This is a genomic window from Kitasatospora sp. NPDC058492 (genome assembly GCF_042720685.1).
In the GTDB taxonomy this organism is placed as follows: domain Bacteria; phylum Actinomycetota; class Actinomycetes; order Streptomycetales; family Streptomycetaceae; genus Kitasatospora.
On record NZ_JBHXMU010000018.1, the window covers coordinates 74323 to 131993 of the forward strand.

The window sequence follows — 57671 nt, forward strand, 5'->3', positions numbered from 1 at the left end:
CCCCTGCTTCAACTGGGGCGCCGGCCTGGGCCCCCCAACCGCGCCCGGGGGGGGGGCTCGGCTTAACCCCCCCCCCCCCGCCTCAGCGGTGGCTCACCCGCGCGGGGTCAGTACCGGCGGTCAGCTGCAGCCGCTGGTGGAGCCGCAGCCCTCGCAGAGGTAGCAGCTGCCGGCGCGGCGCATCTTGGTGCCGCAGGAGAAGCAGAGCGGGGCGTCGGCGTTGAGGCCGAGCTGGATCTCCATCAGCTCCGTGGAGTTGTGGGCCTGCGCCGGGGAGGCCTTGGGGGCCTTGGGCGCCTCGACGGCGGGGGCCGGGGTGGCGACCACCGGGGCCGACTGGGCGAGCGACTCGGTGTCGAGCTCCTCGGACTCCAGCGGCTCGTAGGAACCCGTGTCCAGGTGGCGCTGGCGCTCCTCGACGGAGTGGATGCCGAGCGCCGAACGGGTCTCGAACGGCAGGAAGTCGAGCGCCAGGCGGCGGAAGATGTAGTCGACGATCGACTGCGCCATCCGCACGTCCGGGTCGTCGGTCAGACCGGCCGGCTCGAAGCGCATGTTGGTGAACTTCGAGACGTAGGTCTCCAGCGGCACGCCGTACTGCAGGCCGACCGAGACGGCGATGGAGAAGGCGTCCATCATGCCCGCGAGGGTCGAACCCTGCTTGGACATCTTGAGGAAGACCTCGCCGAGGCCGTCGTCCGGGTAGGAGTTGGCGGTCATGTAGCCCTCGGCGCCACCGACCGTGAAGGAGGTGGTGATGCCCGGGCGGCCCTTGGGCAGGCGCTTGCGGACCGGGCGGTACTCGACGACCTTCTGGACCGCGGCGGCCGGGGCCTCCTCGGCCTTGGCCTCGGATTCCTTCTTCTTCGCCGAGAGCGGCTGGCCGACCTTCGAGTTTTCGCGGTAGATGGCGAGCGCCTTGACGCCCATCTTCCACGCCTCGAAGTAGATCTCCTCGATGTCCTCGATGGTCGCGGAGGCCGGCATGTTGACGGTCTTGGAGATCGCGCCGGAGATCCAGGGCTGGATCGCGGCCATCATCCGGACGTGGCCCATGGCCGAGATGACCCGCTCGCCCATCGCGCAGTCGAAGACCTCGTAGTGCTCGGCCTTGAGGCCCGGGGCGTCCACCACGTTGCCGTGCTCGGCGATGTGGGCGACGACCGCCTCGATCTGCTCGTCCTGGTAGCCGAGGCGCTTGAGGGCGCGCGGGACGGTGCCGTTGACGATCTGCATCGAGCCGCCGCCGACGAGCTTCTTGAACTTGACGAGCGCCAGGTCCGGCTCGACTCCGGTGGTGTCGCAGTCCATCATCAGGCCGATGGTGCCGGTGGGGGCGAGCACCGAGGCCTGGGCGTTGCGGAAACCGTTCTGCGCGCCGATCCGCAGGACGTCCTGCCAGGTGTCGTTGGCCACGGCCCAGACCGGGGCGTCCAGCTCGTCGAGCGAGACGGCGGCGAGCGAGGCGTCCGCGTGCTGCTTCATGACCAGCTGGTGCGGGGCGGCGTTGCGGGCGTAGCCGTCGTACGGGCCGACGACGCCGGCGAGTTCGGCGCCGCGGCGGTAGGCGGTGCCGGTCATCAGCGAGGTGATGGCGCCGGCCAGGGCGCGGCCGCCCTCGCTGTCGTAGGCGTGGCCGGTGGCCATCAGCAGGGCGCCGAGGTTGGCGTAGCCGATGCCGAGCTGGCGGTAGGCGCGGGTGGTCTCGCCGATCTTCTCGGTGGGGAAGTCGGCGAAGCAGATGGAGATGTCCATCGCGGTGATGACCAGCTCGACGACCTTGGCGAAGGTGTCCGCGTCGAAGGAGTCGTCGTCGCGCAGGAACTTCATCAGGTTCAGCGAGGCGAGGTTGCAGCTGGAGTTGTCCAGGTGCATGTACTCGGAGCAGGGGTTGGACGCGTTGATGCGGCCGGACTCCGGGCAGGTGTGCCAGTGGTTGATGGTGGAGTCGTACTGGATCCCGGGGTCGGCGCAGGCCCAGGCGGCCTCGGCCATCTTGCGGAACAGCTTCTTGGCGTCGACGGTCTCGATGACCTCGCCGGTCATCCGGGCGCGCAGGCCGAATTCGGTGCCGTTCTCGACGGCGGTCATGAATTCGTCGGAGACGCGGACGGAGTTGTTGGCGTTCTGGTACTGGACGGAGGTGATGTCGTCGCCGCCGAGGTCCATGTCGAAGCCGGCGTCGCGCAGGGCGCGGATCTTCTCCTCCTCCTTCACCTTGGTCTCGATGAAGGCCTCGACGTCGGGGTGGTCGACGTCGAGCACGACCATCTTGGCCGCGCGGCGGGTGGCGCCACCGGACTTGATGGTGCCGGCGGAGGCGTCGGCGCCGCGCATGAAGGAGACCGGGCCGGAGGCGTTGCCGCCGGAGGACAGCAGTTCCTTCGAGGAGCGGATGCGGGAGAGGTTGAGGCCGGCGCCGGAGCCGCCCTTGAAGATCATGCCCTCTTCCTTGTACCAGTCGAGGATCGACTCCATGGAGTCGTCGACGGACAGGATGAAGCAGGCGCTGACCTGCTGGGGCTGCTTGGTGCCGACGTTGAACCAGACCGGCGAGTTGAAGCTGAACACCTGGTGGAGGAGGGCGTGCGTCAGCTCGTGCTCGAAGATCTCGGCGTCGTCCTTGGTGGCGAAGTAGCCGTGCTTCTCGCCGGCGGCGCGGTAGGTGAGCACCACGCGGTCGATGATCTGCTTGAGGCTCCACTCGCGCTGGGGAGTGCCGACGGCGCCGCGGAAGTACTTGGACGTGACGATGTTGACGGCGTTGACCGACCAGAAGTCGGGGAACTCGACGCCGCGCTGCTCGAAGTTGATGGACCCGTCGCGCCAGTTGGTCATGACGACGTCGCGGCGCTCCCAGCGGACCTCGTCGTACGGGTGCACGCCAGGAGTGGTGTAGATGCGCCCGATCGGCAGACCGCCCTTGGGGGCCTTGCCGCCGCCCTTGGCCGTGGTCTTGTCGGACTTCGACCCGCGTGCGGAACCGCTCGTGGTGTCTGTCACTTCTTCCTCCTCCTGGGCAAACGCCCGAAGTGCCCTGAAAAGTCCGGGCACCGCTGGTTCGTTCTTCCGGTGTGCGGGCAGGCCGAGACCTCGCCTGCTTGCGCACGGTTTGTTGTGTTCTGTGCCCTTTTTCCGGGCATGCGTGGGCCCCGTGGGACCCGTGGTGCAGCAAGGCCCGCCAGGGGGCCGGGTGCCGGCGCCTCCTAGGGCGCGGCGGCGGCGACGGGCACGCAGGTGCCGTCCGCCTCGGGGACGGGCCGTTCGGCGCGGAGTTCCGCGATGGCGGCCTCGAAGTCTTCCAGTCCGTCGTACGCCTGGTACACGCTGGCGAAGCGCAGGAAGGCGACCACGTCGAGCTCCTTGAGCGGGCCGAGTATGGCCAGCCCGACGTCGTGGGTGGTCAGCTCGGCGTTGCCGGTGGCGCGCACGCACTCCTCGACCCGCTGGCCGAGCTGGGCGAGGGCGTCCTCGGTGACCGGGCGGCCCTGACAGGCCTTGCGGACGCCGGTGATGACCTTCTCCCGGGAGAAGGGCTCGGTGACCCCGCTGCGCTTGATGACCATCAGTGCGGCCGTCTCCACGGTGGTGAAGCGGCGGCCGCAGTCCGGGCACTGCCGACGACGGCGGATCGAGCTGCCGTCCTCATTGGTCCGGCTGTCGACAACACGGCTGTCGGAATGCCGGCAGAAGGGGCAGTGCACCTGAGGATCCCTCCCTGGCAGGACGTGCGGACCTGTTGAGTCTATGCGATGCGACCCCGGCCTCGGCAAGCTGATCATGCGCCGTAACCACTAGTACTGGGCACGGAGAGGACTGTAACCACTAGATGTAGGTCTCCGGGGGAAGCGACACCCCTGGCGTGTCGGCACCGATTAGACTGCCGAAGTCGAGATCCGATCGAACATTTACTCGATGCACAGTCTCGATGTACAGCAAAGCCTTGATCGAGTCAGCCAACTCTCGAATAATTCACTCGAACGTGTGTTTGGCGCAACCTTTCGATAGGAGGGGCGTTGGGCTGGAAAAGGGGAGAGGACAGCCGTCGAGAGGGGCCGCCGTGAACACCATCGAAAGCAACACCATCCCGGTGCAGGAACACTCCCAGTTCAAGGTGGGGCAGCGCACCACGAATCAGCAGAGCGTGGACATCAGCATGGACCGTAGCGAAGACCAGCGCCTCTCCGGCCCGGCCCTTTCCAGCACGGGCCGCGTTCCCGACCAGCCGATCGAACACTCCCCCGCGATCGACGACGCCCACCAGGCGCCCACCCGCGCGCTGCCCGGCCGCCCCCCCGGCATCCGCACCGACGAGGCCGGTCTCACCGAACGCCAGCGCCGCGTGATCGAGGTCATCCGGGACTCCGTCCAGCGCCGCGGCTACCCGCCGTCCATGCGCGAGATCGGCCAGGCCGTCGGCCTGTCCAGCACCTCCTCGGTCGCCCACCAGCTGATGGCCCTGGAACGCAAGGGCTTCCTGCGCCGCGACCCGCACCGCCCGCGCGCCTACGAGGTCCGCGGCGTCGAGGTGGCCCGCCCGAACACCGCCGAGACGGCCGGCCGGCCGTCCACCTCGTACGTGCCGCTGGTCGGCCGGATCGCCGCCGGCGGCCCGATCCTGGCCGAGCAGACGGTCGAGGACGTCTTCCCGCTGCCCCGCCAGCTGGTCGGCGAGGGCGAGCTGTTCGCGCTCACCGTGCGCGGCGACTCGATGATCGAGGCGGCCATCTGCGACGGCGACTGGGTCACCGTGCGCCGCCAGCCGGTCGCCGAGAACGGCGACATCGTGGCCGCGATGATCGACGGCGAGGCCACGGTCAAGCGGCTCAAGCGAGAGGACGGCCGGATCTGGCTGATGCCGCACAACCCGGCGTACGAGCCGATCAACGGCGACAACGCGACCATCCTGGGCAAGGTCGTCGCGGTCCTGCGCCGCCTCTGACGCCTCGCGCGCACCCAGCGGGAAGGGGCTCCACCGCGTGGTCGCGGGGAGCCCCTCCGGCGTCTCCGGGGGCTTCCGGGCCCCGCCTCGGCCCCCAGGGGGGGCTGGGCGGAGCCCCGGATCACCGCACCGCTCAGCCCCGCTTCACCACCGGCTTGACCGGCGGCGCCGAGGCGTCGATCGCCGCCAGCGAGCGGCGCACCTGGTTGCGGTCCGTGGTGTACCAGAACTCCGGCATCGAGGAGCGGAAGAAGCTCCCGTACCGCTTGGTCTCCACCCGCGGGTCGAGCACCGCGACCACGCCCCGGTCCTCGGCCGCGCGCACCAGCCGGCCGGCGCCCTGCGCCATCAGCAGCGCCGCGTGCGTCGCCGCGACGGCCATGAAGCCGTTCCCGCCGCGCTGTTCGACGTCCTTCTGGCGGGCGCTCATCAGCGGGTCGTCCGGCCGGGGGAACGGGATGCGGTCCATCACGACCAGCTGGCAGGCCGAGCCGGGCACGTCCACGCCCTGCCAGAGCGAGAGCGTGCCGAACAGGCAGGTGGACGCGTCCGAGGCGAACTCCCGGATCAACTCGCCCAGGGTGTCCTCCCCCTGGAGCAGGATCCGGTTGTCCAGCCGCTCCCGCAGCGCCTCGGCGGCCGTCTGGGCGCCGCGCATCGAGGAGAACAGGCCCAGCGTGCGCCCGCCGGCCGCGCCGATCAGCTCCGCCAACTCGTCCAGCATGTCTGGCCGTTCGGGATCTCGGCCGGGATCGGCGAGGTGCCGGGCGACGTACAGGATGCCCTGCTTGGGGTACTTGAACGGCGAGCCGACGTCGATGCCGCGCCAGTGCGGCACCGCGTCCTCGCCGAAGCCGGAACCGGACCCGGACCCGGACCCGGACCCGGACCCGGCCGAAGGATTGTCCCCGGGGGTGCGCTGGTCCGGCAGCCGGGAGTCCGAGGGCAGGCCGACGGAGGCGGCGACGCCGTTGAAGTCCCCGCCGAGCTTGAGGGTGGCCGAGGTGAGCACCACCGAGCGCTCCTTGTAGAGGCCCTCGCGCAGCAGCCCGGAGACGCTGAGCGGCGCGACCCGCAGCGAGCCGGTGCCCATGCCGAAGCGGTCGCTGCGCTCGATCCAGACCACGTCGTACTCGGAGTCCTCCAGCAGCCGCTCGGCGGTCTCGTGCAGCGACTCGGCGGAGGCCATCGCCTGCTTGCGGACGGCGTCCTCGTCGCTGAGCCCCTTGTCGCGGGTCTCGCCGAGCGAGCTGATCACCTGGCGGGCGGCGTCCCGGATCGAGGTGACCGCGTACGCCAGGTACTCGGGCAGTTCCTCGACCCGGCCGGGCTGGGCGGTCTCCATCAGGCCGTGGTAGTTCTCGGCGGCGGCCTGCAAGGCGTCCACGGCCTTCTCGTTGGCGAGCCGGGCGGCGCGCTTGACCGCCCGGTTGACCGCGCCGACGGTCAGCTCGGCGGTGGCCGCGCCGGTGACCCGGTTGACCAGTTCGTGCGCCTCGTCGACGATCAGCAGCCCGTGCTCGGGCAGCACCGGCGCGCCCTCGATCGCGTCGATCGCGAGCATCGCGTGGTTGGTGACCACGACGTCGGCCAGTTTGGCCCGCTCCCGGGCCTTCTCGGCGAAGCACTCCTGCCCGTACGCGCAGCGGGTGGCGCCCAGGCACTCCTTGGAGGTGACCGCCAGCTGGGCCCAGGCCTTGTCGGAGACGCCGGGGCTGAGGTCGTCCCGGTCCCCGGTGTCGCTCTCGTCGGCCCACTCGCGCAGCCGCAGCACGTCCTGCCCGAGCTTGCTGGCGGGCCCGCCGAGCGCCTCGGCCGCGTCGAACAGGCCCTCGCCCTCGTCGCTCGGGGTGCCCTCGTTGGCCCGGTGCAGGCACAGGTAGTTGGAGCGGCCCTTGAGCATCGCGAACAGCGGGCGGCGGCGCAGCACCGGGTGCAGCGCCTCGACCGTGCGCGGCAAGTCCCGTTCGACGAGCTGGCGTTGCAGCGCCAGGGTGGCGGTGGCGACCACCACGCGGTCCCCGTGGGCGAGCGCGGGCACCAGGTAGGCGAGGGACTTCCCGGTGCCGGTGCCGGCCTGGACGAGCAGGTGCTCGGCGTTGTCGACGGCGTCGGCGACGGCCTCGGCCATCCGGAGCTGACCGGGGCGCTCGACGCCGCCGACGGCCGCCACCGCGGCGTGCAGCAGGTCGGGGATGCGGGAGCGCGGAACGGCGACGGCTTCCTCGACGTCGGCGGCGGCGCCGCCGTCCTCGCCAGGGAGCTCGGTCTCGCCGGGGAGCTGGGTTTCGGAGTCGTTCGTCATGACCCTCCCAGCCTACGGGGCTGGGGTGACAATCCGGCTCCGTCGCCCGGGAAGATCCGCCTCCAGGGTCACCAGGGCGTTGGGGACGGTCCCGTACCGGGCGGCGTGCGGGCGGTGCGGGCGGTCCTGGTAGCCGTCGAGCAGCAGCCGGTTGCGGTTGAGGCAGAGCCGGTCGATCCGCGGCCGGAACAGGTCGAACAGCTCGAAGCGCTCGCCCAGGCCGGGGAAGCGGTCCTGGTAGCGGCGGATCTCGGCCCGCAGCAGGGCCCAGAACTCGGCCTCGGGCAGCCCGGTCTGCGCCTCCAGCAGCGGGGCGAGGTAGCGCAGGACGCCGATGAACAGCCCGGAGTGGAGGAACTGGCAGAGCCCCTGCGGGCCGTCCCGCAGCAGGACGTCGTCGACCTCGGCGGGCAGGTCGCGCAGTTCGGGCAGGTCCTGGTCGCTGAGGTTGACGTCGTCGACGAAGTCCTTGACCGCGAGCCGGGTCGGCGCGTCGTGCTCGTCGAAGACGACGATGGCGTTCTCGCCGTGCGGGGAGAAGACCAGCCCGTACCGGTAGAGGAAGTGCAGCAGCGGCGGCAGCACGGCGCCGAACAGCCGGCCGGTCCAGGCGGCGGGGGTGAGCCCGGAGCGGGCGATCAGTTCGGCGGCGAGCGCCCGGCCGTCGGAGCCGGTCTGCAGCAGGGCGGCCAGGGTGCGGGCGCGTTCGCCGCCGGCCAGGAAGGGGCCGAGCGGTTCGCGCCAGATCGCGCCGAGGAGTTCCTTGTACTGGTAGGGCGCCTCGGGCAGCTCGCGGTAGAGCGGGTGGTCGACGGTGACGGAGGCGATCTCGCCGAGCAGGATCACCCGGCACTCGTCGCGCAGGTAGGGGTCGGCGTCGCGCAGGCCGTGGATCCAGGCGGTGACGGCGGGCGCAGCGAGGGTGCGTTCGGTGGGCAGGCCGCGCCAGACCAGGGTGTTGAGGACGGACAGCGGCAGTTTGACGGTGCAGCGCTCGGGGTGGGCGGTGTTGAAGAAGGAGCGGATGGACTGCTGGGGCAGCCGTGGGTCGCCGTCGGAGGGCAGCGGGACGATCTCGCCGGAGGCGATCCAGGGCGCGAACAGCGGGACGATCGTCTCGTCCCACTGCCAGGGGTGGACGGGCAGCAGCAGGTAGTCGGCGGCGGCCGGGCCGAGGGCGGCGCGCAGCGCGTCCGGGTCGTCGAGTTCGCGGGCGTACAGCTGCTCGGGCCGCTCCAGGCCGGGCACGCCGCGGTACTCGGCGAGCCGGCGGTGGACGGCGATCCAGGGCAGCGGGCGCGGGGTGCGGGCCTCCGGGGCCCAGCGGGCGGCGTCGGTGGCGGAGAAGCCGATCCGGCCCTTGTTGGGGACGATCCAGGGGTGGCCGTCCTGGCGGCCCTCCAGGGCGGGGTGGTCGAGGTCGGCGAGTTCGGCGGCGGTGAGCGCGGTGGCGAGCTGGTGCGCGTCGGCGGTCAGGGTGGCGGTGAGTTCGCGGATCAGGTGGCCGGTGGTCTCGCCGCGCAGGCCGAGGGCGTGCCGGGCGTGCGGGAGGAAGCGCAGCGGGTCGAGGCCGTCCGGGTCGGAGCAGCGGACCGACTCCGGGTCGACCCGCCAGCTTCCGTACGCGCCGCGGCGGGCGGTGAAGCGGTACTCGGCCTCGGGCAGCCAGAGCAGGTACTCGCCGTCGGAGGCGGCGCGGACGGGGGTGAGCAGTTCCTCGTAGGCGAACTCGCCGAGCATCTTGGCCAGCAGGGCGCGCCCGGCCCGCCGCCAGTGCCCGGCGGTCAGGTGCGGGGGCAGGTACAACGGCGGTTCAGCGGCCGACGGTTGCGGCACGGGTCAGCTCCTGGGGACGGGGGATGGCGGGGGTGCTCTCGGTGGGGGTGCCCTCGGCAACAGCTGCGGCAGGGGCGGAGGCAGGGGCGGAGGCAGGGGCGGGGGCGGGGGCGGGGGCGGGGGCGGGGGCGGTCCCGGGCGGCGCGAAGCCGGTCCAGGCGGTGCGGGCGGGCAGCCGGTGGACGGTCCGGCCGGTGACGGCGTTGAGGATGACGGCGGCCCGGTGGGCGCCGAGCCCCAGGTCGGGGGCGCCGACGCCGTGGGTGTGCAGTTCGGCGTTCTGGACGTAGAGGCCGCCGGTGAGTTCGGGCCGGGTGGCGACCCGGTGGTCGAGGTCGACCCGGTAGCGCCCGTCCCCGTCCCAGTCGATCAGCCGGGCGAGCGGTTCGAGCGCGGTCGGCCGGGCGGCCCGGTAGCCGGTGGCGAGCACCACGGCGTCGGTGCGCAGGACGTGTTCGACGCCGGAGTCGCCGTGCCGGCAGTGCAGTTCGAGGCCGCCGCAGGGGCCGGGGCGGGCTTCGGTGACGGCGGTGCCGGGGGTGATGTCGACCGGGGCGGTGTCGATCGGGCGGCCGATGGTGCGTTCGTAGAGGTGGTCGTGGATCTCGGCGAGGGTTTCGGCGCTGGCGGCCTTGTGCAGTTGCCACTGGGCGGCGACCAGCGCGTCCCGGACGGGTTCGGGCAGGCTGTGGAAGTAGTGGGTGTAGTCGGGGGTGAAGTGCTCCAGGCCGAGCTTGGAGTACTCCATCGGCGCGAGCGCCCTGGTCCGGGTGAGCCAGCGCAGCCGGACGCCGTCGCCGTCGTGGCGCCGGAGCAGGTCGAGGAAGACCTCGGCGCCGGACTGCCCGCTGCCGACCACGGTGATGTCCCGGGCGCCGGCGAGGTCGCCGCGGCGGTCCAGGTAGTCGGCGGAGTGGAAGGCGCGCGGGTGGCCGTCGAGGGCGGTGAAGGCCGCGGGCAGGACGGGCCGGGTGCCGACGCCGAGGGCGAGGTTGCGGGCGTGCACCTCGGTCCGCCGCCCGGTCGCGGTGTCGGTCAGCTCGGCCCGGAAGTGCGGGGCTTCCCAGTGCAGGGCGGTGACCTCGGTGCCGAAGCGGCAGTTGGCGAGCCGTTCGGCGGCCCACCGGCAGTAGTGGTCGTACTCGCGGCGGGGCAGTTGGAAGCGCTCGGCGAAGTAGAACGGGAAGAGCCGGTCCTGGTCGCGCAGGTAGTTGAGGAAGGACCAGGGGTTGGTCGGGTCGACGAGGGAGACCAGGTCGGCGAGGAACGGCACCTGCATCCGGGCCCCGTCCACCAGCATGCCGGGGTGCCAGCGGAACTCCGGGCGCTGGTCGCAGAAGAGCGTGCGCAGGCCGGGGACGGGCGCGGCGAGCGCGGCGAGCGAGAGGTTGAAGGGGCCGATGCCGACGCCGAGCAGGTCGTACGGCGGCTGGGGTGCTGGGGTGTCCACGGGGGTGTCCTAGGCGACGAAGGGGACGCGGGCACGGACCATCAGGGCGGCGCGCTTGTCGGGCAGGTCGAGTTCGGTGTCCAGCCGGAATCCGGCCTGTTCGAAGGCCCGGACGGAGCGCCGGTTGCGGACGTCCGGTTCGGCGACGACCCGTTCGCAGCGGGGCCGTTGCCGCAGGATCCGCTCGGCGAGGGCGGCCAGCAGGACGGCGCCGAGGCCCCGGCCGCGGCTCTCGGCGGGGCCGATCAGGAGGTGGACGCCGGTGTCGTGCGGCCGGGCCGGGTAGTGCCGGGCGAGCGGGTCGAGGTCGGCGCGGTAGACCTCCCAGTAGCTCGTCGCGGCGCCGTCGAGCAGGCCGAGGCAGGGCACGCTGCGGCCGTCGCCGTCGAGTTGGGCCCGGAGGTGCCGTTCGGTGGCGTCGGGCGGCCCGGCGAGCCGCCAGAACGCGGCGATCTCGGGGTCGTTCATCCACCCGGCGAGCAGGTCCAGGTCGGTGGGCAGTCGGACCGGGCTGAGCCGGAACTCGCCGGCCGGGGTGGGGATCGCGCCCCATCCCGGCGGGTCGTCGAGCAGGCTCATGCGCCCGCCAGCGGGTTGGGGATGTCCACGTAGACGGACTGGGTGGCGACCGGGCCGACCAGTTCGTCCAGGCCGTTGATCCGGGTGAGCAGGTTGGCCTTGCAGGGCAGGGTGGGCGCGTCGAGCAGCAGCCCGGGCAGCGCCGAGCCGGTGGCGGCGGCCCGCGGGCCGGCCAGGAAGCGGCGCAGCCCGGCCAGCAGCACGGTCTCGTCGGCGAGCCCCTGGCTGCCGAAGGCGCCGACCAGGCCGAGGACGTGGTTGATGCCGAGGTAGTAGGCGAAGTGGTGGTCGATCACCTCGTCGGGCAGGAAGGTGTCGCTGTGCTCGCCGAGCCCGGGCAGCCGCGCGGTGAGCCGGTCGGCGGCGCTCTCCCGGTAGTAGTAGCCCTGGTTGTCGCGGTAGCGGCCGCCGCTGGGCCAGCCGTCGGCGTCGAGCAGGACGAGGCTGTTCTGCTGGTGCGCCTCCAGGGCGATGCCGGCCGTGCCGTCCAGCCAGAGGACGGGCAGTACGACGGCGTCCAGGTAGCGCAGGAACCATTCGGCGGCGACGGTCCGCAGCGGGCGGCCGCAGCGGACGGCGAGCGCCCGCAGGGTGTCGCCGAGCCGGGACGGCACGGTGTCGCCGGTGCCGAGCGGCTGTTCGGCGACCAGCCCGGCGACGCACAGCGCGCGGTCGGCGGGGGCGAAGGGCTGGGCGCGCAGCACGGTGTCCAGGCCGCCCGGGTCGCCGAGGGCGGGGTGGTCGACGCCGATCCAGGCCGGGTCGCGGACGATGTCGAAGCCGGGGTGGGCACGGTGCCATTCGGCGGCCAGGCCGCTCTCCAGCAGCCGGTGCACCTCCAGGCCGCGGTGGAGTTCCTTGCGCAGGTTCTCCCGGCGGGAGTTGGTGATCCGCAGGCCGAGCGAGAGCTTGAGCATCCAGGGGGTGCCGGGGCGGTAGACGGTGCGCACCGAGGAGGTGGGGTACCAGGGTTCGCCGGCCGGGCCGAGGTCGTGCAGCAGCCCGTCGGCGAGCAGGGCGGCGACGGCCGGGCGGTGGGCGAGTTCGCGGGCCTGCCAGGGGTGCAGCGGCAGGGCGGCGGTGCCGGGCGGCAGGGCGGCGTGGTCGCCGAGCAGGTCCGCGGTGATCCGGTCGGCGCTGTCGGTGAGGGCGGAGCCGGCGGCGAGCAGGTCGCGGTGGACCGCGTACCAGTGGAGTTGGAAGGAGCCGTGCAGTTCGGGCGAGTAGGCGGCGCTCTGGGCCGGGCCGAGGCCGTCGCGGCTCTTCGGGGTGGGGTGCAGCGGGTGGCCGAGCAGCAGGGACTGTTCGGCGGCGAGGAAGTGCGAGCGTTCCGGGCCGCCGGCGGGGGCGGCGGTGCGGCGGTGGGCGAGGATGTCGGCGGTGCGGACGACCGAGTCGGCGACCCGGGCGGCGAGGTCGGCGACCTGCCCGGGGTCGGGGCGGTCGGCGGCCGCGGCGGCGAGCAGCGCGGCGGTGGTGACGGCGTCCACGGGGGCGTCGGCGGTGCCCTCCCCGGCGGAGAGGACGGCGGGGCCGAACCGGTGCCAGCCGCCGGGCGACCAGTAGCGGACGGGGGCGGAGAGCCGGGCGGCGCCGCCGAGGACGGCGATCCGCAGCCGGCCGTCGGGGCCGGGGCGGGCGCCGGTCTCGCGCGTCCAGCAGCGCAGCAGGGCTTCCAGGGCGGCCTGTTCGGCGGCGACGGCGGGGTCCGGGTGCAGCAGCGGATCGGGCTCGGCCGGCCGGTCCGCGTGCAGCAGCGGGGCGGGCGGGGCTCCGGTGAGGGCGGTGCTCAAGGCTGCTCCTTGGGGCGCGTGGGGGTGCGGACGCGCGCGGGTGGTGGAGAGGATCGGCGGGCGCTCGCACCGTCGCGTCAGGTAAGGGTTACCTATCCCTGACGGGTGATCACAAGGTCGGCTCACTCGTCCGGGTGAAGATCGGGGATTGTCCGCGTCCGGCGCGCGGGGCCCTGCTGGGTCGGCGGGCCGATCGTGGCCACGTCACGGATCGGTGACCTCCGGTCAGGGCCGCAACCCGGGGGGCGGCCGCCGCCGTCCTGGTGACCGGTGGAAGACTCCACAGCGGCGAGTCGCCGCACGACAGCCCGATCGAGCACAGGGGGAAGCGCACACATGCCATCGATCCACCGGTCAGCCATGGCCGTCGCCCTCGTCACGGGGACGCTGCTCGCGGCGAGCGCCTGCGGGCCGGACGGTCCGGCGGGCGACGGGGGCGGCAGCGCCGCGCCGCCGCCCGCGTCCAGCACCGCCGCCCCGGGGAGCGGCGTGATCGGCGGGATCACCCTCCCGTCGGGCATCCCGACCAGCCTGCTGGAGGGCCTGCCGAAGTCCTGGGACGACCTGAAGAAGTGGAAGTTCGAGGACTGGGACTCGTGGGCGTCCAAGCACGTCTTCAACAACCCGGTGGTGAAGGACTTCTGGAACCCGGACAAGATGGGCGACTCCAAGCCCGCCGATCCGGCCCCGCCCACCGCCAAGCCGGCCGCCGACAACGGCGTGACGGACCCGGACCCGCCGGTGGTCAAGGCCGTGCCGGTGCCCCGCCCGTACACCAAGCAGCCGTCCGGGAAGGTGTTCTTCAGCGCCCAGGGCGGCCGGGGCAACTGCTCGGCGACGGTGATCACCGACCCGCAGCACCCCGGCAAGAGCAATCTGGTCTGGACGGCCGGCCACTGCGTGCACGCGGGCAAGGGCGGCGACTTCTTCAAGGACCTGGTCTTCGTGCCCGCCTACAACAACTCGGGCGCCTCCAGCGGCGGCAAGAAGGCCCCGCTGTCCGAACTGGCCCCGCTGGGCACCTGGTGGGCCGACCTGGTCACCACCTCGCCGCAGTGGATGGTCGAGGGCGGCGGCACCGGTGACGCCGCGAACCAGTACGACTTCGCCGTCATGCGGGTGCACAACCAGAACGACTCCGGCAAGTCGCTGGAGGAGACGGTCGGTTCGGCCGTCCCGGTCTGGTTCGACGCCCCGCGCGACAAGATGTCCGTCGCGGCGGTCGGCTACCCGCTCTACAAGCCGTTCGACGGCCAGGAGCTGTACAAGTGCGACGGCGGCAAGCCGACCCGGCTGTCGTTCGACGCCAAGCGCCCGTCGATGCTCACCATCGGCTGCAACATGACCCAGGGCTCCAGCGGCGGCGGCTGGTTCGCCACCATGCCGGACGGGAAGACCGCCCTGGTCAGCAACACGTCCATCGGCACCGAGGACCACACCTCGCTGAGCGGCCCGTACCTGGAGACGGTCGCCAAGCAGGCGCTGGACTGGATCTCCAAGAAGCCGTAGGCCCTTTCCGGTCGGACCGGACCAAGCCGTACGGGCGGCGGAGGCCGCCCCCGGGGGACGATGCAGCATGCCGAAGCACACCGGCCGCGGACCGCGGCGCCGATCCGGACCGACCGGCGCCGCGGTGCTCGCCGTGCTCGCGCTCGCCGCGACCGCCTGCGGGCCGGACGACTCCGGCGCCACGGCGGCCGCACCGCCGCCCGCCCTCCCCACGTCGGCCCCCACCAGCCTGGGCGACCTGACGGGCTGGAAGGTGGAGGACTGGGCCCGGTTCGTCTCCGGCAGCGGCTTCGCCAACGAGGTGGCCCCGGGCTTCTGGTCGACCACCCGGATGGCCGCCGCCAAGGGGCGGGCCACCCCGGAGTACCCGCTCACCGCCGCACCGGACGACGGCCGGCCGGACGCCCCGCCCGCAGCCGTCGCGGCCACGCCGCAGCCGCACCCGTACGGCCCGGCCACCGCCGTGGTCGGACGGCTCTTCGTCACCACGCCCCAGGGCGACGCGGCCTGCTCCGCGACGGTGGTCTCCGACCCGGCCAACCCGGGCCGCAGCAACCTCGTCTACACCGCCGCGCACTGCCTGCACGACGGCAAGGGCGGCGGCTGGCTGCGGAACATCACCTTCGTGCCCGGTTTCAACCGGGACGGCCAGGCGGCCCGCGGCAAACCGCTCGCCGAGCAGCAGGCCGCCCCGTACGGCCGGTGGGCGGCGGTGCGCGCGCTGGTGTCGCCGACCTGGCTCGGGGAGGGCGGCGTCGGCGCCCACCACCAGTACGACTACGGGATCATCCGGGTGCGCGGCGAGGGCGGCTCCGGCGCGTCGCTGGAGGAGGCGGTCGGCGGCTCGGTCCCGGTCTGGTTCAACGCCCCGCGCGAGCAGATCGGCTCGGCGGCGGCCTACGGCTACCCGACCGATCGGCCGTTCGACGGCCTGGAGCTCTCCCGCTGCGAGCCCCCGGTCCCGCCGGCCAGGCTCTCCCCCGACCGGAGCCGCCCGCCGATGTACGTCACCGGCTGCACCGTGACCGGCGGCTCCAGCGGCGGCGGCTGGTTCATCACCAAGGACGGCAAGCCCAACCTGATCAGCGTCACCGCGATCGGCAGCCGCAACCCGCCCGGGTACCTGGCCGGCCCCTCGCTGCAGGACCAGGCGAAGCAGGCCTTCGACTACTTCGCCAAGAACGTGAAGTAGCCCGCACGCCCACACCCACACGCCCACACGCCCACAGGCCCGCAGGCCCGCAGGCCCGGACGAGCCCCCTGGCGGACCCCGGAACGGACGCCCCGGTACCCCGGACGGGCACGCGAAGGGCCCCCGGACGCTCGCGCGATGCCCAGCGGCATCACGGTCACGTCCGGGGGCCCTTCGTCGGCCCGACGCCTCAGACCTGCAGCGCCACCGCGTAGCGCTCCAGCTCGGCGGCCAGCTCGGCCGGCACCTTGGCGTGCAGCAGCGTGCCCTCGCCGGTGTGCTCGGTGCCGAGCAGCTCGCCCTCGGCGTGCACCCGGGAGACCAGCCCGCCCTGGGTGTAGGGCACCAGGGCCCGCACCTCGATCGCCGGGCGCGGCAGCTCGTCGTCGATGAGCTTCAGCAGCTCCTCGATGCCCTCGCCGCTGCGGGCCGACACCACGATGGCGTGCGGCTCGCGGCGCAGCAGTCGCTGCAGCACGTGCGGGTCGGCGGCGTCCGCCTTGTTGATCACCACGATCTCCGGCACGTTCTGCGCGTCGACCGAGACGATGACCTCGCGGACGGCGGCCAGCTGCGTCTCCGGCTCGGGGTGCGAGCCGTCGACCACGTGCAGGATGAGGTCCGCGTCGGCGACCTCCTCCATGGTCGAGCGGAAGGCCTCGACCAGGTGGTGCGGCAGGTGCCGGACGAAGCCGACGGTGTCGGCCAGGGTGTAGAGCCGCCCGCTCGGGGTCTGGGCCCGGCGCACGGTCGGGTCCAGGGTGGCGAACAGGGAGTTCTCCACCAGGACGCCCGCCCCGGTGAGCCGGTTGAGCAGGGACGACTTGCCGGCGTTGGTGTACCCGGCGATGGCCACCGACGGCACCTGGTGGCGCTTGCGCTCCTGGCGCTTGGTGTCGCGGCCCTTCTTCATCTCGGCGATCTCGCGGCGCAGCTTCGCCATCTTCTCGCGGATCCGGCGCCGGTCGGTCTCGATCTTGGTCTCACCGGGACCACGGGTGGCCATGCCGCCGCCGGACGAGCCGGCGCCGCCACCACCCATCTGCCGGGACAGCGACTGACCCCAGCCGCGCAGGCGCGGCAGCATGTACTGCATCTGCGCGAGCGAGACCTGCGCCTTGCCCTCCCGGGACTTGGCGTGCTGGGCGAAGATGTCCAGGATCAGGGCCGTCCGGTCGACGACCTTGACCTTGACCACGTCCTCCAGGTGGATCAGCTGGCCGGGGGTGAGCTCACCGTCGCAGACCACGGTGTCGGCGCCGGTGGCCGCGACGATGTCGCGCAGTTCCTTCGCCTTGCCGGAGCCGATGTAGGTGGCCGCGTCGGGCTTGTCGCGGCGCTGGATGACGCCGTCCAGCACCTGGGAGCCGGCCGTCTCGGCGAGGGCGGCGAGCTCGGCCATCGAGTTCTCCGCCTCCTCCAGGGTGCCGTCCGTCCAGACGCCGACGAGCACCACGCGCTCCAGGCGGAGCTGGCGGTACTCGACCTCGGTGACGTCTTCGAGTTCGGTGGAGAGGCCGGCGACACGGCGCAGGGCGGCACGCTCGCTGCGGTCGTACTGGTCGCCGTCGTAGTGGTGGTGGCCGTGGCCGCGGTCCTCGTCGATGGCCGCGAGGTCCTCGTCCATGAGGGCTTCCGCCCGCAGACCGTTCAGGCGGCGCGGGGCGTCGGCGTGGTCGCGGGTGTCGGACGTGGAGGTCATTCTGTCCTTTGGTCGCTGGTGCGGATGGCCTGTGGGGACCGCCTTGTGCGGTCCCACCCGGAGTCTGCCCAGCTGCCGCCCCGGTTACCGCCGGGCGAGGTGAGCTACCCCTCAGGTCCTCGGGTGCCGTCGGGGCTCCTGTGCCCTGAGAACGCCGTGGACCGGCCGTGAATTCCCCATGATGGTCCCACGCCCGGCGCGGACCGGTCATCCCCATTTTCCCCGGGGTGGCGGGCCCCGCCGGTGTCCGGGGCCTGCGGCCGGCTGACGTCGTACACCCCGGAGACCTTGAGCATCGCCCGCATCAGCGCGGGCAGCGCGGCCGGCTCGGGCAGTTCGACGGTGTAGGTGTGCCGGACCCGCAGCTCCTGCGGCGGTTCGACCTCGGCCGACACGATGCCGACGTCCTCGGCGGAGATGGCCGCCGTGAGGTCGGCGAGCAGCCGGGGCCGGTTGAGCGCCTCGGCCCGCAGGGTGGCCCGGTGGCCGGCCGCCGGGGTGCCCTCCGGCCGCCAGCGGACCTCCAGCTCGGCGCGCCCGTCCGCGCGCATCCGCTCCCCGGCCGGGCAGCCGGTGCGGTGCACGGCGACGGCTCCGCCGCGGATCGGGTAGCCGGCCACCTCGTCCGGCGGCACGGGCGTGCAGCAGCGGGCCAGCCGGACCGGCGCCCCGGGCCGGCCGGCCACCGCGACCGGGGCCGGCCGGCGCTCGGTGGTGCGGTGCGCGGGCGGGGCGGGCTGGCCGCTGGAGGGGCCGGTGCGCACCGGCGGGAGCCGGGCCGGGTGGTCGGCGAGCCAGCGTTCGATGGCCAGCCGGGCGGCCGGCGTCCGGGCGTGCGCGAGCCACTCGGGCGCGGGCCCGGAGGGTTCGGCGGGGCGCGGCCCGTCCTCGGTGAGCACGGTCCCGGTGGGCACGGCCTCGGTGAGCACGGCGAGCAGGTCGCCGTCCTGCAGGACGGTGGAGAGCGCGGTGAGCCGGCCGTTGACCCGGGCTCCGATGCACCGGTGGCCGGTCTCCTCGCCGAGCAGGTAGGCGGCGTCCACGCAGGTGGCGCCGGCCCTCAGCTGAAGCGTTTCGCCGCTCTCCGTCACGACGGTGATCTCGCGGTCGCCGGCCAGGTCGGCGGTGAGCGCGGACCAGAAGGCGTCCGGGTCGGGCGTCTCCTGCTGCCACTCCAGCAGCCGGCTGAGCCAGCCGGGCCGGGCCGGGTCGGTGCGGTCGAGTTCGTCGGCGTCCTGGACGGCGCCGGCCGGCTCCGGGTCGCCGAGCGCGACCACCCCGGTCTCGGCGACCTCGTGCATCCGCCGGGTGCGCACCAGCACCTCGACGACCGTGCCGCCGCTGAGCGCCACCGCGGTGTGCAGCGACTGGTAGAGGTTGAACTTGGGGGCGGCGACGAAGTCCTTGAACTCGCCGGGCAGCGGCGTCCAGCAGGTGTGCAGCTCGCCGAGCACGGCGTAGCAGTCGGCGTTCTCCTCGACCACCACCAGCAGCCGCCCGAAGTCGGCGGGCTGCGGCCGCTGCGGCCGCCCGTCCGGGCCGGGCGCGGCGGCCCGCTTGAGCAGCACCCGGTGCAGCGACACGCAGTGCCGGGGCCGGACGGTGACCTCGGCGGTCACCCCGGTCTCGGACAGCTGGCGGGCCAGCAGCCGGGCGAAGGGGGCCAGCTGGGTGTCCGGCTCGCCCTCGTGACCGGCCATCAGGGCCCGGGTGCGGGCGTGCTCCTCGGGGTGCAGGGTGGCGAAGACGATGTCCTCCAGCTCCGCCTTGAGCACCTGGATGCCGAGCCGTTCGGCCAGTGGGATCAGCACGTCCCGGGTGACCTTGGCGATCCGCACCTGGCTGGCCGGCTTCATGTGCCGGATGGTGCGCATGTTGTGCAGCCGGTCGGCGAGCTTGATCACCATCACCCGGACGTCGTCGCCGGTGGCGACCAGCATCTTGCGGAAGGTCTCGGCCTCGGCGGCGGCGCCGAAGTCGACCTTCTCCAGTTTCGTCACCCCGTCGACCAGGTAGGCGACTTCGGGCCCGAAGCCGGCGCTCACCTGATCGAGCGTCAATTCGGTGTCCTCGACGGTGTCGTGGAGCAGCGAGGCGACCAAGGTGGTCGTCCCGGCGCCGAGTTGGGCCAGGATCATGGTGACGGCGAGCGGGTGGGTGATGTACGGCCCGCCGCTCTTGCGCTTCTGGCCCCGGTGGCTGGCCTCGGCGAGCCGGTAGGCCCGGGCGAGCAGGCCGAGGTCGGCCTGCGGATGGTGCTCGCGGTGGACTCGGACGAGCGGTTCGAGGGCGTCCGGGACGGGCGGCCGGCCGGTGGCCAGCAGGGCGGCCCGCCCGGCCCGGCCGAGCGCGGCCCGGCCGAGCTCCCCCAGGGGCCGCCTGGCCCCGGCTTGCCGTGCGGACGTCGGCTGCCCCGTCAGGGACTGCCCGGCTTCGATGGTCATCGGCGCACCTCCGGCAGCGATCACCGGCCGCCACCCCGCCGAGGGGCGCCTTCCCGGTGGTCCATGCTACCGAGCAGAGCACGTTCCGCGATGCCTTGCTTCCCGTCCGCGACACGCGTCACTCGAACGGGCGGATTCACCGGCACGCGAAATGGGCAAACCGGGCCGTCAGCTGCCCGAGCCGCGCCCCAGACGTGTCAGACACGCCCCAGTTCGGCCCACCAGCGGGCGTCGATCTCACCGGCGGCCACGATGACCGCCGGGCCGGTCTTCTCGATCCGGCCGTCCGGGTGCTCGGTGATGACCAGTCGGCCGCCCGGCACGTCCACGGTGTAGGTGGCCGGCTCGCCGGTGACCGCCGGGTCGACGCCGTCCCGGCGGATGGCGGCCACCGCGACGGCGCAGGTGCCGGTCCCGCAGGAGCGGGTCTCGCCGGAGCCGCGCTCGTACACCCGCATGGCGACGTGCCGCGGCCCGCGGTCCACCACGAACTCGACGTTCACGCCCTCCGGGTAGGCCCCTTCGGGGCTGGTCAGCGGCGCGGACAGCAGGTCCCCGGCGTGGTCGAGGCTGTCCACGAAGGCCACCGCGTGCGGGTTGCCCATGTTGACGTTCAGCGCGGGCCAGCGCCGCGCGCCGACCGCGACCTCGACGCCGTCCGGCCCGGGCAGCCGGGCCCGGCCCATGTCGACGGTGACCTCGCCGGGCGTCCCGTCCCCGGCGTCCTCGGCGACCCGCACCGTCCGCACCCCGGCGCGGGTGGCGACCGCGAACTCGCCGGGCTCGGCCAGGCCGGCCTCGACCAGGTACCGGGCGAAGACCCGCACGCCGTTGCCGCACATCTCGGCGATGCTGCCGTCGGAGTTGCGGTAGTCCATGAACCACTCGGCCCGGTCGGCCTGGTCCGCGGCGGCCGGCTCGGCGGCGGAGCGCACCACGCGCAGCAGCCCGTCCCCGCCGATGCCGGCCCGCCGGTCGCACAGCGCGGCGACGGCCGCGGGGCCGATCTCCAGCGCGCCGTCCGGGTCCGGGACGATGACGAAGTCGTTCTGGGTGCCGTGCCCCTTGAAGAAGGGGACGCCGACCGGCTGCGGGGAGGATGCGCTCACCCTCCCGATGGTACTGAACGGGCGCACCGGCCACCCGGGCGGTCCGACCGGTGGATCGGCGTGGGCAGCCGAGGGGCCGGCAGGGGCGGCCGACGGATCAGCGCAGGTAGGCGACCCGCCAGACGGCCAGCGCACAGGCCACCAGCGCGATCAGGGTGTACAGCGCGATCGCCTTCCAGCCGGCCCGCTGCCCGGAGCCGCGGCGCGGCAGGCCCGGCCACTTGTACCCGGCGTGCCGGGCGGCCATCGCGCCCCAGCCGACCGAGGCGGCGGTGAGCAGCAGCCCGAGCATGCCGACCATGGTGGCGCGCGCCCCGGCCGAGCCGAAGGCGAGCGGGAAGGCGAACATCAGCGAACCGAGGATGCCCAGCAGGGCGATCGGCAGGGTCTGCCACCAGCGGAGCCGGCGCAGCGGTCGGATCTCCCGCTCGTGCACCGCGCCCGCCGGGGTGCGGGTGTCCAGGGCCGGCAGTGCGACCGCGTAGGAGGTGGGTGCCTCCAGGCCGGTCAGCACGGGGAGGTCGCCCATCGTCGACTCGTCGGCCGGTGCGGTGACACTCCCGCTCTGGCCGGGTTCGGGGCCGGTACCCGTCGACACGCGGCCTCCCCTGACAGTTCGACACGAGCGGACTCGCGGTCGGGCACGGTCGGCCCGCGCGGCCGACCCCTACGCCTTCGATGATGGCATGTCCAGACGGGCGTTCCGGGCCTGACCGGCGTCGACGGGTGATCCGTGGCCATCACGTGATCGGGCCGTGACCGCCGGTTCGTCCTGCACGGCCACCTGCGCGCGCAAGTGCACCGCCGAATTGGCCGGAACCCGCCTACCCGGCCGGACGCTCCTGACGGTCGATCAGCTCCAGGGAGCGTTCCAGCAGCTCGACGGGGTCGGTGCCGGCCGGCCGGGACAGCCAGTGGATCCGGCCGTCGCGGCGGAACCAGGACTCCTGACGGCGGGCGAAGCGCTTGGTGGCCCGGACGGTCTCGGCCCGCGCCTCGTCCTCGGTGCACTCGCCGGCGAAGTGGTCCAGCACCTGCTGGTAGCCGAGCGCCCGGGAGGCCGTCCGTCCCTCCCGCAGCCCGAGCCGTTCCAGCGCGCGCACCTCGTCCAGCAGTCCGGCCCGCCACATCAGGTCGACCCGCAGCGTGATCCGCTCGTCCAGTTCGGGGCGCGGCAGCGCGACCCCGATCTGCACCGCGTCGTAGACGGCGGTGTTGCCGGGCAGGTTCGCGGTGAACGGCTGCCCGGTGATCTCGATGACCTCCAGCGCGCGGACGATCCGCCGCCCGTTGCCGATCAGGATCGCCTCCGCGGCCGCCGGGTCCAGCTCGGCCAGCCGCCGGTGCAGCGCGTGCGGGCCGGCCTCCTCCAGCTCGGCCTCCAGCCGGGCCCGGACCGCCGGGTCGGTGCCGGGGAACTCCATCTCGTCGATCGCCGCCCGGACGTACAGCCCGGAGCCGCCGACCAGGACGGGCGTGCGCCCGGTCGCGAGCAGCCGGTCGATCTCGGCCCGGGCCAGCCGCTGGTACTCGGCGACGCTGGCGGCCTCGGTGACGTCCCAGACATCCAGCAGGTGGTGCGGCACGCCGCCGCGCTCGGCGGGGGTGAGCTTGGCGGTGCCGATGTCCATGCCCCGGTACAGCTGCATCGAGTCGGTGTTGATCACCTCGCCGCCGAGGCTGCGGGCGATGGCGACGGCCAGGTCGGACTTGCCGGCGGCGGTCGCGCCGACGATGCAGACCACTCGGGGCTGGGCGGCGCGGGACTGGTCGGTACGGGAGCTGCTCACCGCTCCAGTCTCGCAAAACCGCCGCCGCACCGGTGACCGGGCTGCCCGTCGGCCCCGACTGCGCGACGATGTGACTGTGTCCGGCCGTCTCCGGCCATCTCCGGCCGTTTCCGCAGTTGAGCCGGTTTGCGAACGGTTCGGCGGTGACGGACGTTGGGCAGGAGACAGGGACGAAAGGGTGAGATCGCCATGGGTCTGATGGACAACCTCAAGGGCAAGGCCGAGGAGCTCAAGGGCAAGGCCAGTGAGCTCGCCGGCAAGCACAGCGAGCAGATCGAGCACGCGGTGGACAAGGCCGGCGGCGCGATCGACAAGGCGACCAAGGGCAAGTACAGCGAGAAGATCGAGCACGGCGCCAGCAAGGCCAAGGGCGCGGTGGGCGACTTCGCCCACAAGCCGAAGCCGGGCGAGGAGGGGCCGGCCGGCGGCAACGGCCAGGCGCCGCAGGCCTGACGCCCCGCGCTCCGATCAGCTCCAGGACGCCACGACGTAGCCGACCCCGTACGGGGCGTCCTGGTAGCCGAGCCGCGCGGTGAGGCCGGCGCCCTCCGCGGCGCCGGCCAGCACCTGCCAGGGCGCCCGGCCCTCGGCCTTGAGCTCGGCGGCCAGCCCGGCGTCCAGGGCGGCGAGCGCGGGCAGGTCGGCGGAGCCCAGGGCGGCGGCCAGGGCGGCGTCGAAGCCCTCGGCGCGCTCGTCCAGGTAACCGGGGGCCTTCACCGAGCGGCAGGCGCTGCCGTCGCCCACCACCAGCAGGCCGACCCGGTCGGCCAGCTGGGCCAGGCCCTGGCCGAGCCCGAGCATCCGGTCGGCGGGCGCGTCGGCGGGCACCGCGCAGGCGTGCGTCGGCAGCGTCACCCCGGCGCGCTCCAGCAGCCAGGCGCCGACCGTCAGAGACGGTGCCAGCTCCGGCCCCTCGACCCGGCCGCCGGGCAGCTTGGCGACCAGCGGCACCCCGTAGCGGTGGAAGGAGCCGGCCCCGCCCTCGGTCCACACCTCGGCCTCCGGCCCGGCGCCGACCACCACGACCAGTTGCGGCCCGGCCGCGACCAGTGCCGCCAGGGCCTCGTCGCAGGCGGCCCGCAGCGGGTCCAACTCGGCGGCCGCCCCGGCGGCGACCTCCGGGACGAGCAGCGGCGGACAGGGGCACACGGCGGCGGCTACCAGCATGCGGATCACTCTAGCCAAACGGCGACGGCGGCCCGGCCGGACTCGAAGTCCCGCCGGGCCGCCGTTCGAGGAGCAGGCCCCGTTCGAGCAGCGGGCCCCGTTCGAGGAGCGGGCCCCGTTCGAGAAGCAGGCCGTCAGTCGCCGCAGCAGGCCCCGCCCGCCGGAGCGGCCAGGGGCAGCGCGGCCGGGGCACCGATGCCCGGCAGGCCGAGCATCACCCCGGCCGGCTTGGCCGCGGGCTTGGCCTGGCGCTTCTCCCAGGCGTCGCCGGCCCGGGTGCGGCGCACCGCGAGCGACGGGCCCTCGGCGAGCAGGTGGTGCGGGGCGGCGTAGGTGATCTCGACGGTCACCACGTCGCCCGGGCGCACCGGCTCCGTCGGCCTGCTGAAGTGCACCAGCCGGTTGTCGGGGGCGCGGCCGGAGAGCCGGTCGGTCTTGTCGTCCTTCTTGCCCTCGCCCTCGGCGACCAGGATCTCCAGGACGCGGCCGACCTGCTTCTTGTTCTCCTCCCAGGAGATCTCCTCCTGGAGGGCGATCAGCCGGTCGTAGCGGGCCTGCACGACGGCCTTCGGCACCTGGTCCGCCATCTCGGCGGCCGGGGTGCCGGGGCGCTTGGAGTACTGGAAGGTGAAGGCGTTGGTGAAGCGGGCCTCGCGGACGGCGTGCATCGTCTGCTCGAAGTCCTCCTCGGTCTCGCCGGGGAAGCCCACGATGATGTCGGTGGAGATCGCCGCGTCCGGCATGGCCTCGCGGACCTTCCGGATGATCCCGAGGAAGCGCTCCTGGCGGTAGGAGCGGCGCATCGCCTTGAGGACGGTGTCGGAGCCGGACTGCAGCGGCATGTGCAGCTGGTGCATCACGTTCGGCGTCTCGGCCATCGCGGCGATCACGTCGTCGGTGAAGTCGCGCGGGTGCGGCGAGGTGAAGCGGATCCGCTCCAGGCCCTCGATCTGGCCGGCGGCGCGCAGCAGCTTGGAGAAGGCCTCGCGGTCGCCCAGGTCGGAGCCGTAGGCGTTGACGTTCTGGCCGAGCAGGGTCACCTCGATGACGCCCTCGTCCACCAGCGCCTCGATCTCGGCGAGGACGTCGCCGGGGCGGCGGTCCTCCTCCTTGCCGCGCAGCGCGGGGACGATGCAGAAGGTGCAGGTGTTGTTGCAGCCGACGGAGATGGCGACCCACGCGGCGTACGCGGACTCGCGGCGGGTCGGCAGGGTGGAGGGGAAGGTCTCCAGCGACTCCAGGATCTCGACCTGGGCCTTGCGCTCGACCGCGGCCCGCTCCAACAGCGCCGGCAGGTGGCCGATGTTGTGGGTGCCGAACACCACGTCGACCCAGGGGGCCTTGCGGACGATGGTGTCGCGGTCCTTCTGGGCGAGGCAGCCGCCGACGGCGATCTGCATGCCCTTGTGGCGGGTCTTGACCGGCGCCAGCTGCCCGAGGTTGCCGTACAGCTTGTTGTCGGCGTTCTCCCGCACCGCGCAGGTGTTGAACACGACCAGGTCCGGGTCGCCGTCCTGCCCGGCCTTGACGTAACCCGCGTCCTCCAGCAGGCCGGACAGCCGCTCGGAGTCGTGGACGTTCATCTGGCAGCCGTACGTGACGACCTTGTAGCTCTTCAATCCGCTCTCACCGCTCACCAGACCAGGGTACGGGCAGCCGCGAAGCGCTTTTCCCCCACCGTTTCCCCTCCCGTTCCGGCGGAGCGCCTGGCAGTATCCCTGCATGACCCCCACCACCCCGTCCCGTCTCGGCGCCGCCGTCCGCACCGCGGCCCGCAGCCCGCTGTGGCGGACGGTGCTGGTGCTGGTGCTGCTGGTCGCGGGGCTGGGCGGCTGGTGGCTGTCGGCGGGTCGCTCGCCCGGCTACCCGCGCGGCGAGACGCGTTTCGCGACCGGCGTGCAGCGCGGCGTCTACGACCGGTACGGGCAGTTGCTGGAGGCCCACGTCGCCAAGGCCATGCCGGGGGTGCGGCTGGCCCTGGACAACACCGAGGGCTCGATCGACAACCTGGCCCGGGTGACCAGCGGCCAGGACGACTTCGCGATCGCCACCGCCGACGCCGTCGCCGACTACCAGGGCCCGGGCAAGGACCGGCTGCGGGCGATCGCACGACTGTACGACGACTACCTCCAGCTGATCGTCCCGTCCTCCTCGACGGTGCACCGCACGGCCGACCTCAAGGGGCTGCGGGTCGGCGTGGGCCTGCCGCAGTCCGGGGTGAACCTGGTGACCAGGCGGCTGCTGGCCGCGGCCGGCCTGGACCCGGACCACGACATCGTCCCGGTGTCGGCGGGCGTCGGCGACGCCGCCGACCAGCTGCGCGAGAACAAGCTCGACGCCTTCTTCTGGTCCGGCGGCCTGCCGACCAGCGCCCTCACCGACCTGTCCGACCACATGCGGATGCGGGTCGTGCCGCTGGGGGACCTCGCCGGGGCCATCCACAAGATGGAGGGCGGCGGCACCGACGCCTACCGGGCGGCCACCATGCCCAAGGGCACCTACCCGAACGCCGACCCCAAGGACGCCGTCGCCACCGTGGCCGTGCCCAACCTGCTGATCACCCGGGACGACGTGGACCCGGGCCTGGTCGAGGGCATGACCAGGGCGGTGATCGACAGCCGCGACCAGATCGGCTCCCAGGTGCACGCCGCCCAGTTGGTCGACCTGCGCACCGCCGTCTACACCGACCCGCTCCCGCTGCACGAGGGCGCGGCCCGCTACTACCGCTCGGTGAAGCCCTGAAGGTGGAGCCCTGAGATCCACCGCTCGGTGAAGCCCGGAAGCCCGGAAATCGTACGGGCGCTGCGGGCCCGTACGGGCTACCGCTTCTCCGGCCGCGGCACCGTCAGCGTCACCGCGAGCCCGGTCGGCTCGACCGGGGCGAAGGCGAGCGAACCGCCGCCCGCCGCCAGCAGGGTGCGGGCGATCGACAGGCCGAGCCCGGAGCCGTCCACGTTTTGGTGCCGCGGGCTGCGCCAGAAGCGGTCCCCGGCGCGGGGCAGCTCGTCCTCGGCGAGGCCGGGCCCGGCGTCCGTGACGGTCACCGCGACCTCGTCCCGGCGCACCGAGACCTTCAGCCGCACCCCGCTGCCGGCCGGGCCGAACTTGAGCGCGTTGTCCAGCACGGCGTCCAGGGCGGAGCCGAAGCCGATCGGGTCCGCCATGCCGACGGCGAGCGCCGGGCCCTCCCAGCGCAGCTCGATCCCGCGCTGCTCGGCGACCGACCGCCAGGCGTCGACCCGGGCCAGGGTGAGCGCGGCGAGGTCGGTCTGCTCGGGTTCGGGGCGGGCGTGCTCGGCGGTGGCCAGGCCGAGCAGGTCGTCCAGCACCCGGGCCAGCCGGACGCCCTCCTCCCGGACGCCGCCGAGCTCCTCCTCGTGCCCCTCGGGCAGTTCCAGGCCGAGCACCTCGACCCGCAGCAGCAGGGCCGCCAGCGGGTTGCGCAGCTGGTGCGAGGCGTCCGCGACGAAGGCCTTCTGCTGGTCCATGGCGAGCACCACGTGGTCGGCCATCTCGTTGAACGAGCGGGCCAGCCGCTGCAGCTCGGGCGGGCCGCCGCCGGGCGCGACCCGGGCGGCCATCCGGCCGGTGGCGATGTCGTGGGTGGCCCGGTCGAGGGTGCGGACCGGGCGCAGCACCCACTCGGTGAGCCGGCCGGCCAGCAGCACCGCGACGATCATCGCGGCGGCCTCGCCGGCGCCGATCACCAGCCAGCTGTGCAGGATCCGGGTGCGCAGCGCCCCGGTGGGGGACTCGCTGAGCACCACCGCGACCACGTCGCCGTCGCGCACCACCGGGGTGGCGACGGTCAGGGTGCGGTCGTCGGTCCACGGCCAGACCTGGGGCGGGTTGTGGCTGCGCCGCCCGTCCAGCGCCTCCTGGAAGGCCTGCGCACCCCAACCGCGGGGCACCCGCCAGTCGGCGGGGGCGGCGGCGATCGGCACGCCGTCGCGCTGGAAGATGCCCAGTCGCACGCCGTACAGGTCGTGGTAGCGGCGGACCTCGGCGTCGATCGCGCGCCGGCGGCTGACGTCGCCGGGGGCGGGCTCCGGGTCGCCCTTGAGCGCGGACTCCACCGCCGAGGGGCCGGAGGTGGGCAGGTCCTGGGCGAAGCGGGCGGCGTCGTCGAGCCGGTCGACGACCACCCTGCTCTGCTCGGCCGCCGCGACCGCCGCCGCGAGCGGCAGCCCCAGGGCGGCCAGGACGCAGAGCATGAGGGCGATCAGGATGCCGAGCAGGCGGGTGCGCACGTGCGGTCAGCGCTCCGCGGGGGCGGGCGGGGCCGGGTCCGCGGCGGGCGCCGGGGACTCCGGGATCAGGCGGTAGCCGACGCCGCGGACGGCCTCGACCAGGCCGGGCAGCGCGAGCTTGTTGCGCAGCGAGCCGATGTGCACCTCCAGGGTGCGCCCGTTGCCCTCCCAGCCGCTGCGCCAGACCTCGCTGAAGATCTGCTCGCGCCGGTAGACCACGCCGGGGCTCTGGGCGAGCAGGGCGAGCAGGTCGAACTCCTTGCGGGTGAGCGGCACGTCCCGGCCGTCCACGCTGACCCGGCGGCGCTCCCGGTCGATCCGGATGCCGCGGGACTCCAGCGGGCCGCGCTGCTGCGGGACGGCGTCGGGCGCGGGCACCGCCACCGAGGCGGGGGCGGCGCCGCGGCGGGCCACCGCGTGGATGCGGGCGAGCAGCTCGCCCATGTCGTAGGGCTTGGTGACGTAGTCGTCGGCGCCCAGGTTGAGGCCGTGGATCCGGGAGCGGATGTCGGCGCGGGCGGTGACCATGATCACCGGGACGCCGCTGCCGGCCCTGATCCGGCTGCACACCTCGAAGCCGTCGCGGTCGGGCAGCCCGAGGTCGAGCAGCACCACCCGGTACGGGTCGTTTCCGTCCGGCACCAGGGCGTCCAGCGCCTCGTGCCCGCTGCGGGCGTGCCGGACCTGGAAGCCGTGCCGGCCCAGTACCGCGACCAGCGCGGCGGCCACGCGTTCGTCGTCCTCGACGAGCAGCAATCGCATCCTGCTCTCCTCCTTCCCCCACCTGATCGCCGGGACCGCCTGGTCGGGCCCCGGTCCTGCGCAGTATGAGCCAGTGGGCGGCCCGGCGCCAGGCTCGGTCGCCCGACGGCTGCCACGGGGCGGGGCTCGCCGGCTGCCACGGGACAGGGCGCGCCGGCGCGGACGCCCGCTGTCACATGCCCCGTTGGCGCCCCGGCGAACAGCCCGCGAGCAGCGTGTGGCCGTTTCGTGATCCTCAAGTTCCGCTCAGATCGGCTGACGGCACGTCGTCATCACTCCTATGGTCGGCCCACCGGGGGCTGCGGCTCCGCCGGTCGCGGCTCCCGGATTTCGTACCACCATTGCCGCCCAAGGGAGTTCAGACTTTCACGGGCCGACACGAGGGAGCAGGCGCGATGGCCGAGAATCCGGTCGAGGACTCCACCCCTGCAGCCGCCCCCCTGGTCGTGCTGAGCAGCGTGAACAAGCACTACGGCGCGCTGCACGTCCTGCAGGACATCGACCTGAAGATCGTCCAGGGCGAGGTCGTGGTCCTGATCGGGCCGTCCGGCTCCGGCAAGTCGACGCTCTGCCGGACGATCAACCGGCTGGAGACCATCGACTCCGGCACGATCACCATCGACGGCCGCCCGCTGCCCGACGAGGGCAAGGAGCTGGCCCGGCTGCGCGCCGAGGTCGGCATGGTGTTCCAGAGCTTCAACCTGTTCGCGCACAAGACGGTGCTGGAGAACGTCGTCATCGGCCAGGTCAAGGTGCGCGGGATCGCCCGGGCGCAGGCCGAGAAGACCGCCCGCGGGCTGCTGGAGCGGGTCGGCGTCGGCGCGCAGGCGGACAAAGTCCCCGCCCAGCTCTCCGGCGGCCAGCAGCAGCGCGTGGCGATCGCCCGGGCGCTGGCGATGAAGCCCAAGGTGATGCTCTTCGACGAGCCCACCTCGGCCCTCGACCCGGAGATGGTCAACGAGGTGCTGGAGGTCATGCGCCAGCTGGCCGCCGACGGCATGACGATGGTCGTGGTCACCCACGAGATGGGTTTCGCCCGCTCCGCCGCCAACCGCGTGCTGTTCATGGCCGACGGCCGGATCGTCGAGCAGAACACCCCGGACGCCTTCTTCACCGCGCCGCGTTCCGACCGTGCCAAGGACTTCCTCTCGAAGATCCTCCACCACTGACGCTTCGAGACGACGCGGGGCCGCCGCCGGCAAGGACGCCGGGCGGCCCTGCCCGTGCACGCACCTTCCAGACGCCAGAGCCCGGTTAGCCGTGGCCCAGCTCCCAGGAGAACAACCCTCATGAGGACTCGTCGCACCCTCGCCGTCGCGCTCTGTGCCGTCGCGCTCACCGCCACCGCCGCCTGCGGCAAGGACGGCTCCCCCGGCGCCACCGCCGCGAGCAGCGGCAACGCCCCGGCGCTGCCCGCCTACACGGTCAAGACCGACGTCAAGATCGACTCGGCGATCCTCGCCGAGGCGAAGAAGCGCGGCCAGCTGATCATCGGCGCCAAGGCCGACCAGCCGGGACTGGGCTTCGAGGACGTCGCCAGCGGCGACCGCAGCGGCTTCGACATCGAGATCGCCAAGATGGTCGCCGCCGACCTCGGCTTCAGCCCGCAGCAGATCAAGTGGCAGACGCTGGTCTCCTCGCAGCGCGAGCCGGCCATCGCCAAGGGCCAGATCGACTTCTACGTCGGCACCTACAGCATCAACGACGAGCGCAAGAAGACGGTCTCCTTCGCCGGCCCGTACTACATCGCCGGCCAGGACTTCCTGGTGAAGGCCGACAACACCTCGATCACCGGCCCGGAGAGCGTCGGCGGCAAGAACATCTGCACCGCCACCGGCTCCACCTCGATCAAGAACATCCAGCAGTACAACCCGAAGATCACGCAGTTCGACACCTACTCGGCCTGCGTCGAGAAGCTGCTGTCCGGCGAGGTCGACGCGGTCACCACCGACGACGCGATCCTCAAGGGCTACGCCTCCAAGTACGCCCCCAAGCTCAAGGTGGTCGGCAAGCCGTTCACCAAGGAGAACTACGGCGTCGGTCTCAACAAGGACGACGCGGTCCTGCGCAACGCCATCGGCGACGCGCTCAAGGCCCACGAGGACAACGGCGACTGGAAGAAGGCCTACGACGCGACCCTGGGCGCGTCCGGCTCCGCCGCGCCGGCCGTGCCGGCCCTCGAACGCTACTGATCCGGTCCACGCCCGACCATCCGTCCTGACCATCTGATGAGAGGAGGGCCGCCGGATGGGGTTCCTGTTCGAGCAGGACAACTTCGCGTTGTTCCGCGACGGCTTCCTGCAGACGATCGAGCTGAGCGCGCTCAGCGCCCTGCTCGCCCTGCTGCTGGGCACCCTGCTGGCGGCCTTCCGGGTCTCCCCGGTGCCGGTCCTGCGTGCCTTCGGCACCACCTGGGTCACGCTGTTCCGCAACACGCCGCTGACCCTGCTGTTCTTCGCCGTCACCTTCGGCCTGCCGCCGCTCGGGGTGCACTTCAGCCACCTCACCTTCGCGGTGCTGGCGCTCGGCGGCTACACCGCCTCGTTCGTCTGCGAGGTGATCCGCTCGGGCATCAACACCGTGCCGCTCGGGCAGGCCGAGGCGGCCCGCAGCCTCGGCATGAGCTTCGGTCAGACCCTCACCCTGATCATCCTGCCGCAGGCCACCCGGACCGTCCTGGCCCCCCTGAGCAGCGTGTTCATCGCGCTGCCGAGGAACTCGGCGATCGCCGGCGCCTTCAGCGTCAGCGAGCTGTACAGCGTCCAGCAGACCCTCTCCGAGCGCGGCTACGCGATCTTCGGGATCTTCTTCTGGGTGGCCTGCGCCTACCTGGTGATCAGTGCCACGGTCGCCACGCTGTTCCGCGTCCTGGAATCCCGACTGGCGGTGGCCCGATGAGTAACCTCTTCACCCGCACCCCCACGGCCAGCGTCCTCTACGACGCCCCCGGCCCGCGGGCCCGCTTCCGGTACCAGCTGTTCGGGGCGCTGGCGCTGATCGGCGTCGCCGCCCTGCTCTGGTACGTCTTCACCGCGCTCTCCGACAACGGCCAGTTCGACCCGCAGATGTGGGACGCGTTCCAGTACAACACCGTCCAGCAGCGCATCGTGGACGGCCTGCTCTCCACCCTGAAGGCCTTCGGCCTGGCCGCGCTGTTCTCGCTCACCCTGGGCGGCCTGCTCGCCGCCGGGCAGCTCTCCGACCACAAGCCGGTCCGCTGGGCGGCCGTCGGCTTCGTCCAGTTCTTCCGGGCGATGCCGCTGCTGATCCTGATCGTCGCGCTGTACTACGCGTTCTTCGCGAAGGAGCCGATGTGGGCGCTGGTGCTCGGCCTCACCCTCTACAACGGCTCGGTGCAGGCCGAGATCATCCGCAGCGGCGTCAACGCCGTCCCGCGCGGCCAGGGCGAGGCGGCCTACGCGCTCGGCATGCGCAAGACCCAGGTGATGGCCTCCATCCTGGTGCCGCAGGCCGTCCGTTCGATGCTGCCCACGATGATCGGCCAGCTGGTCGTCACCCTGAAGGACACCTCGCTCGGCTTGATCATCACGTACCAGGAACTGCTGTTCGTCGGCAAGGCGATCGCCAGCCAGCCGATCAACGCCGCGGGCTTCCCCTACATCCCCGTGGTGCTGGTGATCGGTCCGATCTACATCGCCATGTGCCTGCTGCTGACCGCCCTCGCCCGGTGGATCGAAGCGCGCGGCCGTCGCGGCGCGAACCGGCGCACTTCAGCTGCTGCTTGACGCACACGCAGGTGAACTGTTGCATTGCTCTTCGTGACACCTCCCGGGAGCATCCACGCGGCATATGCGGCAGCGGTAACTGACGCCGGCCCATCGGCCGGTTCGTGCCCGGAGGTCACCGCATGGACCCGGTGATCGTGGTCGGGGCCGGACCGGTCGGTCTGGCCCTGGCCCTCGCCCTCGCCCGGCACGAGGTGCCGACCATCGTCCTGGACGAGGGCTCCGGGCTCTGCCCCGAGGGCCCGCGCAGCGTCGTCCTCGGGGCCGACACCGCCGCCTTCCTCACCCGGATCGGCTACCCGCGGGCCGTCTCGGACTCCGCCCTCTGGGACTCCTTCACCGTCTGGCGCCGCCGCCAGGAGGTCCTGCGGATCGACCTCACCGACTCCCCCGCCTTCCACCTGCCCCAGCACCGCCTCCAGCGCGGCCTGCGCGACGCCCTCACCGGCACCCCGCTGGTCCGGCTGGTCCCGCTGAGCCGGGTCGTCGAACTCGAACAGGACCGCGACGGCGTCAGCGTCCGCACCCACGGCACCCAGGACGGCTCCAGCACCTGGTGGCGCGGCAGCCACCTGGTCGGCTGCGACGGCGCCAGATCCGCCGTCCGCAAGCTCCTGAAGATCCGCTTCCCCGGCCGCCCCGCCGTCGACCGCAACGCCATCGCCACCGTCCGGGTCGACCTGCCCTTCCACGAGGCCCGGCTGCACCGCGAGCCCCCGTGGCGCGGCGACCGCGAGGCCTCCGCCCGCCCGCTGCCGGACGGCGTCTGGCGGCTCGACTGGCGGCTGCCCCCCGGGCGGCCCGCCCCCACCGAAACCGTCGACCCGCACGCCACCTGGCCCGGCGTCGTCACCGGCGACACCCTGCTCACCCGGGTCACCGCCACCCTCACCGGCTGGTGCGGCGAACTCCCCCGCTTCGACCTGCTCGCCGCCGCCGACCACACCGCCCAGCAGCGCCTCGCCGCCCGGTTCCGCAGCGGCCGCTGCTTCCTCGCCGGCGACGCCGCCCACCTGCACGGCGCGCTCGGCATGCAGAACCTGGCCGACGGGCTGCGCGACGCCGACAACCTCGCCTGGCGGCTCTCCCTCGCCTGGCACCTCCACTCCGGCGGCCCGCAACCCGGCGGCTCCCTGCTGGACGGCTACGAGGCCGAACGGCGCGGCGCGGTCGGCGCCCGGCTGCGCGCCGTCGACCAGTCCATGCCGCTGCTGCGCCCGCTGCGCGGCTGGCAGCAGACCCGGCGCTCGCTGCTGGTCGGCGGCTTCCGCAAGCACGCACCGCTGCTCGCCGACGGACAGCTCGGCACCGGCCGCTTCGGCGGCGCGCCCGCCTACCCGGCCGCGCCCTCGGGCGTCCCCGGCCGGGTGCCGGTCCAGCGCGGCGCCCGCGGCACCACCTCGCTCAGCGAACTGCTGCCGGCCACCGCCCCCGGCGTGCTCGTCCCGGACCTGCCGGTGCTCGCCGCCGACGGCACCCCGGACCACCTGCACGCCCGGCTCGGCGTCACCTTCCTGCTGCTGCTGGTCGCCCCCGGCACCGCCGTCTGGTCCGCCGAGCACTGGCTGGGCGCCGGCCTGATGCCCCGGCTCGCCGAGGTCGCCGCCGCGCTGCCGGTGCCCGCCGAAGTGCTGGTCACCGAGGAGTACCCGGAGGCCGGGCCGCACACCGTGCTGCTGATCCGGCCGGACGGGCACCTGGTCGGCGCCACCCAGGGCGCCGCCGCCGAGGACCTGCTGGCGCTCGCCGACCGCGCCCGGGGCGGGCCGGCCCCGCTCGCCGGCGCACCCGAACCCGAACCCGAACCCGACCAGAGCCCAGCGCCGGAGCCCGCCGCCCGCCAGGCGCCCCAGCAGGTGGACTCCCCCAGCGCGTAGGTCCCTGGCGCGAGCCCCGGGCGTGCACCCCTGGCGCGGGCCGGACAGGGTGGGACAGGGTGGGACAGGGCCTAACTCGCCACCGCGATGGCCCGGCTCTCCCGGACCACCGTCACCCGGATCTGGCCCGGATAGGTCAGCTCCTCGGAGACCTGCCGGGCGACCTCCCGGGCGATCAGCTGCGCCCCGAGGTCGTCCACCTCCTCCGGCCGCACCATCACCCGCACCTCGCGCCCCGCCTGCATCGCGTACACCTCGGCCACGCCCTCGTGCGCGCGGGCGATCTCCTCCAGCCGCGCCAGCCGCCGCACGTACACCTCCAGCGACTCCTTGCGCGCCCCGGGCCGCCCGCCCGAACAGGCGTCCGCGGCCTGCGTGAGCACGGCCTCCACGGTGCGCGGCTCCACCTCGCCGTGGTGCGCGGCGATCGCGTGCACCACCTCCGGGGACTCCCCGTGCCGGCGGGCGAAGTCCGCGCCGACCGCCGCGTGGCTGCCCTCGACCTCGTGGGTGAGCGCCTTGCCGATGTCGTGCAGCAGCGCCGACCGCCGCACCGGCTCCGGGGCCACCCCGAGCTCGGCGGCCATCATCCCGGCCAGGTGCGCGGACTCCAGCAGGTGCCCGAGCACGTTCTGCCCGTACGAGACCCGGTAGCGCAGACTGCCCAGGGTGCGGACGAGTTCGGGGTGCATCCCGCCGACCCGGGCGTCCAGCAGGGCGTCCTCACCGGCCCGGACGCAGCACTGCTCGACCTCCTCGCGGCTGCGCTCGTGGACGTGTTCGATCCGGGTCGGGTGGATCCGGCCGTCCTCGACCAGTTGTTCCAGGGTGAGCCGGGCGGTCTCCCGGCGGACCGGGTCGAAGCAGGAGAGCTGCACCGTCGCGGGGGTGTCGTCGATGATCAGGTTGACGCCGGTGACCGCCTCGAAGGCACGGATGTTGCGGCCTTCGCGGCCGATGATCCGGCCCTTCATGTCCTCGCTCGGCAGCCGGAAGACGGTGACCGCCGTCTCGGCGGTCTGCACCGACGCCAGCCGCTGGATCGCCCCGGCGAGGATGCCCCGGGCCCGGCGCTCGCCCTCCTCCCTGGCCTCGCGCTCGATCTCCCGGACCGTGACCGCGACCTCCCGCCGGGCCGTGGTCGCGGCCTCGCGCAGGAGTTCGGCGCGGGCCTGCTCGGCGGAGAGTCCGCCGGCCCGCTCCAGCACCGCCACCCGGCGGGTCACCAGCGCCTCGGCCTCGCCCCGGGTGCGCTCCAGCTCGGCGGAGCGCGCGGCGAGTTCGTCCTCCCTGGTCCGGACCCGGCGCAACTCCTCGGCCAACTGCTCCTCGCGCCGGGCGAGTTCGGCCCGCTGCCGGGAGGTCTGCTGCTCGGCCCAGCCGCGGACGCGCTCGGCCTCGACGCCGGCGCGCCGCTGGGCGGCCCGGAGCCGCTTGGCCAGCAGCCCGACCAGGACGGCGAGGAGCAGCAGGACGGCGCCGGCCGACCCGGCGAGTGGCAGCAGGGAGGTGTCCGGTCCGGTGCCCGCAGAGATCCTCATGCCGCCCACTCCCCGTCACCGCTGTCCGCCGCCCGGCGTGGACCGCCGTCCGGAAGCGCCCCCGCACTGAGTGCGAGGCTAGGTGCGGGTCACGAAACGGTCAAGACTCGACCTGGACTGGACCAAGAAGCGTACGCAATGGCTACCGGACGGTCACCAGGCCCTCCCGGTTCCTGACGGTTCGCCCGGCTCCTCCTCGTCCAGCGCGCTCCGCACCACCCGGAACGCCAGCCCCTCGGAGTAGCCGCGCCGGGCCAGCACGCCGACCAGCCGCCGCATCCGGACCTGCGGGTCCAGCCCCCGGGTGGACCGCAGCTTGCGGTCGACCAGCGCCCGGGCGACCTCGGTCTCGTCGTCGTGGTCGAGCTGGGCGACGGCCTGTTCGACCAGATCCGCGGCCACGCCCTTGGTGCGCAGTTCCTGGGCCAGCGCCCGCCGGGACAGGCCCCGGACGGCGTGCCGGGACTCCACCCAGGCCGCGGCGAAGGCCGCGTCGTCGATCAGCCCGACCTCTTCGAGCCGGGTGAGCACCTCGTCGGCGACGTCGTCCGGGATCTCCCGCTTGCGCAGGGCGTCGGCGAGCTGTTTGCGGCTCTTGGCGGCGCCGGTGAGCAGCCGCAGGCAGATGTCGCGGGCGCGGGTCTCGGGATCGGCCGTCTCCTCGGCCCCGGCCCGCTTCCGCCCGGTTCGGCCGGTACGGGTGGAGGGGTCGTGCTCGTCACCCGGAGCGCCTGTCTCGTCCGAGGCGTGCCCGGCGGAGCGCCCGGCCGCAGCGCGCCGCCCACGACGCGCGCCGGGACCGGTGTGCGGGGCCGGGGCGGTCACACCCCCGTGACCGACCGCCCCGGCCTCGCCCCGGCCCTCGCCGGCCGCCGGGAAGCCGGCCTCGTCGAACTCCTCGGCCGCCAGTGCCGAGCGCCGCCTGCGACGGCCGGTGGGCAGTTCTGAGGCGGAGACCAACCCGAGCTCGCCGACCGACGGCTCCGCCGGTGCCGGCCCGGGCGCCGCGCCGCGCACCGCCCGGGTCGGCTCCCGGTCGAACTCCGGCTCCGAACCGGATGCCCACTGTGCGGCGGAGGACCGCTCCCGCCGCCGCCCCTTCCGGGACTGCGACCGCGCCCGGGGCGTCGCCTCGAACGGCGGCTCCGGCTCCCCCGCCACGGCGGCGAACCAGTCCGGTGGCCCGTAGTCGTCGCCGTCCGGACCCGCCGGGCCGCCCTCGCCCACTGCGTCGTGCTGCGTCAACGGTTCAGGCCTTGGCGGCCGCCGCCGTCTTCTTCGCCGCGGCCGTCTTGGCGGCGGTCGCGGTGATCGGCTTCGCGGCGCCGTCGGCGGCAGCAGCCGCCTCGCCCTCGGCCGGCTCCTCGGTCTTCGGGCCGATGCCGAGCTTGCCCTTGATCTTCCGCTCGATCTCGTCGGCGAGCTGCGGGTTGTCCCGCAGGAAGTTGCGGGCGTTCTCCTTGCCCTGGCCGAGCTGGTCGCCCTCGTAGGTGTACCAGGCGCCGGACTTGCGGATGAAGCCGTGCTCGACGCCCATGTCGATCAGGCCGCCCTCGCGGCTGATGCCGATGCCGTAGAGGATGTCGAACTCGGCCTGCTTGAACGGCGCGGCGACCTTGTTCTTGACCACCTTGACGCGGGTGCGGTTGCCGACCGCCTCGGTGCCGTCCTTCAGGGTCTCGATCCGGCGGATGTCCAGCCGGACCGAGGCGTAGAACTTCAGCGCCCGGCCACCGGTCGTGGTCTCCGGCGAGCCGAACATGACGCCGATCTTCTCGCGCAGCTGGTTGATGAACACCGCCGTGGTGCCCGACTGGTTCAGCGCACCGGCGATCTTGCGCAGCGCCTGGCTCATCAGCCGGGCCTGCAGACCGACGTGCGAGTCACCCATCTCGCCCTCGATCTCCGCACGCGGGACGAGCGCCGCGACCGAGTCGATGATGATCAGGTCGACAGCGCCGGAGCGGATCAGCATGTCCGTGATCTCCAGCGCCTGCTCACCGGTGTCCGGCTGGCTGACCAGCAGGGCGTCGGTGTCCACGCCGAGCTTCTTGGCGTACTCGGGATCGAGCGCGTGCTCCGCGTCGACGAAGGCGACCGTGCCGCCGGCCCGCTGGGCGTTGGCCGCCAGGTGCAGGGTCAGGGTGGTCTTGCCGGAGGACTCGGGGCCGTAGATCTCGACCACCCGGCCGCGCGGGATACCGCCGACACCGAGGGCGACGTCCAGGGCGGTGGACCCGGTGGGGATCACGTCGATCGGCTCGTTGGCCTTCTCGCCCAGGCGCATCACCGAGCCCTTGCCGAACTGCCGCTCGATCTGAGCGAGTGCGTTCTCAAGGGCCTTCTCGCGGTCCGTACCTGCCATGGCTTCCACCCTCGGGTTCTGTGCTGTGCGCTTCATCGTCCTCGACGCTAGCGCGTCCCACTGACAAACGAGCCCGACCCGGCTCCGCCTGTGGAAAACTCCTCGCCGGAGAGTACAGAGAACAAATGTTCGATTCAAGCTTCGCACGTCCGACCGGTGCCGCCGCCGGCCGGGTCACCTCCCGTCGCCGCCGACCATCCGCCGCAGCCGCCGCGCCGCCTCCCGGCGCAGCTCCCGCCGGGCCCGCCGCTGCTCGCCCCGGTCGATCCGCGGGTCGGTGGCCACCTCGTACCGCCGCACGTACGTCCCGACGAAGCCCTGCAGGGTGGCCGCCGCCGGGATGGCGATCAGCGCGCCCACCGCGCCGAGCAGCGCCGCGCCCGCGATCACCGCGCCGAACGCGACCGCCGGGTGCACGTCCACCGTCCTCGCGGTGATCCTCGGGTGCAGCAGGTAGTTTTCGACCTGCTGGTAGACCACCACGAAGATCAGCACCCAGAGCGCGTCCACCGGCTGCACGGTGAGCGCCACCAGCACCGGCAGCGCGCCGGCCAGGTACGTCCCGATGGTCGGCACGAACTGCGACATGACGCCGACCCAGACCGCCAGCGCGGCCGCGTACGGCAGGTCGAGCAGCGCGAACATCACCCAGTGCCCGGCCGCGGAGACCACCGCGAGCAGCGCCCGGGAGTACAGGTAGCCGCCGGTCTTGGCGAGGGCGATCTCCCAGGCCCGCAGCACCTCGCCCTGCTTGGCGGGCGGCAGCATCGAGCAGACCGTCCGGCGGACCCGCGGGCCCTCGGCGGTGAAGTAGAAGGTGAACAGCCCGACCGTGAAGGCCTGGAAGAGCCCGCCGATCACGGTGGAGGAGAGGCCCCAGACGTTGTCGGCGGCCTGCTGGGCGTAGCTCTCGATCGCGCCGGAGTCCTTGAGCAGCTTCTTCTGCAGCTCGCCCAGCGACAGGTCCTGATGGAACGTCCGGTTCACCCAGTTGATCAGGTTGTCGACCAGGTGCGGCAGGTCCCCGGCGATCTTCGCGACCTGATCGACCAGCAGCGTGCCGAGCGCCGCGAGGAACCCGATCACCGCGATCCCCACCGCGACGAACACCAGGAAGGTGCCGATCCCGCGACGCACCCCGCGTGCCGCCATCCGGTCGACGGCCGGCTCCAGCGCCAGCGAGAGGAAGAAGGCCACCAGCAGCATCACGAAGAGGTCGATCAGCTGGTGGAAGGCCCAGTCGGCGAGCTGGAACAGCCCGACCAGCACCAGGGCCAGCACCATCGCCCGGGGCAGCCAGCGCGGCATCCCGCCACCCCAGAGGCCGCCGGCCTCGCCCTCCGGCAGCCGCGGTTCGGGCGGCGGGCCCGGAGCCTCGTCGGCGACCCGCGCCGTCCTGTCCGAATTCTGTGCTTCTGCGCTGCTTGTCACTCCGACAGTCTCACCCATCCCCCGGAGCCGCCCGAGCACCGGGCACCCCGCCGGGGCGGGGTCGGTCCCGCGGGCGGGCGGTGGTCAGCGCAGCACGCCGGAGACGCCCTGGGTCTCGCAGACCACCCGCCAGACGTCCTTGGCCTCCCAGCCCGACTCCAGCGCCTGCCGCACCGTCCGCCCGCCGAGTTCGCTCATCACATGGTCGGAGGCGAAGGACTCCGCGTACGTCTCCCCGAAGTGCGCGTGCATCCGTCGCCAGAACTCCGTCAGCCTCATGGCTCCAGTATCCCGGACCGCGCGGCGCCGTCCCGGGCCCGCCACTGCCCGGCCGTCAGCGCGTACTCGACCTCGCCGTGCTCGCTGCCGGGGATCGCCTCCGGGTAGTCCTCGTGGAAGGTGCGGACGAACGACAGCCCGGTCTTCTCCATGACCCGCCGCGAGCCCGCGTTGACCGTCATCGTGTACGCCACCACCCGCCGCACGCCCAGTGCGGTGAAGCCGCGGCGGACCAGCGCCCGCACCCCCTCGGTCGCGTACCCCAGCCCCCAGGCGGCCCGGCGCAGCCGGTACCCCAGCTCGACCTCGGAGCGGTCGCCCTCCCGCGTCGGCCGGAACTCGAACCAGCCCAGGAAGGCCCCGTCGGCCCGCTCCTCGGCCGCCCACCAGCCGAGGTCGCCGTACCGCCGGTAGTGCGCGAGGTACAGCGGCAGCAGTTCGCCCTCGACCCGCTCCCGCGCGGTCGGCCGCCCGCCGGTGAGGTGGCGCATCACCTCCGGGTCGCCGTCCAGTTCGACCAGGTGGTCGACGTCCGCTGCGGTGAAGCGGCGCAGCACCAGCCGCTCGGTGGTGAGGAAGACGGTCACGCCCCGATCCTCACCGACCCGCCCGGGCGGCGTCACCCGGTTTTCCGCCCGCCTCAGCGCGGCAGCGCGAGCAGCCCGGCACCGAAGTACTGCCGGGCCCCGCAGGCGTACGGCCCGGGCGGGCAGGCGGCCGCCGCGGTGCCGGCGAGCAGGGCGGCGAGCGGGCCGGAGCCGTAGTCCGGGTGCAGGGCGGCGGCCACCGCGACCGCGCCGGTGACGTGCGCCGCCGCCATCGAGGTGCCGGCCAGTGCCGCGTACTGCCCGCCCGGCCAGTCGGAGACGATCGCGCCCTGCGGCCCGCTGTCCGGGTCGCCGCCGGGGGCGGCCAGCGAGACCCGGCCGCGGCCGTAGTTCGAATAGCCGGACGGGCGGCCGTCCCGGTTGACGGCGGTGACGGTGACGACGCCGGGCAGTTCGCCGGGCAGCCGGATGCACTCGGTGCCCAGGTAGCGGGAGCGGGCCGGGCCGGAGACCCGGTCGTTGGGGCTGCGCTCGTCCGTCCGGGCGGCGCCGAGGTCCTGCCCGTCGTTGCCCGCCGAGGCGACCACGACGGCGCCCTTGCGCTGGGCGTAGCCGGAGGCCCGGCCGACGGCGGCGATCAGCGCGGCCTGGTCCTGGTCCTCCGGGCAGTTGTACTTCCACGGGTCGGCGAAGTAGCTGTTGTTGATCGCCTTGGCGCCGTGGTCGGCGGCCCAGAGCATGCCGCAGACGATGTTCTCGGCGTAGTACTGGCCGAGCGGTCCGAGCAGCCGGACGGCGGCGATCCGCACGCCCGGCGCGACCCCGGTGATGCCGTGGCCGTCCCGGGTGGCGCCGACGATCCCGGCGACGTGGGTGCCGTGGCCGCTCTCGCTGACCCCGGGGTCGGGCCGCCAGGAGCCGGAGCGGGCGTCGGGCCGGCCGTCGGCGCAGGAGACGGAGGCCTTCGGGTCGACGGCGGCGCGCAGGTCGGGGTGGGTGTCGTCGACGCCGGAGTCGAGCACCGCGACCAGCACCTTGTGCAGTGCGTCGGCGGTCGGCGCGCCGGCGGGACCGCGGATCCCGGTGGAGGTGTCGCCGGCCCGGGCGCCTGCGCCGCCGAGCATGGCGAGGTTCCACGGGTCGCCCTCGCTCGGGTCGGGCACCGTGACGGTGCCGCCGTCCTGCCGGTCGGTGCTGTCGCGCCGGGCGCTGTCGGTGCTGCTGCGACGGGCGTGACCGCTGTCGCGACGGGCGTGATCGGTGCTGCTGCGGCCGGCGCGGTCGGCGCGGTCGGTACCGGCGGCGAAGTCCCCGGCGCCGTCCAGCAGGCGGGGCGGGGCGACCACCGGTTCGGTCCGGGTGGTGCCGACGGCGGCGATCCCGGGCCGGGCCCGCAGCGTGCCCGCGAAACCGCCGGTGGCGTACGCCAGGACGGCCCCGATCTGCGGGTACTCCTGGACCACCTGCCCGCCCGCCGCCCGACTCTCGGCCCCGGCCAGGGCGGCCCCGGCGGCGTCCTCCTGCTCGGCGAGCACCAGGTAGCTGAGGTAGGGCCGGCCGGATCCGGAGACGTACGGGACGGCGCCGCCGACCACGAGTGCGGTGAGCAGCATCGCGAGCAGCGCCCGGGCGGGCCCGCGGACGCGGCGGCGGGCGGCACGGGCGGGACCGCCGGACGGGTTCACCTGCGCCATCGCACGGTCTCCGCTCGTCGGTCCGGTGGGTCGGGGGTGGGTCACTGGCCTGATTCATCACCATATGAGCGGATTTGCCTTTTTGCTCCTTTAACTACACCCATGCTCACCACACCCGTGCGACCTCCGCTCCCCCACCCCGGTTGTCGGTGCCACCCGGCACCATGGGGGCATGGCGCCCCCGCACCCGACCCCGCCGAACGACGACCCCCTGGCCGGATTCGCCCCGACCACCCGGGCCTGGTTCACCGGCGCCTTCTCCGCCCCCACCACCGCCCAGGCCGAGGCCTGGCGCGCCATCCGGCAGGACACCGACGTCCTGGTGGTCGCCCCCACCGGCTCCGGCAAGACGCTCGCCGCCTTCCTCTCCGCCCTGGACCGGCTGAGCAGCACCCCGCCCCCGGCGGACCCCAAGCGCCGCTGCCGGGTCCTGTACGTGTCACCGCTCAAGGCCCTCGCGGTGGACGTCGAGCGCAACCTGCGCGCCCCGCTGACCGGCCTGCGCCAGGCCGCCGTCCGGCTCGGCCTGCCCGAGCCCGAGGTCCAGGTCGCCACCCGCTCCGGCGACACCCCCGCCGCCGACCGCCGCCGCTTCGCCACCCACCCGCCGGACATCCTGATCACCACCCCCGAGTCGCTGTTCCTGCTGCTCACCTCCGCCTCCCGGGAGGCGCTGCGCGGCGTCGACACGGTGATCCTCGACGAGGTGCACGCCGTCGCCGGCACCAAGCGCGGCGCCCACCTCGCGCTCAGCCTGGAGCGGCTGGACGAACTCCTGGAGCGCCCGGCCCGCCGGATCGGCCTGTCCGCGACCGTCCGCCCGGTCGAGGAGGTGGCCCGCTACCTCAGCCCGCAACGCGGCGCCGTCGTCGTCCAGCCCGCCGCCGCCAAGGAGTTCGACCTGTCGGTGGTCGTCCCCGTCCCCGACCTGGACGACCTGCCCGCGGCCCCGGCCACCGGCGCCTCCTCCGACGCCGACCCGCAGCGGCAGGCGTCGATCTGGCCGCACGTCGAGGAGCGGATCGTCGACCTGGTCCAGGCGCACCGCTCGACCATCGTCTTCGCCAACTCCCGCCGCCTCGCCGAGCGCCTGTGCAACCGGCTGAACGAGATCGCCCTCGAACGGGCCACCGGTGAGCCGCTGCCCGAGGCGCACTCCCCCGCCCAGCTGATGGCCGAGTCCGGCGTCGCCAAGGGCGCCCCGCCGGTCATCGCGCGCGCCCACCACGGCTCGGTCTCCAAGGAGCAGCGGGCGCTGGTCGAGGAGGAGTTGAAGGCCGGCCGGCTGCCCGCCGTGGTCGCCACCTCCAGCCTGGAACTGGGCATCGACATGGGCGCCGTCGAGCTGGTCGTCCAGGTCGAGTCCCCGCCCTCGGTCGCCTCCGGCCTGCAACGGGTCGGCCGGGCCGGCCACCAGGTCGGCGCCGTCTCCACCGGCGTCTTCTTCCCCAAGTACCGCGGGGACCTGGTGCAGTCCGCCGTGGTCACCGAGCGGATGCGGGCCGGCCGGATCGAAGCGCTGCGCGTCCCGCGCAACCCGCTGGACGTGCTCGCCCAGCAACTGGTCGCGATGACGGCGCTGGACGCCTGGCCGGTGGACGACCTGCTCACCGTGGTCCGCCGCGCCGCGCCCTTCGCCACCCTCCCGCAGTCCGCCTTCGAGGCCGTGCTCGACATGCTGGCCGGCCGCTACCCCTCGGACGCCTTCGCCGAGTTGCGCCCCCGGGTGGTCTGGGACCGGGTGGCCGGCACCGTGACCGGCCGCCCCGGCGCCCAGCGGCTCGCCGTCACCTCCGGCGGCACCATCCCCGACCGCGGCCTGTTCGGCGTCTTCATCGCCGGCGCCGACCCTAAAAAAGGCGGCGGCCGGGTCGGAGAGCTCGACGAGGAGATGGTCTACGAGTCCCGCGTCGGCGACGTGTTCACCCTCGGCACCACCTCCTGGCGGATCCAGGAGATCACCCACGACAAGGTGCTGGTCACCCCCGCCCCCGGCGTGCCCGGCCGGCTCCCGTTCTGGAAGGGCGACACCCTCGGCCGCCCGCTCGAACTCGGCCGCGCCCTCGGCGCGTTCACCCGCGAGCTGGGCGCCCTGGAGCCCGAGGCCGCCACCGCCCGGCTGCACCGGGCCGGCCTGGACGACTGGGCCGCCGCCAACCTGCTCGACTACCTCGCCCAGCAGCGCGCGGCCACCGGCCACCTCCCGGACGACCGCACCATCGTCGTCGAGCGCTTCCGGGACGAGCTCGGCGACTGGCGGATCGTCATCCACTCCCCCTTCGGCGCCCAGGTGCACGCCCCCTGGGCGCTCGCGCTCGGCGCCCGGCTGCGCGAGAAGCACGGCCTCGACCCCCAGGTCATGCACGCCGACGACGGCATCGTGCTGCGCCTGCCGGACGCCGACCTCCTCGCCACCGACTTCGACTTCAACAGCCCCTCGGAGCAGTCCGGTTCGGACGAGGCCCCGGTCGGCGCCGACGCCGCCCTGTTCGACGCCGCCGAGATCGAGCAGCTGGTCACCGACCAGGTCGGCGGCTCCGCCCTGTTCGCCTCCCGCTTCCGCGAGTGCGCCGGCCGTGCCCTGCTGCTCCCGCGCCGCAGCCCCGGCCGCCGCACCCCGCTCTGGCAGCAGCGCCAACGCGCCGCCCAACTGCTCGAAGTCGCCTCCGAGTACGGCTCGTTCCCGATCGTCCTGGAGGCCGTCCGCGAGTGCCTCCAGGACGTCTTCGACGTGCCGGGCCTGGTCGAGCTGATGGGCGACCTCGAATCCCGCGCCGTCCGCCTGGTCGAGGTCACCACCCCCGAGCCCTCGCCCTTCGCCCGCTCCCTCCTGTTCGGCTACGTCGCCCAGTTCCTCTACGAGGGGGACTCCCCGCTCGCCGAGCGCCGCGCCGCCGCCCTCTCGCTCGACTCCCGGCTGCTGTCCGAGCTCCTCGGCCAGGCCGAGCTGAGCGAACTGCTCGACCCGCAGGTGCTCGCCGAGTTGGAGGCCGAGCTCCAGCGCCTCACGCCCGAGCGCCGGATCAAGGACGCCGAGGGCGTCGCCGACGCGCTGCGCCTGCTCGGCCCGCTCACCGACGCCGAGCTGGCGGCCCGCGGCGCCGAACCGCTCTGGGCCCTGGAGTTGGAGGCCGCCCGCCGGGTGATCCAGGTCCGGATCGCCGGCGAGCGGCGCTGGTCCGCCGTCGAGGACGCCGGGCGGCTGCGCGACGCGCTCGGCACCCCGCTGCCGGTCGGCGTCCCCGAGGCCTTCACCGAGCCGGTCAAGGATCCGCTGGGCGACCTGCTCGCCCGCTACGCCCGCACCCACGGCCCGTTCGCCGCCGCCGAGGCGGCCGCCCGCTTCGGCCTCGGCACCGCCGTCGTCACCGGCACCCTGCACCGGCTCACCGCCGCCGGCCGCCTGGTCCAGGGCCAGTTCCGCCCACCCGTCGCCCGCCGGTCCCCTTCGCCGGAGGCGCTCCACACCACCCCTCCCGACCACACCACCACCGAGTGGTGCGACGCCGAGGTCCTGCGCCGGCTGCGCCGCCGCTCGCTGGCCGCCCTGCGCCAGGAGGTCGAACCCGTCCCGCCGCGCGCCCTGGCCGCGTTCCTCCCGCAGTGGCAGCACCTGGCCGGCCACCGGCTGAGCGGCCCGGACGGCCTGCTCCGGGTGGTCGAACAGCTCCAGGGCACCGCCCTGCCCGCCTCCGCCCTGGAGAAGCTGATCCTCCCGGCCCGGCTCACCGGCTACTCCCCCGGCCTGCTGGACGAGTTGACGGCGGCCGGCGAGATCGGCTGGTGCGGGGCCGGCGCGCTGCCCGGCAAGGACGGCTGGCTCAGCCTGCACCTGGCCGAGCACGCCCACCTGCTGCGCCCCGAGCCCGTCCCGCCCGCGCTCACCCCCGTGCACAGCGCGCTGCTGGCGGCGCTGGCCGGCGGCTACGGCCTGTTCTTCCGCCAGTTGGTCCAGCAGCTGCCGGAGGAGACCCCGGAGCCGGAGGTCGTCGAGGCGCTCTGGGACCTCGTCTGGGCCGGGTACGTCACCAACGACACCCTCGCCCCGCTGCGCGCCCTGCTCGGTTCCGGCCGGACGGCCGGTGCCACCGCCCACCGCGCGCCCCGGGCGACCCCGCGCGGCCGCTACGGCGGCGCCGGCCGCGCCTTCGGCCGGGTCGGCGGCGCGCTGCGCGGCGGCCCGCCGACGGTGGCCGGGCGCTGGTCGCTGCTGCCCGCCTTCACCACCGACCCGACGGTCCGGGCCACCACCCAGGCGCAGAGCCTGCTGGACCGGCACGGCCTGGTCACCCGGGGCGCGGTGGCGGCCGAGCGGGTCCCGGGCGGCTTCGCCGGGGTGTACCGGGTGCTCGCCGCGATGGAGGAGCGCGGCCGGGCCCGCCGGGGCTACTTCGTCGAGGGGCTGGGCGGCGCCCAGTTCGCCATGGAGGGCGCGGCCGACCGGCTGCGCTCGGTCAACGGCCGGCTGGAGCGGGCCCGGGCCGCCGAGTGGCCGGCCGCCCCGGCCACCGAGCCGCCGCAGGTGCTGGTGCTGGCCGCCGCCGATCCGGCGAACGCCTACGGCTCCGCACTGCCCTGGCCGGAGCCGCCGACGGCCCCCGGAGCCAAGGAGGCCCGGGCGCACCGCCCGGGCCGCAAGGCGGGCGCCCTGGTGGTGCTGGTGGACGGCGAGTTGGCGCTGTACGTCGAGCGGGGCGGCAAGTCGCTGCTGGCCTGGCCGGAGGACGGCGCCATCCGGGCGCTGGCGGTGGGCGCGCTGGCGGCCGCGGTCCGCGAGGGTGCGCTCGGCAGCGTCACGGTCGAGCGGGCGAACGGCGAGCCGGCCCTCGGCTCGGCGCTGGGCGCCGCGTTGGAGGAGGCCGGTTTCCACGCCACCCCGCGCGGCCTGCGCCTGCGGTCCTCCTGAGGTCCGCCGACGCCGAAGGCCGCGGGGCATCCGGTGCCCCGCGGCCTTCGTTCGCTCGTATCACCCGTTCGAGTGGTTCAGCCGACCGTCGGCGGTTGCGCCGCCACCCGGGCCACGGCCTCCTTTGACGGGCGCCGCTGCGGCCCGGTGGCGTTCCGGTCGGCGTGGACCGGGATCAGGCCGAGTCCCCAGCCGCCGGCCGCGAGCAGTCCCAGCACGGCGCCGTCGGCCAACTGTCCCCGGACCGCCGGCAGCCACCAGACCAGCCCTGCCGTCAGGATCACCAGGACCCGGCGGGCCGGCCACGGTATCAGTAGCCGCAGCCGTATTCGAGCCTCCGTGCACGCCGTCGCGGATCTCCGCACGACCGCCCTCCTTCGCTCGCCCCGGGCACCAGGAGCCCGGGAGTCGAGGCCGGGTTCAGGCGGCGACCACGTCCATCGCGGCGGCCTTGGGCGACATGTTCGCCCGGTCGGTGCCGGGGGCGGGCAGCGGAACCGGTTCGAGTACCGGCCTCAGCAGATCACCTTCGGAGAGGGTGGCCATCGCCGCAAGTTCAGCGAGCGACAGTTCGTCGCTGACCTCGCGCATGACCTCGGACATCCGGACGTCGAGCGCGTCGCAGATGGCGGAGAGCAGCTCCGAGGAGGCCTCCTTCTGTCCCCGCTCGACCTCGGAGAGGTAACCGAGCGAAACCCTGGCTGCCGCCGACACCTCGCGGAGTGTGCGGCCCTGGCGCTGGCGCTGCCGACGCAGTACATCGCCCAGTAGGCGACGAAGCAGGATCATCGGTGCCTCCCTCCTCGGACTGCGGATCGAGATGTCACGACCCCACCGTACCGCCTTGCCCGCTTCGCGTGCGGGGACCCTGGTCGTGTTCACTCTGGGCTGCAAGGCCGTCCCCCTCCTCGTTCCGGTGTCGTTTCCGGGTCCGCGGGCCCCTCGTGGTAACCCTCGCGGACCGCCCGGCCACCGTCACGCAACTCGTTCGCCACCTGGTTTCTGCCCAACCAGGCCCTTGGATGTAACACGATCCTCCAGCTGTGCCGTGCCCGCGGACCGGATCGGCGGATCTCGGTTCGGTGGAGATCGCCGCGATCGGGGCTCCACCACGCCTCCGCGGCGCCTCCAACGGGCTGCGGGACGCCCGGGTGCGGGCCCCGCGGGGTTCAGGTCGTGGGCGTACCGGCCCGGAGCCGCCCGACGAACAGCTCCAGAGCGGCGGTCACCGCCCCGTGACGGATTCTGGCACGCCCGCCCGACAGCCGGGGCGAACTGACCAGAGTTCCCTCCGGACCGGCGACCGCCAGGTGTACGGTGCCCACCGGCTGCCCGTCCTGCGGGTCCGGCCCGGCCACCCCGGTCGTCGCGATCCCGTACGTGGCCCCCAGCAGCCGGCGCACGCCCTCGGCCATCTGCCCCGCCACCACCGGGTGGACCGGCCCGTACACCGCCAGGAGCCCCTCGTCCACACCGAGCACCGAGGCCTTCAGCTCGGTGGCGTACGCGGTGACCGAGCCCCGGAAGGTCGCGGACGCCCCGGGGACGTCGACCAGGGCGGCCGCGAGCAGCCCTCCGGTCAGCGACTCGGCGACGGCCAGCGTGCCGCCCCTGGCGCGCAGCGCCTCGTGCGCCCGTACCGCCAGCTCGTGCTCCGTCACCCGGTCTCCCCCGTCGCTCACCGGCCCGCGCGCTCCGCGGCCAGTCCCTCGCGGCGCATGCGCAGCGCCTGTCCGACGTAGTCCAGCGCGGTGCCGATGGTCAGCAGTACCGCCAGGGCCATCAGCACGGCCCGGGCGGTGGCCAGCCAGCCGGTCAGCTCCAGGACGTACATGCCGACCGCGATGCCCTGGGTCAGCGTCTTGATCTTGCCGCCGCGGCTGGCCGGGATGACGCCGTAGCGGATCACCCAGAAGCGCATCAGGGTGATGCCGAGTTCGCGGGCCAGGATCACCGCGGTGACCCACCAGGGCAGGTCTCCGAGCAGCGAGAGGCCGATCAGCGCCGAGCCCATGATCGCCTTGTCGGCGATCGGGTCGGCGATCTTCCCGAAGTCGGTGACCAGGCCCTTGCGCCGGGCCAGCTCGCCGTCGAACAGGTCGGTGATCATCGCGATGGCGAACGACGCCCAGGCGACCGAGCGCCACTTGGGGTCGTGCCCGCCGTCGGCGAACAGCAGCGACACGAAGACCGGCACCAGCAGCAGCCGGAGCATCGTGAGCATGTTGGCGATGTTCCAGACAGCCGGCACCGGCGGCACCGCGGCCGGCGGTCTGCCCGGATGGGCCGCGGCCGGGGCGCCGGGCCCCTTGGTCATTCCCCGGCTCCCGGGGCCTGACGGACCCGGACCGGCTCCAGCGCCTCGGCGATCAGGTCGACGCCCTCGCTGGCGACCACCTTGGCCCGGTGGAACTGGCCGATCTGCGGGTCCTCGACGCCGGTGAGGGTGGTCAGGCCGTCGGTCTCGGGGGCCTGGTGGGCGGCCCGGCCCTCGACCACGCCGTCCTCGATGGACTCGATCAGGACCTCGACCTCGGTGCCGACGCGCTGCTCGGCCCGCTGGGCGGTCATCTCCTCGGCCAGCCGGCTGAGCCGGTTCAGCCGGTCGGCGATCACGTCCTCGGACAGCTTGCCGTCGTAGGTCGCGGCCTCGGTGCCGTCCTCGTCGGAGTAGCCGAAGACGCCGATCGCGTCCAGCCCGGCGTGCGTGACGAAGCGCTCCAGCTCGGCGAAGTCCGCCTCGGTCTCGCCGGGGAAGCCGACGATGAAGTTGGACCGGGCGCCGGCCTGCGGGGCTCGGTCGCGGATGGTCTTCAGCAGGTCCAGGAACTGGTCGGTGGAGCCGAAGCGGCGCATCCGGCGCAGCACGGCGGGCGCCGAGTGCTGGAAGGACAGGTCGAAGTAGGGCACCACGTCCGTGGTCCCGGTCATCGCGTCGATCAGCCCGGGGCGCATCTCGGCGGGCTGCAGGTAGGAGACCCGGACCCGCTCGACGCCCTCGATCGCGGAGATCTCGCCGAGCAGCGTCTCCAGCAGCCGGATGTCGCCGAGGTCCTTGCCGTACGAGGTGTTGTTCTCGCTCACCAGGACGACCTCGCGCACGCCCTGCTCGGCCAGCCACTGGGCCTCGTGCAGCACGTCGGAGGGGCGGCGGGAGATGAAGGAGCCGCGGAACGCCGGGATGGCGCAGAAGGAGCACCGCCGGTCGCAGCCGGAGGCGAGCTTGACCGAGGCGACCGGGTTGTCGTCGAGCCGCTTGCGCAGGGTGCGCGGGCCGGAGGCCGGGGCGAGGCCCTCGGGCAGGTCGGTGATCGGCTCGGCCGGGGTCTCGGCGGCGCCGTGGCCGGGCAGCGCGACGGCCTCGGCGGCGGACTGCCGCTCGGCCGGGCTGATCGGCAGAAGCTTGCGGCGGTCGCGCGGGAGGTGCGGGGCGTGGTGGCCGCCGGAGAGGATGGTCTGGAGGCGGTCGGAGATGTCGGAGTAGTCGTCGAAGCCGAGCACGCCGTCGGCCTCGGGCAGGGCGTCGGCGAGCTCCTTGCCGTAGCGCTCGGCCATGCAGCCGACCGCGACGACGGCCTGGGTGCGGCCGTGCCCCTTGAGGTCGTTGGCCTCCAGCAGGGCGTCCACGGAGTCCTTCTTGGCGGCCTCGACGAAGCCGCAGGTGTTGACGACGGCGACGTCCGCTTCGGCGGCGTCGTCGACGAGCAACCAGCCGTCGGCTTCCAGTCGCCCGGCGAGTTCCTCGGAGTCCACCTCGTTGCGGGCGCATCCGAGCGTGACAAGGGCGACAGTACGGCGTTCAGGCATAGGGCCAAGATTAACGCGCGGCCTCCGGTGCCGTTCGCCCCGGAGGCCGCGCGCCTCGGATTACCAGATCTTCGCCAGGCCGCAGGGCCGCTCTCCAGGGCCTCCGCAGGCCTGTGGTCAGCCCGCCTGCGGATCGCCGGGGGTGTACGTGACGTGCACCACCTGGCCGTCCTTGCCGAGGAGGCCGAGATCCTTGCCGTTGACGTACGCGTGCACGGCCCCGCCGTTTCCGAGCACCAGCTTGATCTGCTTGGGGTCGGTGAAGGTCTGGTCCTGGCCGTCGCTGATGTTGTTCTGGAACAGCGACTTCCCGCTGCCGTCCACCGCGGACACCCAGCTGGTGCTGCCCTCGGCGACCAGTTTCACGGTGACCTTGTCGGCCGGGACGGCGGCGATCGCGGCCGCACTCGGCACGGGCGCCGGCGGCTGCACGGTGGGCGAGGGCACGGAGGCGACCGAGCCGGTGCCGGAGCCGCTGGGCAGCGGCGCGCTGGCGGAGCCGGTGCCGGTGTGGCCGTCCTTGCCGCTGACCAGGTTGAAGCCGATCAGGACGACCACCACGACGATCGCGGAGACCATGGCCGCCGCCCAGTTCGGCCGGCCGCGGCCGGGCACCTTGATCGGGCCGCTGTCGATCAGCTGGGTCGGCCGCTTGGAGGCGGGCGAGCCGCCGTGCGCGGCGTCGTACCGGGCGATCAGGGCCTCGCCGTCGACGCCGACCTCGCGGGCGATCGCGCGGATGTGCCCGCGGGCGTAGAAGTCGCCGCCGCAGCGGCCGAAGTCGTCCTCCTCGATGGCGTGGACGATCGGCACCCGGACCCGGGTCGCCGTACTCACCTGGTCCACCGTGAGCCCGGCCTCGATCCGGGCGGTGGACAGCACCCGGCCGATGCTCGGGGCATCGGCCGCCTGCACCGCGTCGTCGGTCGGCTCGACGGACGACGGGGCGTTCTCGCGGTCGGGGGACTTGCCGATGGTCACGGGGCACGCCTTTCGAGCGGATGGCCACCTGCTGGGGAACAGTCTAGGGGCGCGGGCGGATCGTTTCTCAAGCGGAACAGGCCCGAATGCGCGCGCCCGCCCCGACGGGTGCCCGGCACCCCGCTGAACGGCCGTCAGCGGGCCCGCGCGGGGAACCCGGGGGGTTCGCTTTCCGGCCTGTGACGCGGCGTACGGGCGTTCGGTTCCCCTTCACGCGCCTACCCTCCTCCGAACGGGTGAACACTCGTCGCAGGCGCGGGTCGTCAGCCGCGCAGACCGACCAGCACCCCGTCCAGCTCGTCCGGCTTCACCAGGACGTCGCGGGCCTTGGAACCCTCGCTCGGCCCGACGATCCCGCGCGACTCCATCAGGTCCATCAGCCGCCCCGCCTTGGCGAAGCCGACCCGGAGCTTGCGCTGGAGCATCGAGGTCGAGCCGAACTGGGTGGAGACCACCAGCTCGGCCGCCTGGATCAGCAGGTCCAGGTCGTCGCCGATCTCCTCGTCGATCTCCTTCTTGGCCCCGCCGCCGACCGTCACGTCGTCCCGGTAGACGGCGGTCAGCTGGTCCTTGCAGTGCTGCACCACCGCGGCGATCTCCGCCTCGGTGACGAACGCGCCCTGGAGGCGGATCGGCTTGCCGGCGCCCATCGGCAGGAACAGCGCGTCGCCCTTGCCGATCAGCTTCTCCGCGCCGGGCTGGTCCAGGATGACCCGGGAGTCGGCCATCGCGGAGGTCGCGAAGGCCAGCCGGGACGGCACGTTGGCCTTGATCAGACCGGTGACCACGTCCACCGAGGGCCGCTGGGTGGCCAGCACCAGGTGGATGCCGGCCGCGCGGGCCAGCTGGGTGATCCGGACCACCGAGTCCTCGACGTCGCGCGGCGCCACCATCATCAGGTCGGCCAGCTCGTCGACGATCACCAGCAGGTACGGGTACGGGGTCAGCTCGCGCTCGCTGCCGAGCGGCGGGGTGACCGTGCCGGCCTTCACCGCCGCGTTGAAGTCGTCCACGTGCCGGAAGCCGAACGCCGCGAGGTCGTCGTAGCGCAGGTCCATCTCGCGGACCACCCACTGGAGGGCCTCGGCGGCCTTCTTCGGGTTGGTGATGATCGGCGTGATCAGGTGCGGGATGCCCTCGTACGCGGTCAGTTCGACCCGCTTGGGGTCGACCAGCACCATCCGCACCTCGTCCGGGGTGGCCCGGGCCAGGATCGAGGTGATCAGGCAGTTGATGCAGGACGACTTGCCCGCGCCGGTCGCGCCGGCCACCAGGATGTGCGGCATCTTGGCGAGGTTGGCCATCACGGTCTGGCCCTCGACGTCCTTGCCCATGCCGACGACCATCGGGTGGGTGTCCTCGGCGGCCGTGCGCGAGCGCAGCAGGTCGCCGAGGTTGACCATCTCGCGGTCCCGGTTGGGGATCTCGATGCCGACCGCGGACTTGCCCGGGATCGGGCTGATGATCCGCACGTCGGCGCTGGCCACCGCGTACGCGATGTTCTTGGCGAGCGCGGTGATCCGCTCCACCTTGACGGCCGGGCCGAGCTCGACCTCGTAGCGGGTCACCGTCGGGCCCCGGGTGAAGCCGGTGACCCTGGCGTCCACCTTGAACTCGGCGAAGGTGCTGCTGAGCTGGGCCACCACCTCGTCGCTGAGGGCGCTGCGGGCCTTGGCCGGGCCACCGCGCTCCAGCAGGTCGAGCGGGGGCAGCGCGTAGGTGACGTCGCCGGCCAGCTGGAGCTGCTCCATCCGCACCGGGGCCGGGCCGTGCTCCTCGGGCGCGCCCGGGCCCGCGCTGCGGGCGGCCGGGACGGCGGCCTCCTCCGGCGGGGCGGTGCGGTCCTGCACCTGGTGCATCATGTTCGCCACCGCCGAGGAGGCGGGCACGCCGTAGACGAGTGCCCCGTCCAGGTCGGCGGCGGCGCCGGCGGCGAGGTCGCGGGTGGCGTACGGGTCCAGCGGCTCCTTGTCCAGGGACACCCGGACGGCGTCGGGCTGGTCCTCGTCGTCCGTCGGCTTGCGGCGGCGGCGCCGACGGCGGGCGGCCACCTCGTCGCCCGGGTCCTCGCTGCCCACGGTGAACGGCAGCGCGGCGGGGTCCGCGTCCTCGGGCGGCTCGGTGGACAGGTCGCGCTCCGGCGTACGCCCCTCGCGCAGCTCGTCCTCCGGCCCGGGCTCCACCACGCCGAGGCGCACGCCGGCCGACCGCAGCCGCTCGGGAATGCGGTTGACCGGGGTGGCGGTGACCACCAGCAGGCCGAAGAAGGACAGCAGCAGGAGCAGCGGCACGGCCAGCGCCGGCCCGGCGGCGGCCATCATCGGGGTGGACACGGCCCAGCCGATGATCCCGCCGGCCGCCCTTATCCGCGAGGCGCCGCTGCCCATCATGGGCGCGCCGCAGCCGATGTGCACCAGGCCGAGGACGCCGACCAGCAGCGCGCTCAGGCCGATCATGATCCGGCCGTTGGCCTCCGGCAGCTCCGGGTGGCGCCAGAGCCGGACCGCGATCCCGGCCAGCAGGAACGGCACCAGCACGTCGAGCCGCCCGAACAGCCCGGACACCACGGCGGTGGCCGCCTCGCCCAGCCAGCCCTGCGGGCTGAACCAGGTGCCGGCGGCGGTCACCAGCGCGAGTGCGAACAGCAGCAGGCCCAGCCCGTCCTTGCGGTGGGCCGGGTGGAGGTTCTTGGCCCCGTCGCCGAAGCCCCGGAAGATCGCGGCGATGCTGTTCGCCACGCCGAGCCAGACGGCCCGGACGGCCCGGAAGAGTATCGGTTTGGGCGGCGGCGGGGACGGCGGGGCCGGTTTGGCCGCCGCCTTCTTCGCGGGCGGCTTGCCCGGGGCCTTCGCCGCGGCCTTCTTGGACGGTCCCGGACTCGGGTTGCGTGCCGCGCTTCCGGGCGTACGAGTGGCCATGGGTCAGCAGCCTACCGGGGTGGGCCACCAGTGCACATGTGCCCGAGCCGGGACTCAGGGACGTGTCGCAGACACACCGTCACGCTGACCCGGTTTCACCCGGCCGCGCCAGAAATTCACCCGCAGGAGTGAACCCCGCCGACCGGTTACGCGGTTCCCGGCCGGAGCGCGTCCAGGGCCCGGCGCAGCCCTGCCAGCTTGCGCTCCAGGTGCGCCGCGGTGGCCGCCACCCCGGCGTCCTCGACGCCGTCCAGCTGCTTGCCCAGCGCCTCCGCCTGCTCCTCGACCGCCGCCAGCCGCGCGGACAGCTCGCCCAGCAGCGCCCCTCCCAGGGGCGGCTCGCCGCCGCCCGCCTCCAGTTGCAGCCGCAGCAGCGCGGCCTGCTCCTTCAGCTGGCAGTTCTTCACGTACAGGTCGACGAAGACCGAGACCTTGGCGCGCAGCACCCACGGGTCGAAGGGCTTGGAGATGTAGTCCACGGCCCCGGCCGCGTAGCCGCGGAAGGTGTGGTGCGGTCCGTGGTTGATCGCGGTCAGGAAGATGATCGGGATGTCCCGGGTGCGCTCGCGGCGCTTGATGTGGGCGGCCGTCTCGAAGCCGTCCATCCCGGGCATCTGGACGTCCAGCAGGATCACCGCGAAGTCGTCGGTGAGCAGCGCCTTGAGCGCCTCCTCGCCGGAGACGGCGCGCACCAGCGTCTGGTCCAGCGCGGAGAGGATCGCCTCCAGCGCCAGCAGGTTCTCCGGTCGGTCGTCGACCAGGAGGATCTTCGCCTTCTGCATCAGGGCTCGCCCTCCTGTCGCCTGCCTGCCGCCCGGTGATGGCACTCGCGTCCTGCCCACCGCTACCCCGGTCATGCTAGCCGCACCCCCTCGCCCGGCACATCGCTCCGTCGTGACCCGATCCGGAGCGGCGCGCGGCCAGTGCTCCGGCGCACGCTCAGCAGCGTGTCGCCGTCCGGTCACTGTTCGCAACGATCGGTGACCCTACCGGGTTCCCGGGCCCGACCGCCAGCAAACCGGCCCACCGGACGGCGCGAACCCCGGAGCCCGCCCCGGAGTTCGCGCCCTCCCCCGGCGCTACGCGCGGTCCGACCGCAGCCACTCGCGCATCACCGCCAGCAGGTGGTCGGTCTCCACCGGCTTGGTGATGTGGTCGGTGGCGCCCGCCTCCAGCGACTTCTCCCGGTCGCCCTTCATCGCCTTCGCGGTCAGCGCGATGATCGGCAGGCCCGCGAACTGGGGCATCCGGCGGATCGCCTCGGTGGTCGCGTAGCCGTCCATCTCCGGCATCATGATGTCCATCAGGACCAGCGCCACGTTCTCGTGCTGCTCCAGCATCTCGATGCCCTCGCGCCCGTTCTCGGCGTACAGGACGGTCAGGCCGTGCTGCTCCAGCACGCTGGTGAGGGCGAACACGTTGCGGACGTCGTCGTCCACGATCAGCACCTGCTGGCCGTCGAAGCGCACGTCGCTGCGGCTGGGGCGGGGCGGGGCGGGCTCCACCGGGCGGGCCCCGGCGGCGGCGTCCAGGGCGGCGCTGCGCCGGCGCTCCACCGCTCCGCGGCGGCGCTCCTCGGCCAGCTCGCGGACCTCCTGGGCCCAGTGGTCGGCCGGGTTCTCGCCGACCGGCACGGGCACCCCGATCGGGGTCACGCCGACGGAGGCGCGCAGCGTCGGGACGCTCGACACGGCCGGGCGCTCGACCTGGGTCGCGCCCGGGGCCTCGGTGCGCAGCGGCAGGTAGAGCGTGAACGTGGAGCCCTTGCCCAGCTCGCTCTCGGCGTGGATCTCGCCGCCCAGCAGCCGCGCGATCTCGCGGCTGATCGACAGGCCGAGCCCGGTGCCGCCGTACTTGCGGCTGGTGGTGCCGTCGGCCTGCTTGAACGCCTCGAAGATCTCCCGCAGCTTGTTGCCGGGGATGCCGATGCCGGTGTCGGAGACCGCGAAGGCGATCAGCTCGTCGTCCGGGTCCTTGATCGAGCCGGACTCCAGCAGCCGCTCGCGCACGTGCTGCGGGACCTCCGCGCCGGCCGGGGAGATCGAGAAGTCGACCGCGCCGGCGTCGGTGAACTTGACGGCGTTGGAGATCAGGTTGCGCAGCACCTGCTGGAGCCGCTGCTCGTCGGTGTGCAGGGTGACCGGCAGGGCGGGCGAGACCCGGACGGCGAAGTCCAGGTTCTTGTCCAGCGCGACCGGCTGGAAGGTGGCCTCGACGTAGTCGACCAGCTGGACCAGGGCGATCCGGGCCGGGCGGACGTCCATCTTGCCGGCCTCGACCTTGGAGAGGTCGAGGATGTCGTTGATCAGCTGGAGCAGGTCGGAGCCGGCGCCGTGGATGGTGTCGGCGAACTCGACCTGCTTGGGCGAGAGGTTGCCCTCGTTGTTGTCGGAGAGCAGCTTGGCCAGGATCAGCAGCGAGTTGAGCGGGGTGCGCAGCTCGTGCGACATGTTGGCGAGGAACTCGCTCTTGTACCGGGAGGCCAGGGCGAGCTGCTCGGCGCGCTCCTCCAGGACCTGCCGGGCCTCCTCGATCTCGCTGTTCTTGATCTCGATATCGCGGTTCTGCTGGGCGAGTTGCTCGGCCTTCTCCTGCAACTCCTCGTTGGTGCGCTCCAGTTCCTCCTGGCGCGCCTCCAACTCGGCGGATCGCATCGAGAGTTCGGCGGTGAGCCGCTGGGACTCCAGCAGCAGACCCTCGGTCTTGGTGTTGACGCTGATGGTGTTGACGGTGACGCCGATCAGGTCG

Annotated in this window: 43 protein-coding genes (1 of these 43 running past the window's edge); 11 read left to right on the forward strand and 32 right to left on the reverse strand. The window is 73.6% G+C overall.

All coding sequences use genetic code 11. The annotated features are described in order from the left end of the window. Window positions 1-120: 120 nt before the first annotated feature. Window positions 121-3003: a vitamin B12-dependent ribonucleotide reductase gene (locus ACFWPI_RS14595; RefSeq protein WP_380378869.1), complete on the reverse strand. Its 2883-nt coding sequence runs from the start codon at window positions 3001-3003 to the stop codon at window positions 121-123. A 203-nt stretch (window positions 3004-3206) separates the two neighbouring features. Beyond that, on the reverse strand, window positions 3207-3704 hold the full coding sequence (gene nrdR / locus ACFWPI_RS14600; protein WP_063349343.1) for a transcriptional regulator NrdR: 498 nt from the start codon (window positions 3702-3704) through the stop codon (window positions 3207-3209). Between the two features lie 356 nt (window positions 3705-4060). Here nrdR and lexA point away from each other — a divergent pair, with 356 nt between their 5' ends. Beyond that, the gene (gene lexA, locus ACFWPI_RS14605; RefSeq protein ID WP_380336391.1) at window positions 4061-4942 is read left to right on the forward strand and encodes a transcriptional repressor LexA; all 882 of its coding nucleotides are present in this window, start codon (window positions 4061-4063) and stop codon (window positions 4940-4942) included. A gap of 133 nt (window positions 4943-5075) precedes the next feature. Here the strand turns inward: lexA and ACFWPI_RS14610 are convergent, their stop codons facing one another. The 5 genes from ACFWPI_RS14610 to ACFWPI_RS14630 are packed head-to-tail and all read right to left on the reverse strand — an operon-like array spanning window position 5076 to window position 12905. Then, window positions 5076-7247 carry an ATP-dependent DNA helicase gene (locus tag ACFWPI_RS14610; RefSeq protein WP_380378872.1) on the reverse strand — a complete coding sequence of 724 codons (2172 nt, stop codon included), beginning with the start codon at window positions 7245-7247 and terminating at the stop codon, window positions 5076-5078. Window positions 7248-7259: 12 nt separating this feature from the next. Then, window positions 7260-9083, reverse strand: a complete 1824-nt coding sequence (locus ACFWPI_RS14615) for an IucA/IucC family protein (RefSeq protein WP_380336397.1) — start codon at window positions 9081-9083, stop codon at window positions 7260-7262. Continuing rightward, window positions 9061-10533, reverse strand: a complete 1473-nt coding sequence (locus ACFWPI_RS14620) for a lysine N(6)-hydroxylase/L-ornithine N(5)-oxygenase family protein (RefSeq protein WP_380378874.1) — start codon at window positions 10531-10533, stop codon at window positions 9061-9063. The genes ACFWPI_RS14615 and ACFWPI_RS14620 overlap by 23 nt, the downstream gene beginning before the upstream one ends. A 9-nt stretch (window positions 10534-10542) precedes the next feature. Further along, window positions 10543-11112 (reverse strand): GNAT family N-acetyltransferase, encoded by a 570-nt coding sequence (locus ACFWPI_RS14625; RefSeq protein WP_380378876.1) that lies wholly within the window; start codon window positions 11110-11112, stop codon window positions 10543-10545. Next, window positions 11109-12905, reverse strand: a complete 1797-nt coding sequence (locus ACFWPI_RS14630) for an IucA/IucC family protein (RefSeq protein WP_380378877.1) — start codon at window positions 12903-12905, stop codon at window positions 11109-11111. The genes ACFWPI_RS14625 and ACFWPI_RS14630 overlap by 4 nt, the downstream gene beginning before the upstream one ends. Before the next feature lie 336 nt (window positions 12906-13241). Here ACFWPI_RS14630 and ACFWPI_RS14635 point away from each other — a divergent pair, with 336 nt between their 5' ends. Together ACFWPI_RS14635 and ACFWPI_RS14640 are read left to right on the forward strand one after the other, a co-directional pair. After that, window positions 13242-14414, forward strand: a complete 1173-nt coding sequence (locus ACFWPI_RS14635) for a trypsin-like serine peptidase (RefSeq protein ID WP_380378879.1) — start codon at window positions 13242-13244, stop codon at window positions 14412-14414. A 67-nt stretch (window positions 14415-14481) separates the two neighbouring features. Further along, window positions 14482-15606 (forward strand): trypsin-like serine peptidase, encoded by a 1125-nt coding sequence (locus tag ACFWPI_RS14640; RefSeq protein WP_380378881.1) that lies wholly within the window; start codon window positions 14482-14484, stop codon window positions 15604-15606. Window positions 15607-15796: 190 nt separating this feature from the next. Here the strand turns inward: ACFWPI_RS14640 and hflX are convergent, their stop codons facing one another. The 5 genes from hflX to miaA form a co-directional block, all read right to left on the reverse strand. Beyond that, complete coding sequence (gene hflX / locus ACFWPI_RS14645; RefSeq protein WP_363374353.1) at window positions 15797-17308, reverse strand: GTPase HflX; 1512 nt, start codon at window positions 17306-17308, stop codon at window positions 15797-15799. A 104-nt stretch (window positions 17309-17412) separates the two neighbouring features. After that, window positions 17413-19752: a RelA/SpoT family protein gene (locus tag ACFWPI_RS14650; RefSeq protein WP_380378883.1), complete on the reverse strand. Its 2340-nt coding sequence runs from the start codon at window positions 19750-19752 to the stop codon at window positions 17413-17415. A 197-nt stretch (window positions 19753-19949) separates the two neighbouring features. After that, window positions 19950-20861 carry a diaminopimelate epimerase gene (dapF, locus tag ACFWPI_RS14655; RefSeq protein WP_363584569.1) on the reverse strand — a complete coding sequence of 304 codons (912 nt, stop codon included), beginning with the start codon at window positions 20859-20861 and terminating at the stop codon, window positions 19950-19952. A 97-nt stretch (window positions 20862-20958) separates the two neighbouring features. Continuing rightward, a complete protein-coding gene (locus tag ACFWPI_RS14660) occupies window positions 20959-21459 on the reverse strand; it encodes a hypothetical protein (protein ID WP_363374361.1) in 501 nt (166 codons plus the stop codon). A 226-nt stretch (window positions 21460-21685) separates the two neighbouring features. Continuing rightward, window positions 21686-22651 carry a tRNA (adenosine(37)-N6)-dimethylallyltransferase MiaA gene (miaA, locus tag ACFWPI_RS14665; RefSeq protein ID WP_380378886.1) on the reverse strand — a complete coding sequence of 322 codons (966 nt, stop codon included), beginning with the start codon at window positions 22649-22651 and terminating at the stop codon, window positions 21686-21688. Window positions 22652-22840: 189 nt separating this feature from the next. On the opposite strand from miaA, the gene ACFWPI_RS14670 reads away from it, so the two are divergent. Further along, window positions 22841-23104, forward strand: a complete 264-nt coding sequence (locus tag ACFWPI_RS14670) for an antitoxin (RefSeq protein ID WP_063349333.1) — start codon at window positions 22841-22843, stop codon at window positions 23102-23104. A gap of 15 nt (window positions 23105-23119) precedes the next feature. Here the strand turns inward: ACFWPI_RS14670 and ACFWPI_RS14675 are convergent, their stop codons facing one another. Next, window positions 23120-23818 carry a class III extradiol dioxygenase subunit B-like domain-containing protein gene (locus tag ACFWPI_RS14675; RefSeq protein WP_063349332.1) on the reverse strand — a complete coding sequence of 233 codons (699 nt, stop codon included), beginning with the start codon at window positions 23816-23818 and terminating at the stop codon, window positions 23120-23122. Between the two features lie 134 nt (window positions 23819-23952). After that, window positions 23953-25455, reverse strand: coding sequence for a tRNA (N6-isopentenyl adenosine(37)-C2)-methylthiotransferase MiaB (gene miaB, locus ACFWPI_RS14680; RefSeq protein WP_380377600.1), 1503 nt, complete (start codon window positions 25453-25455; stop codon window positions 23953-23955). Between the two features lie 85 nt (window positions 25456-25540). On the opposite strand from miaB, the gene ACFWPI_RS14685 reads away from it, so the two are divergent. Next, window positions 25541-26560 carry a TAXI family TRAP transporter solute-binding subunit gene (locus tag ACFWPI_RS14685; RefSeq protein WP_079135875.1) on the forward strand — a complete coding sequence of 340 codons (1020 nt, stop codon included), beginning with the start codon at window positions 25541-25543 and terminating at the stop codon, window positions 26558-26560. A gap of 77 nt (window positions 26561-26637) precedes the next feature. On the opposite strand, the gene ACFWPI_RS14690 is transcribed toward ACFWPI_RS14685, so the two are convergent. Both ACFWPI_RS14690 and ACFWPI_RS14695 read right to left on the reverse strand, forming a co-directional pair. Then, a complete protein-coding gene (locus ACFWPI_RS14690) occupies window positions 26638-28068 on the reverse strand; it encodes a sensor histidine kinase (protein ID WP_380377598.1) in 1431 nt (476 codons plus the stop codon). 6 nt (window positions 28069-28074) lie between these two features. Then, on the reverse strand, window positions 28075-28830 hold the full coding sequence (locus ACFWPI_RS14695; protein ID WP_350880177.1) for a response regulator transcription factor: 756 nt from the start codon (window positions 28828-28830) through the stop codon (window positions 28075-28077). Between the two features lie 395 nt (window positions 28831-29225). Here ACFWPI_RS14695 and ACFWPI_RS14700 point away from each other — a divergent pair, with 395 nt between their 5' ends. From ACFWPI_RS14700 to ACFWPI_RS14720, 5 genes are all read left to right on the forward strand, one after another. After that, entirely contained in the window at window positions 29226-29999 is a 774-nt protein-coding gene (locus ACFWPI_RS14700) for an amino acid ABC transporter ATP-binding protein (RefSeq protein WP_380377596.1), read from the forward strand. Window positions 30000-30119: 120 nt separating this feature from the next. Continuing rightward, window positions 30120-31022: a glutamate ABC transporter substrate-binding protein gene (locus tag ACFWPI_RS14705; protein ID WP_380377594.1), complete on the forward strand. Its 903-nt coding sequence runs from the start codon at window positions 30120-30122 to the stop codon at window positions 31020-31022. 55 nt (window positions 31023-31077) lie between these two features. Beyond that, a complete protein-coding gene (locus ACFWPI_RS14710) occupies window positions 31078-31728 on the forward strand; it encodes an amino acid ABC transporter permease (protein WP_063349327.1) in 651 nt (216 codons plus the stop codon). Further along, a complete protein-coding gene (locus tag ACFWPI_RS14715; protein ID WP_380377592.1) occupies window positions 31725-32576 on the forward strand; it encodes an amino acid ABC transporter permease in 852 nt (283 codons plus the stop codon). The genes ACFWPI_RS14710 and ACFWPI_RS14715 overlap by 4 nt, the downstream gene beginning before the upstream one ends. Before the next feature lie 122 nt (window positions 32577-32698). Next, complete coding sequence (locus tag ACFWPI_RS14720; protein ID WP_380377590.1) at window positions 32699-34453, forward strand: FAD-dependent monooxygenase; 1755 nt, start codon at window positions 32699-32701, stop codon at window positions 34451-34453. Between the two features lie 71 nt (window positions 34454-34524). Here ACFWPI_RS14720 and rny read toward each other — a convergent pair whose 3' ends face one another. The 7 genes from rny to ACFWPI_RS14755 form a co-directional block, all read right to left on the reverse strand. Further along, window positions 34525-35994 carry a ribonuclease Y gene (gene rny, locus ACFWPI_RS14725; protein ID WP_380377588.1) on the reverse strand — a complete coding sequence of 490 codons (1470 nt, stop codon included), beginning with the start codon at window positions 35992-35994 and terminating at the stop codon, window positions 34525-34527. Between the two features lie 153 nt (window positions 35995-36147). Then, entirely contained in the window at window positions 36148-37239 is a 1092-nt protein-coding gene (gene recX, locus ACFWPI_RS14730; RefSeq protein WP_380377587.1) for a recombination regulator RecX, read from the reverse strand. A 4-nt stretch (window positions 37240-37243) separates the two neighbouring features. Further along, on the reverse strand, window positions 37244-38359 hold the full coding sequence (recA, locus tag ACFWPI_RS14735) for a recombinase RecA (protein WP_380336442.1): 1116 nt from the start codon (window positions 38357-38359) through the stop codon (window positions 37244-37246). 174 nt (window positions 38360-38533) lie between these two features. Next, window positions 38534-39790, reverse strand: coding sequence for an AI-2E family transporter (locus ACFWPI_RS14740; protein ID WP_380336445.1), 1257 nt, complete (start codon window positions 39788-39790; stop codon window positions 38534-38536). An 84-nt stretch (window positions 39791-39874) separates the two neighbouring features. Continuing rightward, entirely contained in the window at window positions 39875-40069 is a 195-nt protein-coding gene (locus tag ACFWPI_RS14745; RefSeq protein WP_063349322.1) for a DUF3046 domain-containing protein, read from the reverse strand. After that, the gene (locus tag ACFWPI_RS14750) at window positions 40066-40656 is read right to left on the reverse strand and encodes a GNAT family N-acetyltransferase (protein WP_380377584.1); all 591 of its coding nucleotides are present in this window, start codon (window positions 40654-40656) and stop codon (window positions 40066-40068) included. The genes ACFWPI_RS14745 and ACFWPI_RS14750 overlap by 4 nt, the downstream gene beginning before the upstream one ends. Window positions 40657-40709: 53 nt before the next feature. Next, entirely contained in the window at window positions 40710-42311 is a 1602-nt protein-coding gene (locus ACFWPI_RS14755; RefSeq protein WP_380377583.1) for a S8 family serine peptidase, read from the reverse strand. Between the two features lie 172 nt (window positions 42312-42483). Between ACFWPI_RS14755 and ACFWPI_RS14760 the strand changes: the two genes are divergently transcribed. Then, the gene (locus ACFWPI_RS14760) at window positions 42484-47217 is read left to right on the forward strand and encodes an ATP-dependent helicase (RefSeq protein ID WP_380424813.1); all 4734 of its coding nucleotides are present in this window, start codon (window positions 42484-42486) and stop codon (window positions 47215-47217) included. Between the two features lie 77 nt (window positions 47218-47294). Here the strand turns inward: ACFWPI_RS14760 and ACFWPI_RS14765 are convergent, their stop codons facing one another. The 9 genes from ACFWPI_RS14765 to ACFWPI_RS14805 form a co-directional block, all read right to left on the reverse strand. Beyond that, entirely contained in the window at window positions 47295-47582 is a 288-nt protein-coding gene (locus ACFWPI_RS14765; protein WP_380377579.1) for a hypothetical protein, read from the reverse strand. Between the two features lie 55 nt (window positions 47583-47637). Then, window positions 47638-48006: a helix-turn-helix domain-containing protein gene (locus tag ACFWPI_RS14770; RefSeq protein WP_049660741.1), complete on the reverse strand. Its 369-nt coding sequence runs from the start codon at window positions 48004-48006 to the stop codon at window positions 47638-47640. 380 nt (window positions 48007-48386) lie between these two features. Then, entirely contained in the window at window positions 48387-48863 is a 477-nt protein-coding gene (locus ACFWPI_RS14775) for a CinA family protein (RefSeq protein ID WP_380377605.1), read from the reverse strand. Between the two features lie 32 nt (window positions 48864-48895). After that, the gene (gene pgsA, locus ACFWPI_RS14780; RefSeq protein WP_063349317.1) at window positions 48896-49534 is read right to left on the reverse strand and encodes a CDP-diacylglycerol--glycerol-3-phosphate 3-phosphatidyltransferase; all 639 of its coding nucleotides are present in this window, start codon (window positions 49532-49534) and stop codon (window positions 48896-48898) included. Further along, the gene (gene rimO / locus ACFWPI_RS14785) at window positions 49531-51024 is read right to left on the reverse strand and encodes a 30S ribosomal protein S12 methylthiotransferase RimO (RefSeq protein ID WP_063349316.1); all 1494 of its coding nucleotides are present in this window, start codon (window positions 51022-51024) and stop codon (window positions 49531-49533) included. Before rimO ends, pgsA begins: the two co-directional genes overlap by 4 nt. Before the next feature lie 117 nt (window positions 51025-51141). After that, the gene (locus ACFWPI_RS14790; protein WP_363374410.1) at window positions 51142-52005 is read right to left on the reverse strand and encodes a RodZ domain-containing protein; all 864 of its coding nucleotides are present in this window, start codon (window positions 52003-52005) and stop codon (window positions 51142-51144) included. 263 nt (window positions 52006-52268) lie between these two features. Continuing rightward, a complete protein-coding gene (locus ACFWPI_RS14795; RefSeq protein ID WP_380377576.1) occupies window positions 52269-54923 on the reverse strand; it encodes a DNA translocase FtsK in 2655 nt (884 codons plus the stop codon). Between the two features lie 146 nt (window positions 54924-55069). After that, window positions 55070-55708, reverse strand: coding sequence for a response regulator (locus tag ACFWPI_RS14800; RefSeq protein ID WP_063351395.1), 639 nt, complete (start codon window positions 55706-55708; stop codon window positions 55070-55072). 294 nt (window positions 55709-56002) lie between these two features. Further along, window positions 56003-57671 carry the end of a HAMP domain-containing protein gene (locus tag ACFWPI_RS14805; RefSeq protein WP_380377603.1) on the reverse strand. The gene runs 2840 nt beyond the window's last position, so 1669 of the gene's 4509 nt are visible here — the last part of the coding sequence; the start codon falls outside the window, past its right edge; the stop codon is at window positions 56003-56005.

Excerpts from the sequence above, each read along its gene's own strand:
- ACFWPI_RS14610 (WP_380378872.1), bottom strand. The coding sequence starts at position 7,247 with ATGACGAACGACTCCGAAACCCAGCTCCCCGGCGAGACCGAGCTCCCT.
- ACFWPI_RS14625 (WP_380378876.1), bottom strand. The coding sequence starts at position 11,112 with ATGAGCCTGCTCGACGACCCGCCGGGATGGGGCGCGATCCCCACCCCG.
- ACFWPI_RS14635 (WP_380378879.1), top strand. The coding sequence starts at position 13,242 with ATGCCATCGATCCACCGGTCAGCCATGGCCGTCGCCCTCGTCACGGGG.
- ACFWPI_RS14640 (WP_380378881.1), top strand. The coding sequence starts at position 14,482 with ATGCCGAAGCACACCGGCCGCGGACCGCGGCGCCGATCCGGACCGACC.
- hflX (WP_363374353.1), bottom strand. The coding sequence starts at position 17,308 with ATGACCTCCACGTCCGACACCCGCGACCACGCCGACGCCCCGCGCCGC.
- ACFWPI_RS14650 (WP_380378883.1), bottom strand. The coding sequence starts at position 19,752 with ATGACCATCGAAGCCGGGCAGTCCCTGACGGGGCAGCCGACGTCCGCA.
- ACFWPI_RS14670 (WP_063349333.1), top strand. The coding sequence starts at position 22,841 with ATGGGTCTGATGGACAACCTCAAGGGCAAGGCCGAGGAGCTCAAGGGC.
- ACFWPI_RS14675 (WP_063349332.1), bottom strand. The coding sequence starts at position 23,818 with ATGCTGGTAGCCGCCGCCGTGTGCCCCTGTCCGCCGCTGCTCGTCCCG.
- ACFWPI_RS14685 (WP_079135875.1), top strand. The coding sequence starts at position 25,541 with ATGACCCCCACCACCCCGTCCCGTCTCGGCGCCGCCGTCCGCACCGCG.
- ACFWPI_RS14695 (WP_350880177.1), bottom strand. The coding sequence starts at position 28,830 with ATGCGATTGCTGCTCGTCGAGGACGACGAACGCGTGGCCGCCGCGCTG.
- ACFWPI_RS14700 (WP_380377596.1), top strand. The coding sequence starts at position 29,226 with ATGGCCGAGAATCCGGTCGAGGACTCCACCCCTGCAGCCGCCCCCCTG.
- ACFWPI_RS14705 (WP_380377594.1), top strand. The coding sequence starts at position 30,120 with ATGAGGACTCGTCGCACCCTCGCCGTCGCGCTCTGTGCCGTCGCGCTC.
- ACFWPI_RS14710 (WP_063349327.1), top strand. The coding sequence starts at position 31,078 with ATGGGGTTCCTGTTCGAGCAGGACAACTTCGCGTTGTTCCGCGACGGC.
- ACFWPI_RS14715 (WP_380377592.1), top strand. The coding sequence starts at position 31,725 with ATGAGTAACCTCTTCACCCGCACCCCCACGGCCAGCGTCCTCTACGAC.
- ACFWPI_RS14720 (WP_380377590.1), top strand. The coding sequence starts at position 32,699 with ATGGACCCGGTGATCGTGGTCGGGGCCGGACCGGTCGGTCTGGCCCTG.
- rny (WP_380377588.1), bottom strand. The coding sequence starts at position 35,994 with ATGAGGATCTCTGCGGGCACCGGACCGGACACCTCCCTGCTGCCACTC.
- recA (WP_380336442.1), bottom strand. The coding sequence starts at position 38,359 with ATGGCAGGTACGGACCGCGAGAAGGCCCTTGAGAACGCACTCGCTCAG.
- ACFWPI_RS14745 (WP_063349322.1), bottom strand. The coding sequence starts at position 40,069 with ATGAGGCTGACGGAGTTCTGGCGACGGATGCACGCGCACTTCGGGGAG.
- ACFWPI_RS14755 (WP_380377583.1), bottom strand. The coding sequence starts at position 42,311 with ATGGCGCAGGTGAACCCGTCCGGCGGTCCCGCCCGTGCCGCCCGCCGC.
- ACFWPI_RS14760 (WP_380424813.1), top strand. The coding sequence starts at position 42,484 with ATGGCGCCCCCGCACCCGACCCCGCCGAACGACGACCCCCTGGCCGGA.
- ACFWPI_RS14770 (WP_049660741.1), bottom strand. The coding sequence starts at position 48,006 with ATGATCCTGCTTCGTCGCCTACTGGGCGATGTACTGCGTCGGCAGCGC.
- pgsA (WP_063349317.1), bottom strand. The coding sequence starts at position 49,534 with ATGACCAAGGGGCCCGGCGCCCCGGCCGCGGCCCATCCGGGCAGACCG.
- rimO (WP_063349316.1), bottom strand. The coding sequence starts at position 51,024 with ATGCCTGAACGCCGTACTGTCGCCCTTGTCACGCTCGGATGCGCCCGC.
- ACFWPI_RS14795 (WP_380377576.1), bottom strand. The coding sequence starts at position 54,923 with ATGGCCACTCGTACGCCCGGAAGCGCGGCACGCAACCCGAGTCCGGGA.